The sequence below is a fragment of the Flavobacterium noncentrifugens genome, assembly GCF_900100375.1.
Taxonomy (GTDB): Bacteria; Bacteroidota; Bacteroidia; order Flavobacteriales; family Flavobacteriaceae; genus Flavobacterium; species Flavobacterium noncentrifugens.
The window spans coordinates 277,854-335,222 of the sequence record NZ_FNEZ01000003.1; the positions used below are offsets into that span (position 1 = coordinate 277,854).

Sequence of the window (57,369 nt, forward strand, 5' to 3'; positions counted from 1 at the left end):
ACATAACAATCGCTTTTGGGATCTGCCTTTTTCGATTTGCTGTTGATGATCGCATTTTGAACACCCGAATTCTTTAAAGTTATTGCTGTTTGCCTGCAAAGTTCTGCCCGATGGGTTAAGATCATGACTTTGGAACCGGAAGTTTCGATGAAGCGTTTTGCAATTTCAGAAAAGACGACTGTTTTTCCGCCGCCTGTTGGCAATTGGTATAGAATCCTGGAATGCTGGGGAAGCGTCGCTATTTTTTCGAATAGTATATTGATGTCTCTTTCCTGATATGGATAAAGTTTTTTGACGGCAGATGCTGCTTTCATTTTAAGTGTTTTGAAAGTCTAAATTACCATATATAGACACATCAGAATTATAGCATTCTGGACAAATTTTACACCATTCTAAATTAAAGTTTTGCTTTTAACATTCCCGCAGCTTTGGTGTAGCCGCCACCGGAACCATCGACAAAATGGATGTGGCTTTCTTCTAGATTCCTGACATAACACGACATGATAGATGCGCTGCTGATGTGCAAGCCGTAAAGGATCGTTCCTTCATTTTCCATTTGATCGAGCAATTGCTGCAAGGCTTCGCGCTGTATTGCCGTTCCCGAAATGACCGTGTTGATTTTTCCATCAATGACCAAAGTATCCGACATGTCGACGAGCGTTTTAAGGTATTTTTTTCCTTTTGTTGTATTGAAATAAATGTAGCCGTAAAGTGACACAAACCATTCGCGGATGAGTTCGATCCATTTGATGCTTCCTAGCCTGGCGCGCATTTCTGCACCCAAACGGTTGAATGTAGTTTTGAGTTTGAGTTTGGCGACCGAAATGGGCTGCCTTTTTTCGGGCGTTCCATACAAGTCATCGATTTTTTCGAGGATTTTTTTAAATGCTCTGGATTGCTGCGAAACTTTACATGCGACGACTAACAAGGTAACGATTTCCTCTTTGTTTTCCGGTGGCGGAATTTCGTCCCAGCGGCATTGCATGCCACTTAAATCCAAGTCAGTCGCGATTGGTGTACCTTTTGAAAGCAGGTAATCTTCGCCTTTAATGATCTGTTCGGCATAATTGAGTCCGTTGCCAAGTACAATCGGAATTGAAAATGCAGGCGCACTGCTGAATTTGGCGATCCTGATCTCATGTCTATTGGCATAAACCGATTCGACAGTGACACTTCCCACACGAAGATCGAGACCGGAATTTTCAAAAGTATTTTTCTTATACGCCAGCAACGCATTGGTGACTTTATCGATCAGCACTTCGGGAATCAGGAAAGTCGCACCATCACCACCGAAAAAAAATGGAACGGTAATGTTCATCGGAAAAGCAATATTGAGTACCGAGACAATGCTTCCGGTTGCAATCAGGTTTACTTCTTCATGTTTTCCCTGCAAAACGGCATTTGTTGAACCTTTGATATCGGTAATCACAACATGCCATTCTTTCGGAACATTGTAAAATAATTTTTCCCTTGAGAAGAGTTCGCCAAGTGGTATTTTATTTGGATGAAGATTGGAATAAAACTGGCTATTGTTGGTAGGCATAAGGTCTTTTGCATGCTCGTTGAACTTCTAAAGTTACTGAATTTGATGGATTTTCCGATGCGCGAATTCCGTAAAAAAGCAAAAGCGGTAAAGCTGCAAAAACTAACAAAAATCGTATAACGGTTGGCAGTCGTCATTTTTTGAACTTTACATAAATAAATAAATTTAAATTTACAGTCATGAGCAACGAAAAAAATATCTCGGCATTGAACAACCTGATCGAAATCAACAACGACCGTGTTGAAGGTTATGAAACCGCTTCAAAAGAAACTGAATCGGCAGATTTGAAAAGCCTTTTTTCAGAATTGTCAAGTACCAGCACCTCAATCCTTAGCGAATTGCGTTCAGAAGTGAGCAAACTTGGCGGTGAGCCGGAAGAAGGCACAAGAGTAACCGGAAAATTTTTCCGCGCCTGGATGGATGTGAAAGCGGCATTGACCGGAAACAACCGTCACGAAATTTTAGCTTCATGCGAATTCGGTGAAGATAAAGCGCAGGAAGCTTATGAAGATGTGTTGTCTGACAGCGATTCCGGACTTTCATCAGAGCAGGTGTCATTAGTTAGGGAACAACAATCCAAGTTGAGAGTGGATCACGATAAAGTGAAAGCACTTCGCGATGCTACTGCAGCATAAAATTAATTAAAGCCTTTGAAATTCAGAGGCTTTTTTTTAATATTAAGCTTGAAGCTATTGGCATCTGCACTCTGCATCAATTTTTTGCGTGTTGTCCTTCACAGTTATCCGATATAAATCGAAATGTTTTTAAGCAGATCATTGGAGTGGTTGAAAATCTCATTTATGCTTTGAATCCTGCTGCGGGTTTCAATTTTATGTTTGCTTAAAATACCAAGGTATTTTCTACGCTCATTATTTAAATAAAGCCTGCAGATGGTTTGATAGCGATCGTCTTCGAGCAAAATCGCTGTGTAGCCTTTCATGGTTTTGTAGGTGATTTTTTCAGGCGAAAGCCTTGGTGCCAAGATTTCTCTGACAATAGATACGGCTTTTTCAGCCTCAATATTTTCCATAATGATCGTATTAGGGTTAATCATTTATTATTGTAAACTTGGGGACTGTAAAAATCGTAAAAGTTATTGGGCTAAAACTTATATAATTTGTATTGATATTTACACGATTTCAACATATAAGAAAAGCCTCCGATAATATGGAGGCTTTTAAAATTGGAGGTTTTAAATATTTAATTCAATAATATTTTTTGTGTATAAATTGCATTTTTATCAGATGTAGCCTGAAGAATGAGCAACTGATTTTTTATGCTTAAAGCTCCTGTGTTAAACTCCTTTGCATTGATATTTTGTTTGCTGAAAATTAACTTTCCGTTTAAATCGAATAACTGTACAGCTTCAATGGTTTCGGTAGATTTTATGAAAACCGAATTATTGTCAGAAAATGCAACCGTATTTTGCTGCATTTGATAAATATCATTCATAGCAAGCGTTTCATTTAAAAATCTGATTTCAAAACGATCGTTAAAAGTTCCCGTTGCAGTTGTAAAATTGTAATTTCCCGATTTGATATTGTGTACCGCATTCAGCAGTTTGTCCACTAAATAAATTTCCTGTCCGTTAAATAAACCTTCGTAACCGTCTAATGCAATTGTAAAAGTTCCTGCAACTGTTGTTGAATATCCCAACGGAATTACCTGCTCATTGTGAAACGGAAGGGCAAGTCCCTGAATCACGAGATTTTGATTTTCAACAATGCTGTAAAAGTTTATATAGGTGTTTCCATTTACCATCAATCCGTCGTATTGCTGGTCGTAACCATTGCTTGCTCCATTTGCATATCCGATCAACGTTTGCTTGAAAGCGCCTTGTTCGTTCATCAGATTCAACCAGAAACGATTGTCCTTTTCCAATGCCTGCACCGGATTTGACGTTTTGTAAAACTGTGTATTGTTTGTTTTGATACGCATGCTGTTTTTGAAAACGGCAGTTCCTGTTGCAAGTGTTTCTACAAAAAACGCCTGGCCTGCTGCAATATTTCCGGCGAATGCCGCTGAAGTAGCACTTGTTTTTATTCCACCAATTTTGTTGTATGCCGCATAATCAGCACTTGAATATCCGTAAGTGCTCACTCCGTTTTGTTGGATCGGCGTGGCATGCGTCCACAAATAGATTGTCCCGTTCAAGAAACTGCTGTTATTGGCATCATTCAGAAAAGCTTTTGCATCGATCGCTGAAGGATACGGATTTCCGATAAGGTTCATTGCCGAAACTGATTTCGTTACCGGAACTGAAATGGGCCCATTATGAGGTTTTCCTGTAAAAGAAGCATTGAACGGTGCAGCTACCGTATCTGAAAAACTCGCCGGTCCTCTAAGGATATATCCTTTTCCGTTTTCCATGGTTTCTGCACCGTTTTCGATCACGACCCAGGCACCGTTCAGCGGATTGAATTTGTAGAATTTGTCAAACCTTGTCTCAGGACTTAAATTGTACAGCGTTTGGTTTTCAATTGGAGAAGACCAATACACGAAGTCGTATTTTGTTATCGGACTCGTTGTTCTTTTCATTGTAAAGGCACCCGTTGCTGAAAGTACATCTTTAGAATCTTCTTTCACCTGAACGAAACTTCCGCCATGTTCCACGACAACATTTCCATTGATGGTCGCATCATTCTGGATTTCTACGTACTGATCTTTGTTAATTGTCAGTATTATTCCTGCATTCACAACAAGTTCACAGGCAGCGATATTTCCCGAAGCAGTTGAATAGTTGGCTGCAATAATCGCTTTATAAGCAGTTGTCGGGCTGCCGTTGTTCCAGCTGCTGCCAGTCCAGGTTGTTGCATTGCCACATTTTGCTGCTTCAAATTCATCTGCTCCAAAATCCGGCGTTGCAGTACTTCGGGTTTCCAAATCGATATCCAAAAGTATGGTTGTAATTGGTGTCCCAAGGTTATCAAGTGTTGCATTTCCTGTAGTTGACAGATGTAAATCTGTTGCAGATAAAAAAACCGGAAGCAAATTGACCGAATGTGAATCCTGTGTCGTAGCGGTTTTCCAATTTGACAAAGCCGTCGCGTTGCCGCCGAGATATCCAATATATTGTGTGGTGTAATAATCATTATAATCGATTTTTGCAAAAGCCGAAGCCGACACAGCCGAATAAATCGCGTAACGTGCAGCGCCAGAAGTTTGCGTGTTCATGAAAATATTGTTCACAACATTTAGCGCTGAACCTGCTGCAATGTAAAAGGCCGCAGAAAATCCGCTGTTCTGGTTGTCAACCATTTTTACGGTATTGTAATAAATTGAAATTGCCTGTCCGCTGTTGATGCAAATTCCGAATCCGTTATTTGCCAATCCGCCATTTCCCTGTGCGCGGATATTATTGATAAAATTGTTGTATACTGCTGTGTTATTTCCAGTTACAAAAATTCCGGTACTAGATGCAGATCCTGTCGTTTCTTTGATGTTGCTGATTTTATTTCCGAAGATTTTTCCGTCGCTGCTGCTCCCATCGGTGTAGATTCCGCCGTGGATCGGATTGTAGTTGGTCGTCGTTTTCAGGATTCCGTCAATCGTATTGTTACTGACTGTGTAGTTTTTGACATTGTTCAGGTAAATTCCAACAAAAGATTTATCCGGATCTGCGGCAGCTCCAAAAACAGAATTCATAATTTTCCAGTTCTGCGTTGTTGCATTTCCAGTAATGTAAATACCCTGGCCTACTTTGGTAAAAGTCACATTATCAATAGTATTGTTTGAATTTGCCGAAGTTGCAGCAACGGCATCGACAGCAGTTCCTCCTGAATAAATTCCGATTGAAAGATCACCTGTAATACTTTGCTGACGGATATTTAGATTGCTGATCGTATTATTTAATGCGCCGTTTGATGTGCCTTCATTGGCAAACCAGATCACGCTTTTTTTGGAATATTCCAAACCATTGGTATTTACAATTGTCAGATTTTTAGAAGTCGAATTGTTATTGCTGCCATTAATAAACACGTTGTCAGCACCGTTTAATTTAATTACCGATTGCGTCGACGTATAGGAATTGATATTATCAGCCTGGATGAGCACCGTTTTTCCAGCATTCGGCTTGATTGTAAACGTATTTGTTTCGCTAGTTCCAGTAAACTGGTTGATTGCAATCGGGAAAACTTCACCTGATGAAACGGTATACGATGCGTCGTTCAAAAGAAAAATTACAGGCCCCGAGACACCAACAGTGTTCAGTTTGTTTACAGCGTTGGTTAAAGTGTTAAACGGTGCCGCCTGCGAGGCACCAATAACGTAATTTCCTGAAAGTGGCTGTGAAAACCCGGAGATTGAAAAAAGAACAATTACAATAAAAAACTTCTTCATGATTACAAACATTTGATATAAATAGACCCGAATAATTTATTTGAGCGGGACAAATGTATATACAACTGTTGGTTGGAAAACCATTTCAAAAAGGGTATTTTTGAACTTTTCGATGAAGCGCAGAAAAGGCATATTCAAACACAAAAATCGCCGATAAACTGCAAATTCAACGAAAACGTTTGCGGTATTTTATCGTCATAATTTACTGATTATCAAATGTTAAAATTGAATATTTCGCATATTTAAGAAAGTAATAATACAAAAACAGGAACATATGCAATGCAGGAGATTGAATAGAATAATCGTTAATTTTCAAACAACGCCTTTTCTATTTTTGCAGAAGCTTCTTCACAAAAGTCAAGTCCGGAATAATCAGGATTGAAACCGCCAATGTATGGAACTGCCATCATGTAAATGCGCGCATTGTAAGCACCAAAGGCATCCAATAGCTGAAATTTATCGTTGATCGCAATTCCCGAAACTTTCAGGTAGTAAGAACCATCTGAATCTTCCACAACGCCTTTATTTCCATCCGATTTTTCTTTGCTGCCGTTTGCTGCCGACCTGAATTTCAACCTGGCCGGACTCGCAGTTTTATTTTTTATCAGGCTTTTGAAAGGCAATTCTTCGTACGACAAATGCGGCTGTCCGACACAATCGATAAAAGTTTCAAAAAATACCGATTGGCTTTCGCCCGATTCATCGGTGTAATGGTAAACGATTCCGCCTTCCTTTTGGGGTTCAGCTTCGCCATCAGGGCCAACGGCAATAATGTCTAAAACCCCGGCCTCGTGCAAAGCGAGCAATTCGAGACACGAACTTTGCGGAACAAATGCGATGACGATCGAAATGAGCGGAAGCAATACTTTATGCAACCGCTGCATGTCTTCGGCAGATAAATGTTTGGCCGGATAATTCATCGCAAAGCTCAAGATCGCGAGCATTTCTTTCCAATAAACAGATTCATGCCTTTTGATCGATTTTTCGGCCTGCTGGTATTCGGCTTTAAAAAGCTGGAATGGATCGAGCTTTTCGCGGAGTTCCATCATTTCATCTACAAAAGCTTCAATATCCAGGTCTTTGACCCTATTGTAAAAGGCTTCGTCCTTTTCGCGCAGCGGTGCCTTAAAATCTTTTTCGAATACAAAATCAAGCGATAAGAATCCGTTGTTGGCTTTGATGTGCTGTTTGATTTCGTCTTCGGTAAGCAATGAGTTGTTTTTTAGGTGCGGATCGTCAAGGTGGAAACGCACCGCAGGAAGCAGGCCGCTTCTGGAGTGCATGATGATTTTAAAATCGGGGCTTTGTTCTGAAATGGTGAATTTCAATTTTCCGTCAGCTTCGTTTTCGAAAGCACCGTTTTGCCGCGCCAATGTCCGGATTGCATCAATTGCCGTTAGCGACGCGCCTTTTATCGCAATCGTATGGTTGAATTTCCTGGCGAGTTTCGATGGCGGATAAGGCGAATCGAAATATCCGGGAACGATGCCTTCAAATTTTTGTGGCCATGAATGTCCGGTGCAAACGATGACTTTATCGAATTTCAATATAGATTGGCCTGAAATTTCAATCGCCGTTTCATTTGATTCGGGAAAATCGATAATGTCGGTGACCGCGCTGTTGAAATGAACAGTAGTTGCAATGCCTTTTTGTTCAGCCTGTTGTTCCAAGAGCTCAAATTGCCCTTCGAGGTATTTTCCGAAAAGCAATCGTGGCAACACCTTATATTCGTTGAAATGTTTTGAGTCGATGTGAAAATCATGCAACAATCCGGCCGGAGCCGTTTGCAGCCATTCTTCAATTGAAGTAACGATTTTGGGGATTTCATTGTCGGAAACATTGGTCACGTGCTCTGCATTCGCACCAGCGCTGCTATACGGCATGCCTGCGCCAAGCTGTGATTTTCGCTCGAAAATTTCAATCTTAAAATCGGTCTTGCCAGATTCTATAAGCCTTTTGTAAATAAACATGCCGCTTGGGCCGCCGCCGAGTATGGCAATGCGCATCTTTTTTTCCATCAATAAAAGCAATCAATATTAAAATTTGGATTGGTGCACAGCTGATTGTACTACAAATGTAAATCCGGCAATGCATATAAAGTTATAGAATTCTTCGGATAAATTATACCATCCGCGAAATTCAGGAAATTATTTTTTAACATTTATCTTTAAAAGCGTTAACATATTAGGTTTGGCATTTATAAATGACTACGTTTGTAACGCTTTACTCCAAATTTCTTCCTGAAATAAGAGCCATACATACTTCCGTTTTACTGCTTCTGCAGCAGTTATTTTTTTAAACCATTAAGCGTTTCCTTAAAATTTGCAATTCGTTGCAGGTTCTCGATTTGCATGACTCATAACAAACATTACACATGAAAAGACATTTACTTTTAATTGATGACGATGATGACGAATTTGATTTGCTCAAATTGCTCACCAGCGAAATTCCCGGCCTCGATTGCTTTTATGCGCCCAATGGTTTTGACGGAATAAAATCAATCGAGAACCACAATCCCGATGTGGTGTTGCTTGACATGAACATGCCTGTAATGAATGGGCTTGAATGCCTGAGAATGATTAGGCTACAAAAAGAATTTAAGGATATTCCGGTGTATATTTATTCGAATGGCAGTGCCGAAAGCATGAAGAATGAAGTGCTTCGTGCCGGCGCAACCGGTTGCCTCACCAAACCGTCAAACATTAAAAACCTGACACAGATCATTTTGAATGTCCTTGACGAAACAACCGATTATGCTTCCCGCATCAGGCCGGGAAAGAACAACTGATTACGCTGCCTGCTCCAGGCAAACCTTCAGCACTAATGTAACCGCCGTGCATGGCCATGATCTTTCGGCACACGGCAAGCCCAATTCCTGAACCTCTGTAGGCGCTACGTTCGTGCAGCCTGTAAAAAATCGTAAATAGTTTTTCGCTTTCTTTTGGATCAAATCCGATTCCGTCATCCGTAATTGTGATGATGTAATAACGCACTTCCCCATCGCCGGGCTGGTGCTTACTGATCTCGTGTGCATCGATTTTGATTTCGGGAATTTTATTTGGATCACGGAATTTCATCGCGTTGTCGATCAGATGGTGAAACAACAGCGACAATAGAACCGGCATGCCCTGAAGGGTTGGCAGTTGCCCTATCGTAATTTTTGCGGCACTTTCCTTCACTTTATCATCAAGTCCGGAGATCACATGTTGGACGAGTTCGTTCAGGTTTACCGTTGTACTGTTGCTGTCGAGCATCGGGATGCGCGAAAACGCTACAAGATCATCGGTAAGGAGTTTCATTTTCTGGATACCTACCTGCGCTTTGCGTAAATTTCCTTTTCCGGTGTCGCTCATGCCCGAAGCATCTGCTTTGATTACGTTTTCAAGATTGATGTAAAGGTTTCGAAGCGTATCTTTATAATCATTGGCAGCAATATTATTGAAAGTTTTAAGCTCTGAATTCAGTGTTTCGAGTTCGCGGTTTTTAGTGCTTAATTTTTTATTGAGCTTTTTGATTTTCTCTTCGGCAGCGCGGGCAGTTGTAATATCCATATCGATGCCCAAAATTTTCTGGGTGCTTTTCTTTCGGTCTTTGAGCGCCGTTGTTTTAATATGCAGTGTTTTTACGGTTTCTCCCGATTTGATTCTTAAAGTAACTTCGATCGGGTCGCATTCTTTTTCCATCACATCAACGATCTGCTGGGCAATGTCTTTATCTTCGGGAAGGGCATAATCGAGGTAAATTGACGGCCTGACCGGAATTCCTTTTTCCATTTCGAAAAGGCGGTACATGCCATCACTCCATAAAAACTCTTTGGTCGCACAATCGTATTCCCAACTTCCTGATTCGGCCAGCTCTTCGGACTGGCGCAACAAACTGTGGTGCTTTTTAAGGTCTTCCTGCCTCGTATGGTCATCGGAAATATCCTGGGAGATGCCAAGTTTTTCTATTGGAACATTATTTTCGTCCCTTTTAAAAACCGTATTCCTGTCGCGGAAAAAATGGAAACTTCCGTCGCCGTGTTTCATCCGGTATTCGATTTCCCTGATTTCTCCGGGCAAAGCGGTTTTCATGTTTTTGACGTGCAGGATCATTGCGGGAACGTCATCTTCATGCATTAAATCAAGCAATGGTTGTTTTAAGGATGAAATAAATTCGGGGTCATAGCCGAGTTCTTTTGCAATATTCCTGGTTGTAAATAAAATCTGCAGACTGTTGATATCCATGATATAAAGAATATCTGCTGAAGCTTCTGAAATGCCACGGATCAAATTCGCTTGTTTCTGAAGTTCGATTTCTGCATTTTTCTGGCCGGTAATATCAATCCAGCTCGTTACCAGTCCGTCGCCAAGCTTGATTCCTAGCCTGCGTATCCAATGATTTTCATTTTGAGGCAATCCGCCAAATTCGTCATCACCATCTAAAACTTCGCCTGATTCGACCACGCGGACATATTTATCGAACAATCCGTTATTCAAAGATTCAGGAAATTGTCCCAATAGCCTTTTGCCAACGAGTTCGTGATGTGCTGAAAAACTTTCATTATAGTTGCTGAGCAGTACAAATTCGAAATCGATGATTTTGCCGCTGTCATTACGTAACGCTTTGTAAACGCAAATCCCGAACAACGGAAAATCAAGCGCTACCTGTAACAATTCTACACTGTCTTTGATTTTATCGCCGGTTTTGATGTTTTTATTGTCGTCGGTTTTTGGCAATGGATCGTTTAACCGATGTTGCACCACAAGAATACCGTCATCAAATCGGAGCATTTCTTCCTGTAAATTTTCTTTTTTACCTTTTCTGATAAATGTCAGCCTTTCAGTATCGGCCTGACCGCTTTCGGCAACTTTTCTAAGCCGCTCCATATATTTGCTTTGATTGCCTGAAACTTCCCCAAAAAGGAGGAATTGATTTTCAGAAACAGGAAAAAGGCTTTCAAAACCTGCTGTGGTATATAAAATCTCAAAACCGGTGATTTCATCACGTTGGCCTCTGATGCTTTTCAATAACTGCACCGGCTGGTGTAGCACTTCGATAATGCGTTGGAAAGTACCAACATTTAAAATCCTTTTATTTTCTGATTTGTCCTCAGTATTATTCGTCAGATTCATAGGGTTATCCGCGATGTTAAACGGCTTACATACGATAAAATCAATGCTTGCTGTTAAGGAAAGTGAAAGGAATATAAGTTTCGGAACACATTACTGTAGCGTAGTATTGACAATTGCATCGTATGTAATTCCGGCATGAAGCGGTAGAACAAATATATACATTCTTTTGAAACAGCATCGCTTTTCGATTATATTTTTCAGCCGTTTTTCGATTTTAAAACCTCTCAAAATAAGTGTGTGCCTCCTTCGTTTTTATTAAAAATTGAATGCCAGCAACATATCATAGCAGCTGCCAAAAATAAGCTTCTTTAGAATTCAGGATTAGTCATAAAAGATTTTTATTCCCTTCAATTCTGATGTAAGCACATCAATGATTTTTTGCGCATCGAATGCCGACCGGAATTCAATGTTGATGGCAAACGCCGTTTCATTTTGAGTCAGTTGGTGTTTTGCCGTAACTGGCATATTTCCAACCTTTATACTACTTTCAGGCGTTTTTCTTAAAGTGACAGTAAATTCAGACAACGACGGAATCCGCCTTAAAAGATCTTCTTGATTTCTTTTGACAATATTATAAATTGAAGCTTTAAAGCCCGCCTCATTATGAAGCTCTGGTAAATGGATGTGGATTTGCATTGCGTTTTTGGTTAGGATAAAAATTGCAGAAATTTAAACAATGAAAAACACCGGAAAGTTTCCAATAATGATTTCAAGTAAAAATGCAGTATTTCCGATTTTAAAACATCGGACGAAATGTAGAGCCACTTTTAAAAGCGTAATCAAATATATAAAATTTCAGATGAAATACAACGTATAAATTAACTGTTTTTTGATCTCGTTTGTTTACTTTCTGCAACTAAAAATCCAATCAGACTTTGTAACTTTACGCCACTGAACTTTTGACCTGATAAAATGTCGTTTACCAAAACCACCGAACAATCTTCAAAATACGAATCTTTAGAAAAAATGCCGGTTTCCGAGTTATTGGTCAATATAAATAACGAAGACAAAACCGTTCCGCTTGCTGTAGAAAAAGCGCTTCCACAGATTGAAAAGCTTGTGACAGAAATCGTTGCGAGAATGAAATCAGGCGGCCGCTTATTTTACATTGGTGCCGGAACCTCAGGACGATTGGGCGTTGTTGATGCTTCAGAATGTCCGCCTACTTTTGGCGTGCCTTTCGACCTTGTAAACGGGATCATTGCCGGCGGAGACAAAGCGATTCGCAGCGCGGTTGAAAATGCCGAAGACAATGACACACAAGCCTGGATCGATTTATCTGAATGCAACATCAATGAAAAAGATTCGGTGATTGGAATTGCCGCTTCGGGAACAACGCCTTATGTCATTGGCGGACTCGAAAAATGCAACGAAAACAACATTTTAACCGGTTGCATTACCTGCAATGAAAGCAGCCCGCTTGCTTTAAAGGCGCAATTTCCCGTCGTGGTTGTCGTTGGACCGGAATTCGTCACGGGAAGTTCGCGTATGAAAGCAGGAACTGCACAGAAATTGGTCTTGAACATGATTTCAACTGCCACGATGATCCAGCTCGGAAAAGTCAAAGGCAACAAAATGGTCGACATGCAACTCAGCAACAAAAAGCTAGTTGATCGCGGCATAAAAATGATCATGGGCGATATTCCTGTTTCTTACAAAACAGCATCCGAATTACTAAAAACTTATGGCAGCGTGCGAAATGCTGTCGACAATTATAAAAACTAAAATTATGATTCATCATGTTGTGATGTGGAAACTCAAAGATTCCGCTGAAGGAAAAAGCAAAGCCGAAAATGCCCAGATCATCAAGCAAAAACTCGAAGATTTGGGTGAAGTGATTCCGCAGATCGAGTCGATCCATGTAGGCATCAACATCGAAAATCAATATTCAAATTTTGACTTGATTTTAGATTCTTATTTCAATTCTATGGACGATCTGATGGCCTACCAAGTGCATCCAAAACACAATGAAATCGCCGATTTTATTGGAAAAGTGCGTGAAGAAAGAAGCTGCGTCGATTACGAAATCTAACAACATCAAAATGGCAACCCATACGAACCGCGACGTTTTAAACCTAGGCATCAAATACCTGGCCTGGGCGCTGCCTTTGCTTTTTATCGGGCCAACCGTCATTTACAATGCGTTTATCAACAAAGGCAACAACTGGCATTACCTGGTTTTGGGTGTCGGGATTGTTGTTTGTTTTTTCGCGATGTTTCTGATGTTTAAAGGCCTGAACACGATCATGAAAAGTTTATTCGGCAAATAATGGAAGATTTTATCCACATTGACAAGACTTTTGAAAAGGTTATTTATTTCGACAAAAAGATCAGCAACCGCGAATTCGATGGCTGTATTTTTAAAAATTGTGATTTCTCGAACAACATCTTCATGGAATGCATTTTCATTGATTGTGAGTTTATCGATTGCAATCTGGCGATGGTGAAATTTCCGAATTCGAGTTTAAAAACGGTTGCTTTTAAAGACAGTAAGTTGCTCGGGATCCGTTTTGATGAATGCCAGGATTTCCTGTTTAGCGTGGGTTTTGAAGATTGCATGCTCGATTATTCCTGGTTTACCAACAAGAAACTGCAGAAAACAAAATTTGTAAATTCGTCGCTTAAAGGCGTGAATTTTTCATCCGCCGATCTGACTTCTTCCGTTTTTGAAAATACAAATCTTGAAGGTGCTGTATTTGATGAAACGATTTTGGCCAGCGCCAATTTTTCTACTGCTTACAATTTTAAAATCGATCCTGAAAGCAACCCGATGCGAAAGGCTAAATTCGCCATGAGCGGCATTCCGGGGCTTTTAGAAAAGTATGACATTAAAATCATTTAATTATGGAAGCAGCAAATTCCTATCTTGAAAGTGTCAGAAAACAGTTTTTATATTACAAAACACTGGGTGAAAAAGCGATGGCGCAACTGGAGCCTGAGCAGCTTTTTATTGCTGTAAATGATGACACAAACAGCATCGCCATCATTGTAAACCACATTTCGGGAAACATGCTGTCGCGCTGGACAGATTTTTTAAATTCCGATGGTGAAAAAACCTGGCGCAACCGCGACGCCGAATTTGAATCGGTTTTAACAACAAAAGAAGAAGTTTTAAATTGCTGGAACAAAGGCTGGAAATGCTTTTTTGATGCGATTGATCACTTAAAACCCGAACAGCTTTCAAAAGTTATTTACATTAGGAATGAAGGACACACTGTCGTGGAAGCGATCAACCGGCAACTGGCTCATTATCCATATCATATAGGGCAGATTGTTTTTTATGCGAAAATGCTGAAACAATCGGAATGGGAAAGTTTGTCGATCCCGAAAAACAAATCGAACAATTACAATTCGGCGAAATTTGAGAAGGAAAAAGCGGTTCGGAATTTTACGGATGATGAACTGGAACGGCTGAAGTAATGAATAATGAACAATTAATAATTGTCATTTAATGAACATTTATTCCGCTGCGCTCCATACAGTTCGGCTATGCCTTGGGTGATAATGAATAATTAACTTGCAAGGCGAAGATGCGGTTAATAAAAATGCTGGTTTTGAAATGACTGCCCTAGCCCCGATTGAAGTGGAAATCCTTTTTTATGATTTTGCTGCGCAGCGGAAAAATGTAAAAAAGATTGCAGTGAAAAGCGGGAAATAGCTCCTAAAAAAACAATTATGAAAAAAATAATATTGCTGTTTTGTGCTTTTGCGATGGCTTCGTGCTATGAGGCGAAACATGATTGTACCGATTTTAAGACCGGGAAATTTGTGTCGGAAGTGACCATCAATGGCGTGAAGAAATCGACGACTTCAATCCGCACCGATGCACTGGTCATTGAGACTTATGAAGGAAAAACCGACACGGCAACGATTCGATGGGTGAATGATTGTGAGTATATTTTGCAGAAACTGCACCCGAAAAATATGGCCGAAAAGCAGGCAATCAGCATTCGGATTTTGACTACGTTGGAAAAAAAATATACTTTTGAGTTCGGAATTGTTGGCAGCGATGCCAGGCAAAAAGGAACTGCAACACAAATTAATTAATCAATTACATGGAAATTTTTTCAAATCCCAATGCGTGGATCGCTTTACTGACACTGACTTTTTTAGAAATCGTACTTGGAATCGACAACATCATTTTTATCTCGATCGTTACCGGAAAATTGCCTGAGGAAAAACGCAAAAAAGCGACTAAACTCGGAATGTTTTTAGCGATGTTTATGCGGATATTACTGCTTTTCGGAGTCACTTTACTCATTGCGATGAAAGAGCCATGGTTTAGTTTTGACTGGGGATTTCTAAGTGCACGGGTTTCGGGGCAGAGCGTGATTTTGCTTTTGGGCGGACTGTTTTTAATTTACAAAAGCACCAAGGAAATCCATGAAAAGGTTGACAATAAAGGCGAAGAGGAAAAAAGTATCGGGCAAAAAGCAAAAGCCACTTTTGGAAATGTGATCGTGCAGATTATCCTGATCGACATTGTATTTTCGATCGACAGTATTTTAACTGCGGTTGGAATGACCAATGGCGTTGCAGGTTCATTGTATATTATGATCGCTGCAGTCGTCATTTCAGTATTTATCATGATGCAGTTTGCGGTTCCTGTCGGGAATTTTGTGAACAAAAATCCGTCCATTCAAATTTTAGGATTGGCATTTTTAATTCTGATCGGATTGATGCTGATTACCGAAGCCGCGCATTTGTCGAACGCTTTGGTCTTTGGAGATCATGTTACGCCGCTGCCGAAAGGTTATTTATACTTTGCGATTGCATTCTCTTTATTGGTCGAATTGATAAATATGAAAATGGGGAAAAAGAAGAAATAATAAATAATGTATTCTTTATCTATAAAAAATGCTTCAAAATTTGAAGCATTTTTTTGCAATACTGACAAATCATTAATTATTCATTGTTAATTATTCATTGACTATGAAACTTTATAAGATTTCCGAGTCAGGCTGTAACCCTTTTACAGTCGATTTTCCTGAATTTTACACTTCACCAAAAAAATCGGAAAGTCATGAAAAATCTAATTATAATTTGTTCACTTGCATTGTTTGCGATTTCCTGCAAGCAAACTGCAAACGAAGCTGGAGTTGTCGATGATTCCAAGCAAACCACGATAGATTCGATGAATGTCGTCATGGAAAAGCAAAAAGCCGAAATCGCGAAACAAAAAACCATTGATTCCATGCAGGCGGTTGCCGATAATAAAAAAGAAAGAACAGTTGTCGTGCATCAGGCTGCGGCTACACAGGCATCAGCAGCTCCCGAAGCCAAGAAAAAAGGCTGGAGCGGCGCAGCTAAAGGCGCAGTGATCGGAGCTGGAGTTGGAGCCGTAACCGGTGCGATTGTGAACAAACACAATTCGGGTGCCGGAGCTGTAATCGGAGGATTGGCCGGAGCGGGCGTTGGAGCCGGAACCGGAGCGATCATAGACTCTCAAAAGAAAAAGAAAGAAGATGAAAAAAATCAGAATAAATAGAAACACAAAAAACGCTCATTTATGGGCGTTTTTTCATTTTACGAAGCCGTTACAATAACGTATCAATTTCAAAATCATCACCTAACACCACACTAAAAGCTTAGCCCTAAATTTGTAAAAAAGAATGCCATGAAAATATTCAACAGCCTTTTGATCCTTTTTGCAGTTTCCGTTTTAACGGGCTGCACTCAGCAAAAAAGCATTTTCGAATTGAAAAGCGAAATGTTGAACGAGACAACAAATCTCGAACAAAACATCTTAAATCTTCGAAAATCCGTATCCGAAAATTCGCCTAAAAAAGAAATTTCGAAGTTGTACAAAAAAACAAAATTGCAGTACAAAAAAGTAGAATGGGCAATGGAATGTTTCCTGCCTGAAATATTGGATTCGGAATCTGCATCAAGTCAGGCTGACAATCAAAGTATTTATTTTGCCCAGAAAGATTTTTCCGCTTTGGATAAAATGATGTCGTGCCAAAATATTTCCATGGATAAAAATTCGCTGCTGCAGCAAATTGACAACCTGCTCGACAACAACCGGAACACGACAGCCTATCTCGACAGTATCGATATGGGCCAAACCGAATTGTCTGCCAACGAATAAACCCATATAGCTACAATGTAAACGCCCGATAATTCACCGGGCGTTTTCATTATAGCAATTTTTTTGAACCATTAAGAGCTTAATGTAACTTAATTTCTTGATGGTTTAAAATTTTATCAATCTAATGACAAAACGATTTGTCCGTCATCATCGGTTTCCGTATCGGGTAAATCTTCCTCCGAAATTGGCGTCGGTTCCGGAATTTCTTCTACAGGAATTTCATAATGCAACGGTTCCAGTAAGTTGACTTGCTTGAGTTTATCAGCCGTTAGTTGGTTTCCAAGCGCTTTAAATCCTTTGACAGCTATGAATGCTTCGACATCTACGACCTGGTTTTCTTTTTGGACGCCTTTAATTTTCGTAAAAACCAATTCGGCCACCGGACGGTAATCTGTAGCGACGATTTCAAGTTGTGAATTTGGATGTTCTGTGATGAAAATTTCTTCTTTGTTTTCGGTTTCAACCAAAAATCTTTTGATGTAATAACGCTCTTTTTCGCCGTCGTAATATATCGCAGAAATAGGCTTATTCGGAATCCATTTTTCTAAAATAACCATGTCTTCGTCGAAATGCGTCGACAATTCCGGAATGATCACTTTTAATTTTCCTGCAGATGAAACGACGAGGATTTTATCGCTTGGGCGGAATTCACCCAACAATTCACCGCGCGCATCGGTATTTAATTTCTGAACCGTATCGTCAAACCAGATTTTTCTCGGCAGTAAAGTCGAAATTCCTTTTTCCTTGAGTTCGATCTTCTTGATAGGGTATTTGCTGACGAGATTTCCTTTAGAAGCGCGGCCTTTGATCGCAATATTCGCAAAATCGACATCCCATTTTAATTTCTTTATGCTTCCGATCTGGCGCAGTAAAATCGTAATCACTTCGGCTTCCCCATTCGGATTGCACGAAAAATACAATGTTTGCGAGCCTTTGGTTTCATTAGTTAAATCGTACAATTTGTCACGCGTAATTCCCGAAACATTGAATCGTTTAATATACGACGGCCCGGATTTTCCATCGCGGTAAATCATATTGTAAATCGTGCGTTTGTCGGTTTTATCGAAAACGGCAACATGAATGATGTCTTTTCCAACAAATGTTTTGGCGTCGACTTTTGTGACCATCATATTTCCGTCGCGCAGAAATACGATAATATCATCAATATCAGAACAATCGGCGACAAATTCGTCTTTTTTAAGGCTCGTGCCCACGAAACCTTCTTCACGATTGACGTATAATTTGGTGTTGCGAAGAATGACTTTTGTCGCTTCGATATTGTCGAAAATACGAAGTTCAGTTTGGCGTTCGCGGCCTTTTCCGTATTTCTCTTTTAATTTTGTAAAATAGGCAATTGCAAAGTCGATCAAATGTTCGAGATCGTGTTTTACCTGTTCGATCTCACCCTCAAGCGCTTCTATTTTTTCCTGGGCTTTGTTGCTGTCAAATTTCGAAATGCGCATGATGCGGATTTCGAGCAAACGCAAAATATCGTCTTCGGTAACGGCCCTTTTTAAATGCTTGGTAAATGGCTTCAAACCTTCATCAACCGCAGATATGACGCCTTCTCTCGTAGTTTCTTCTTCAATTAAACGGTAAATCCTGTTTTCGATGAAAATCCGCTCGAGCGAAAGAAAATGCCATTGCTCGTCGAGTTCCGATAATCTGAGTTCAAGTTCCTGTTTTAATAAATCGACGGTTCGATGTGTCGAAATTTTGAGCATGTGCGACACGCCAACAAATAGCGGTTTGTTGTCTTCAATGACACAGCCTAACGGTGCAACCGAAGTCTCACAAGCCGTAAACGCAAATAAAGCATCAATGGTTTTATCGGGAGAAACGCCTGGAAATAAGTGGATTAAAATCTCGACTTCTGCAGCGGTATTGTCTTCTATTTTTTTGATTTTGATCTTGCCTTTCTCGTTCGCTTTCAGGATGCTGTCGATCAAAGTGGTTGTATTTGTCGAAAACGGAATTTGCGTAATGGCTAAAGTCGATTTATCGAACTGCGAAATTTTCGCCCGAACGCGAACACGCCCGCCGCGCATGCCGTCATTGTAATTCGACACATCGGCGATTCCGGCAGTCTGGAAATCCGGAAAAATCTGGAACGGTTTGCCTTTTAATATTTTGATCGACGCATCGATGAGCTCGTTGAAATTGTGCGGCAACACTTTCGTGGATAAGCCCACGGCAATTCCCTCGGCACCTGACGCCAATAGTAATGGGAATTTTACCGGAAGATTGTTCGGTTCCGCACGACGTCCATCGTATGAAACGCCCCAATCGGTGATTTTCGGACTGTATAAAACTTCGAGGGCAAACTTTGACAAACGCGCTTCAATATAACGGGAAGCCGCCGCGCCGTCACCGGTTAAAATATTTCCCCAGTTTCCCTGCGTGTCGATCAAAAGTTCCTTCTGCCCGATTTGCACCATCGCATCTCCAATACTTGCGTCACCGTGCGGATGGTACTGCATCGTATGCCCAACAACATTCGCCACTTTGTTGTAGCGTCCGTCGTCGAGTTCCTTGAGCGAGTGCATGATCCGGCGCTGAACGGGTTTAAAACCGTCTTCGATCGCAGGAACGGCGCGCTCTAAGATCACATACGAAGCATAGTCGAGAAACCAGTCTTTGTACATTCCGGTGACTTTCGTAATCGTATCTTCGGGGTTTTCGTCGTTTTCATAGAAATGCTGGCTGCTTGAAGAGGATTCTTCTTGCGGCAGGTCGTTTACATTCAAATCTTCTTCTTCGTCCATATTTTTGTCGAAAGTCAAATGTCGAAAGTCGAATGGATTGGACTTTCAGATTTTGACAACTTATTTGATTATTAGTTCCCATTGCAGCCCCGATTGTAGCGGCATCCTTTTGTCCCGCAGGGAAAAAGATACAGCGAAAAGCGGGAAATGTCTGCCCAAATGTTATTGTTAATTATTCTGCAACCGCATCAAGTTCAACTTTCAAATTATTGATGATGAATTCCTGTCGATCAGGCGTATTTTTGCCCATATAAAACTCTAAAAGCGTTTCAATCGACGTGTTTTTATCGAGCATAATCGGGTCGAGGCGAATGTCTTCCCCAATAAAAAACTGGAACTCATTCGGCGAAATTTCACCCAAACCTTTAAATCGCGTGATCTCTGGTTTTGGTTTTAATTTTTCCATCGCATCGCGGCGTTCCTGATCAGAATAACAATAAATCGTTTCCTTTTTATTTCGGATGCGGAACAGCGGTGTTTGCAGAATATACAAATGGTTTTCTTTGATCAATTCCGGGAAAAACTGCAAGAAAAACGTGATCAGCAACAACCGGATGTGCATGCCATCGACATCGGCATCGGTGGCGATGACGATCTTGTTGTAGCGCAGGTTTTCCATGTCGTCCTCAATATCCAGAGCCGCTTGCAGCAAATTGAATTCTTCGTTTTCATAGACGATTTTTTTCGTCATGCCGTACGAATTCAGCGGTTTTCCACGCAAACTAAAAACCGCTTGGGTATTGACATCGCGCGATTTAGTAATTGATCCTGAAGCCGAATCTCCTTCAGTGATGAAAAGCGTACTTTCTAAACTTTTCGGATTTTTGATATCGGTTAAATGCACGCGGCAATCGCGCAGTTTTTTGTTGTGCAGACTGGATTTTTTTGCGCGGTCTTTGGCCAGTTTCCTGATGCCGGAAAGTTCTTTCCGTTCGCGTTCGGCCTGCAGGATCTTGCGTTGCAAAGCGTCGGCGGTTTCAGGGTTTTTATGTAAATAATTGTCTAATTTATTTTTGACAAAATCGTTAACGAATGTACGCACAGAAGGCAAATCCGGACCAATATCTGTCGAACCGAGTTTGGTTTTCGTCTGTGATTCAAACACCGGTTCCATAACTTTGATGCTCACTGCGCTGACGATCGATTTTCGCACATCCGAAGCTTCAAAGCCTTTGTTGTAAAACTCGCGGATGGTTTTTACGATCGCTTCACGAAAAGCCGCGAGGTGCGTTCCGCCCTGGGTCGTATTTTGCCCGTTGACAAACGAATGGTATTCTTCTGAATATTGGCTTTTGCTGTGTGTAATGGCAATTTCGATATCATCGCCTTTGAGGTGAATGATCGGATATTCAAGGTCGTCGGCGTGAATATTTTCTTCTAAAAGATCCTTCAATCCGTTTTCAGAATAGAATTTTTCGCCGTTGTAAATGATCGTCAAACCGTTGTTCAGATAGCAGTAATTCTTGAGCATCTTGATGATGTACTCGTTCCTGAACTTGTAATTTTTAAAGATCGCTTCGTCTGGAATGAAAATGACTTTCGTTCCTTTGCGCTTTGTCGTATCGATAATGTCTTCTTCGACAGTCAGGTTTCCGGCTGAAAATTCGGCTGCTTTTTGCTTGTCGTCACGCACCGATTCTACGCGAAAATAATTTGAAAGTGCATTCACTGCTTTGGTTCCAACACCGTTTAATCCGACAGATTTTTTAAACGCCAGTGAATCGTATTTTCCACCAGTATTCATTTTCGAAACCACATCGATGACTTTTCCAAGCGGGATACCACGGCCATAATCGCGTACTGAAACCGTTTTGTCGCGAATCGTGACTTCAATAGTTTTTCCCGCACCCATCACGAACTCATCGATACAGTTGTCCATGACTTCTTTCAATAAAATATAAATCCCGTCGTCAGGCGAAGAACCGTCGCCGAGTTTCCCGATGTACATTCCTGGGCGCATTCGGATGTGCTCTTTCCAGTCGAGTGAACGGATATTGTCTTCGGTATATTGATTTTCTTCTGACATTTTTAAATTATCGATTTTCAGCTAATATAGTGCATGCCGCCAATAATTGAAAGGGTTCGGAAAGAAAGTTATCAATACGATATTGACAAAAAATAGTGCTTTTGAAGCGAAAATCAGCGTTGGATTTTATAGCTGACAACCGATTTATTATTGACGTAAACGGTAAGATATCCTTTACTTTTTGAGTCAAGCCGAACATCGAATTCGGTTGCATTTCCGCTGGTTTTGGCTTCGCCCAATTTTACAATGCCTTCACCCGTAAATACATAAGAAATTTGCTGATTTGCCGGAAGGTTTTCAATTTTAAACGGAATAACATTGGCTTTGCCTAAATTTAAAATGCCTTCAATTGGAAACGTGATTTCATAATCGGATTTTATGTAATCGCCATAAAACAAAGGCAGGTTTGCAAAATCTTCAGCCGATTTCTCTGTCATCAGCATTCTTGCATCGTCAGGAAAATGGTTCAAAAACATTACTTCAGGATTTGTAAAAAAGTAGGCATCGTTGAATTGGGAAATGAATTTTCCGCTTTGCGTATTGACTGCGCCTGAAGCCCAGGTGACATCTATCAATTTCCAGGATTCGCCGATTTTCACAGCATTCCACACATGGTCGCTGGCCTTTGGAAGCTTGCCGATTTGCGCAAGATTTGTTTTGGAAGTGCCCGGAATATCGATGCATTTGATTTGGCACATGTCGCACAATACATGAAAAAGCGCTGTATAACCCTGGCAAACGCCTTTTTTGGACCGCAATGTTTTTAAGGCTAAATTGTATCGGAATTTTATTTCTTTCTGGAGTTTTTCCTGTTCGCTGCTGTAAGAAAAAGCGATCGCATTTCCTCCTGAATTGAATTCGCGTAAATCGTATTTGACAATCGATCCGATCCAGGTAAAAATGGCGCGCACTTTATCGGTTTCGGAAATGAAATCTGCGTTTATTTTTTCGGCGAGTTTTTCGGGGCTTGAAAATGATTTTGGATAAGCGCTGACAACGTTGTCAACTTTCGAATAATCCTGTGCCTGAGTCACATTGGCGAAAGCCAGAAGCAAAATCGTACACAGGAATTTAAGGGTTTGAACTTTTTTTATCATGGCGCGCATTTGGCAATAATCCTGCCGTAAAACGTTAACAGAAGGCTAAATATTATTGGTAATGGCAGAAAATTCCGGTATCGGTTAATGACCAGAATGCTGCTTTTTGGTTGGCGGATTTGAGTGCTTGGTTTGCCCAGGAATTGCAGGTGTAAAACAGGCTGTATTTGCCGTTGGCTTCATAAAAACTGTCGTGGTCTCCATAAGTTGGCGCATCAATTAAAATCAGATTTCCAGATTGACCGTGCTGAAAACTCGTTTCGATGTAAGCGACCAATTTCTGATAATTTGCTTTAGAAATGTTGATTTTAATGCACTTTTCGCTTTCTCGGATTTCGTTATAAAATGTTGCGTGCATTGCGGAAGTTCCAAGATAAAATGCGGCGTTTGCAGCAGTGGAAACTTTTAAATCTGACCATTGCGGCGTGTTCAGGTAAAATCCTTTGTCGCCCCAGCCGAAGCCGATAAATTGAAAAGTCGTGTCTTTTGAAATCGTGTGATCAAATTTGATTTTATTTCGCCAATCCTTGATTTTATTGGCAACAGGAACGACAATATCGGTGTGAATGCCGTTGGTTTTGATGTAAATTGCGATTGGCTTTTCTTCATTTCTCTGTTCTGAATTTACGGTGATTTTGGAAAAAAGAAATGCCAATGAAACGTACAAAACCAGAAAACATAAAAGCCCCAGAAGGATTTTCTTTAGGATTTTTAATCCGAGTTTTAGCTGTGTCATTTATACAAAATCTTTAACGATCTGGCGCAATTGCTGGTCGAATTCGGCATTGGAAATCTTGCCGTTTTCGACATCGAAATTCTCATAAAATGCAGGAAGCGAAAATGTGGCGCGAATGTCGCCTCCGTAACGTGGGAAAGCCGCTTCGGCAATTTCGAGTACGCGTTTTCCGCCGCGGCCGCCGGGAGAAGTCGCCATTAAAAGCATTGGTTTTTGCTGGAACACATCGTTTCGGATGCGCGAGCACCAATCAAATAAATTCTTGAACGCGGCCGAATAATTCCCGTTGTTTTCGGCCAATGACACTACGATATAATCTGCAGAAGCGAGTTTGTCAAGAAAATCCTGCGCAAGTTGCGGATGTCCTAAAACGGCTTCGCGATCGACGCTAAACAATGGCATTTCATAATCGTTGATGTCAAGGATCTCTGTTTGGGCATTTTCAAATAATGACGTGGCGTAAGTGGCGAGTTTTTTATTGATCGATTTGGTGGAATTGCTTCCGGCGAAGGCGATGATTTTCATTTGGAGTTGCTGGGTTTCTGAGTAGCTGAGTGCCTGAGTTTAAAAGTTTCGAAGTTACGAAGTTTTTGGATTGGGTTTTATTGCTTGCGGAGGAATCTGATAAAATATAACGAAAAACTTTCGGCGTGTGGCCGCGTTAGCGATTGCAGCGAAAATCCTTTTATGCAATGCAATGAAATAAAAGATTGCAGCGGAAAGCGCGGCCCGCAGGGAAACGCCCATAAAAAAATCCGCCAGAAAGCGGATTTACTATATTTTAGAGCTTGGACTTTAAACGCTACACGTTAAAACGGAAATGCATCACATCGCCATCTTTAACAATGTATTCTTTTCCTTCTACTTTGAGTTTTCCGGCTTCTTTGACTTTGGATTCAGATCCGAAAGCGACATAATCGTCGTAAGCGATGACTTCTGCGCGGATGAACCCTTTTTCAAAATCGGTGTGAATGACTCCGGCCGCTTGTGGCGCGGTATCGCCGATGTTGATCGTCCAGGCGCGTACTTCCTTCACTCCGGCTGTAAAATAGGTTTGTTGTTTTAATAATCTATAAGCAGCGCGGATCAAAACAGACGCTCCAGGCTCGGTCAAGCCCATGTCTTCAAGGAAAACCTGGCGTTCTTCGTAGCTTTCGAGTTCGGTGATATCGGCTTCAGCACCAACGGAAAGAATGATCACTTCGGCGTTTTCATCTTTCACGAGTTCACGGATCTGGTCTACATATTTATTTCCGCTTACTGCTGATGCTTCGTCAACGTTGCAAACATACAATACCGGTTTTGCTGTGATCAACTGGAAAGTTTCGAGTAAAACTTCTTCGTCAGCATTTTTTGGCTCGACTGTTCTGGCAGATTTTGCCTGCAATAGTGCTTCGCGGATTCTGTTTAACAAACCTTGTTCGGTTTGCGCTTCTTTATTTCCGGTTTTTGCGGCGCGGTTGACTTTTTCGAGGCGTTTATCAACGGTTTCGAGGTCTTTTAATTGCAATTCGATATCAATCGTTTCTTTATCGCGAATCGGGTTTACATTTCCGTCAACGTGCACGATATTGTCATTGTCGAAACAACGCACAACGTGAATAATGGCGTTGCATTCGCGGATGTTTCCTAGGAATTGGTTCCCCAAACCTTCGCCTTTGCTTGCTCCTTTTACCAATCCGGCGATGTCGACAATATCAACAGTTGCCATTTGAACGCGCTCTGGTTTCACCAATTCTTCGAGTTTGTTGATCCTTGGATCGGGAACATTCACAACCCCAATGTTTGGTTCGATCGTACAAAACGGAAAGTTCGCGCTTTGTGCTTTGGCGTTCGACAAACAATTGAATAAAGTAGATTTTCCTACGTTTGGCAATCCTACGATTCCTGCTTTCATGGTATCTTATTTTTAAAAGTGTGCAAATATACAGTAATATTTCAAATCGGGACCCGGCGTAATTATATAAAACTATAAACTAATTCTGTAACTCAATTACAAACATGGCAGTTAACTTTGTAAAACAAAACAAAAATTAAAAATTATGAAAACATCACTGTTATCAATCGCTTTAGTTTTCGCTGCTTTCGGAATGCAGGCGCAAAACACCAATGTTACTGAAACCTCAAAAACCACTGTACGAACTGTAAAAGACTCTGACGGAGAAAGAAAACAGGTAAAACAACAAAATACTGCCGAAGTTCAAAATATCGAATTGAAAGATGCCGATGGGAAATCGTTGAACAAAGAAATGAAAGAAACGCCAACACAAGTGACGTCTGTGACTCAAATTACAAATCCTGATGGAACAACAAGAACTGTAGACGTAGACCGTTCAGCAACTTACACTTCTTTAAACGGAAAAAAATACAATGTGCAGTTGGATGCGATGGGCTACAGAGTGACATCTGACCAATTGAAAAAACCGGCTTTATTGAGAAGGACTTCAAACAACAGCTATATTTACAGAACAAACGATAAGACTTCGATCGCTTATTTTGATACCGACGGAAATATTGTCCTGGAAACATACGATGACAAATCGGACAAAGTTTCGACTGAAAAATTTATGAAAGCGAACTAACCCCTTTTATAAAAAAGAAAAATCCTGAGTTTACGCTCAGGATTTTTTTATGCTTTGTATTTTGGAAATTATTCGTTGTGCAGAAATGCCTGGCGGTTCAACAAAGTTTCGTCACTTTCAACGTGATTATCATCGGGAACGCAGCAGTCAACAGGACAAACGGCAGCACATTGCGGTTCGTCGTGAAAGCCTTTGCACTCGGTGCATTTTCCGGGAACGATGTAATAAATATCATCTGAAACCGGCGTTTGCGGATCTTCGGCATCGACTTCCTCGCCCGACGGTAAGATGACTTTTCCGCGAAGTGAAGTTCCGTCTTTATAGCGCCAGTCATCGGCACCTTCATATATTGCTGTATTTGGGCATTCTGGTTCGCAGGCGCCGCAATTAATACATTCGTCAGTGATTACAATTGCCATTTTTTTGTGATTTTGGATGAAAACGAGAATCAGCGAAATGCAACTTTCGGCTTGGGACTTTCGACTTTCGACTATTATAGCTTATTTTTGTGCAAAATTACATCCAAAACAATTCATAAGCAAATCAATATGACATTAGCACACAAAAAAAATATTTTTATCGAATTGGGCAAATTCCTAAGCCAATTTTCTGAAAATGAAAATATTAAACGTTTCGATGTCTTGCAGAATGATTTGTTTTTTGACGCTTTCGCAGATTTGATCGCGCTTTCTCAAAGCCACAACGGCTGGTATACGCCAGAGCAAGTGCATTTTGCCGTAAAATCATGGGCAGAAGCTTTGACAAAAGAAAATCTTGACCGATGGCTTTCGGCTTATGAAATTGTTGAAAAAGAACCAAAAAGTGTCGGGTTAATCTTAGCCGGCAATATTCCGCTTGTTGGATTTCACGATTTTCTTTCAGTTTTGATCTCAGGAAATAAAGCATTAGTCAAAACATCTTCAAACGATCAGCATTTGCTGCCATTCCTGGCAAAATACATCATTGCATTGGAACCTGAGTTTAAAGATTACATCACTTTCGTGGATGGGAAACTCGAGAATTTCGACGCTGTCATTGCGACCGGAAGCAACAATACATCACGCTATTTTGAATATTATTTTAAAGACAAACCTTCAATTATTAGGAAAAACCGGAATTCGGTTGCTGTTTTAACGGGGAAAGAATCTAAAGAAGATCTGGTCAATTTGGGCGAAGATATTTTCAGGTATTTTGGTTTGGGCTGTAGAAATGTCTCCAAATTATTTGTTCCGAAAGGCTATGTTTTTGATCCTTTTTTCGAAGCGCTTTTTGAATATCAGGATGTTATTCACTATGAAAAATATGCCAACAATTACGATTACAACAAAGCGGTTTTCCTAATGAGCAATTTTAAATTACTCGACAACGGATTTCTTACGATTAAAGAAGATCCAAGTTATGCTTCGCCAATATCAAGCGTGTTTTATGAGTTTTATGAAGACGAAAATGAGTTGGTTTCCAGGCTTGAGGATGATGCAGTGCAAATTCAGTGCATTGTTTCAAAAGATGCCATTCCCAACAGCATTCCGTTTGGAAAAACACAAAAACCTGAACTTTGGGATTATGCTGATGATGTTGATACCTTAACATTCCTGCAAAGCATTTAATTCTTATCTTTAGCAAAATCAAACTATTATGAAAAAACACTTCTTTTTCGCAGCATTTTTGATATGCCAGTTTTCTTTTTCGCAGTTTACATTAAGTCCGTTTAGTCCGACATCCGATGCAAACAATGGATTTTACTTTGGCTCACAAATGAGTGTCTCAGGCAATCGCATAGCGGCACTGGTACAGCCCAGCGAAATGTTGCCTGGATTTACCGGAAAATTATACCATTTTGACGCCAATACTTTACAGCAAACTGCCGCTTTATTGCCTGTTGGCATTACGCCAACTGACGGTTTTGGCAGCGCGGTTTCCCAAACCATGCATTTTACTGTTGTTGGTGCTGCGTATGACGATCATCTAATTGAAGATGCAGGCGCTGTTTATGTTTACAATAATATTTCGGGCAATTGGAGCCAAACTATTACTGCGCCGGATGCTGCTGTCGCAGGTCATTTTGGAACTTATATCGAAACGTATGGCACCAGGATGTTTATTTCGGCTGTGGATGCTGACAATAACGGAGCCGTTTATTTCTATCATTACAACGGCAGCCAATGGGAATTTTCACAAAAGCTTACCGTTCCAAACATGAAAGACTTCGGCAATAAAGTTCGCTTTCAGTCAGAACAATTGATCATCTCGAGTACAACTTCTGAGTTCAAAAAATCATTTAATCTTTTTGTCATGAACAGCGATAACAGTTCGTGGATACTCGAAAGTTCAAGTCCGGGATTTGGAAACTTAGAAGATACCGTATCTGATTTTTGTTTTGTTAACGGCCGCATTTATATGCTTTCGGACGGTTTAAATTTGCGTTCACAAGTTCAAACGGTCGATTACTTTGGACAGGGTCAATGGTCTGTGGAACCTGCGCTTGAAGTCATCGAAGGGAATGATCATTTTTTTACCAGAATTGAGGTTACCGGCGGTAAAATGTTCCTCGGATCGAATGGCTATGCTTTGTTGATGGCACGAAAATATCCGGTATTATATTATCGCAACATTATGGGAGCCTGGACTTTTCAATCATCCATTTATGGAACCGGACCTGAAGGAGTTGACGATCATTTTGGATCTTCCATGTTCACAGACGGTTCAAATATGATTATTGGATCTGCAAATGAAGGTACGATTCTTCCGTACGGAAAGGCCTATAAGTTTAGCCTGACTTTGGGAACCGACGATTTTCAAAAGGATGCAGTTTCACTATATCCAAATCCTTCGAGCGATATGGTTTATATTCAAAATCAGAACCTTAATAAAATTGTAAAGTCTGAAATTTATTCGGTTACCGGAAAATTATTGTCAACAGCTGAAAATGTCGAGCAATTGTCAATCGGCAACTTGGCAAACGGAATCTATTTTGCCAAATTATACGTCGCCAACGGATCGAACCAAACCTATAAAATCATCAAAAATTAATTCAAAACGACAGCTAACTACAACGTTTTTGTTAATAACATCGGATAATTAATTCTAAAATCAATTATCGTTTAAAGATGCATTTCCGAAATTTGCCGCTTAAATTTTTGGATTTACATACGATGAAAAAACACAATTATAGCGCTGGCCCTTGCATTTTACCGCAGGAAGTTTTTGAAAAATCGGCAGCAGCCATTTTAAATTTCAACAATTCGGGGTTGTCTATCCTGGAAATTTCGCACCGCAGCAAAGATTTTGTTGCCATTATGGAAGAAGCGCGTGCCCTGGCATTGGATTTACTTGGGTTAACCGGAAAAGGCTACCAGGCGTTGTTTCTTCACGGAGGTGCTAGTTTGGAGTTCCTGATGGTTCCGTTCAACCTGATGAAAGAAAACGGAAAAGCCGCTTATCTTGACACCGGAACGTGGGCAAACAGCGCCATCAAAGAAGCGAAAGCTTTTGGAGAAACGGTTCTTGTCGCTTCATCAAAACCTGAAAATTACAACCACATTCCGAAAGGATTTGAAATTCCGGCCGATGCCGATTATTTTCACTGCACTTCAAACAATACCATTTTTGGAACGCAGATCAAATCGTTTCCCGAAACCAATATTCCCATGGTTTGCGATATGAGTTCTGATATTTTTTCACGCGTATTGGATTTCTCTAAATTTGACCTGATTTATGCAGGCGCACAAAAAAATATGGGCCCGGCCGGAACAACGCTTGTTGTCATAAAAGAAGAAATCCTTGGAAAAACCGGAAGAAATATTCCCAATATGCTGAATTTCCAGCAGCATATCGAAAAGGAAAGCATGTACAATACGCCGCCGGTTTTCGCAATTTATGCATCATTGCTGACTTTACAATGGCTTAAAAACCTGGGCGGAATTGCCGCAATTGAAAAAATCAACAACGAAAAAGCGGCGCTCTTATACACAGAAATCGACAGAAACCCTTATTTCAAAGGCACGGCAAATACCGAAGACCGAAGCAATATGAATGCGACTTTCCTTCTGAATGACGAAGCAAATGCGCCTTTATTTGATGAAATGTGGAAAGCTGCCGGGATTTCAGGATTGCCAGGACATCGCTCTGTTGGCGGTTACCGCGCCTCGATGTACAATGCTTTGCCATTGGAAAGCGTTCAGGTTTTGGTTGATGTGATGCAGGAATTTGAGAAAAAAGTTTCGGCATAGACAACTGCCCTAGCCCTGATTGCAGCGGAAATCCTTAATTGTTTTTCTTTAAAACAATTAAGATTGAAGAGGAAAGCAGGAAATAGCTCCTGAAAAATAAATAATTAATAGTTCCGACGGAATTTAATAGATCGGTTGAATTTTTAAATCTTTAAATTTTCAATTTTTAAATCATAAAAAAATGAAAGTATTAGCAAATGACGGGATTTCTAAAAGCGGAATCAAAGCGCTTGAAAAAGGCGGATTTGAAGTAATCACTACAAAAGTAGCACAGGAACAGGTGGCCAATTATATCAATGCAAATGATGTAAGCGTGATCCTTGTGAGAAGTGCGACAAAAGTGCGCCAGGATATTATTGACGCTTGCCCTGGCCTTAAAATCATCGGTCGTGGCGGTGTTGGAATGGATAATATTGATGTGGATTATGCACGTTCTAAAGGTGTTCATGTGATCAATACGCCGGCTTCGTCATCGGAATCTGTAGCGGAATTGGTGTTTGCGCACTTGTTTTCGGGCGTTCGGTTTTTGCACGATTCGAACAGGAATATGCCGCTTGAAGGCGATTCGAACTTTGAAGGTTTGAAAAAAGCGTATGCAAACGGCGTGGAATTGCGCGGGAAAACATTGGGAATTATTGGTTTCGGAAGAATTGGGCGCGCGGTTGCGAAAATTGGGCTCGGTTTGGGAATGCGCGTGATCGCTTCGGATAAATTCGTTGGGAACGCTGAAATCAAAGTCGATTTTTACAACGGGCAATTTATCAATGTGGATATCGTAACCGAACCGATGGAAGATATTTTCAAGCATTCCGATTTTATTACGCTGCACGTTCCGGCTCAGGACGGTTATGTCATTGGCGCAGCTGAAATTGCAGCGATGAAAGACCATGTTGGGATCATCAACTGCTCGCGTGGCGGTGTTGTAGATGAAGTCGCTTTAGTAGCAGCACTTGACAGCGGAAAAGTATTGTTTGCAGGGCTTGACGTTTTTGAAGAAGAGCCAACGCCAGCAATTCCGGTTTTGATGAATACTAAAGTTTCTTTGACGCCACACATTGGCGCTGCGACATTGGAAGCTCAGGACAGGATCGGGACAGAATTGGCAGAGCAAATCATTAGCCTGCTGAAGACTGTACCTCAATAAATTACCCACTTTTAGCGATTAATTGCTTTTTTAAGTAATTTTGGTAAGAACCAATAAGACAGATCATGTTAGAGCAATTATCAGAATTAGTAAAACAATACGGAAACGACGCAGTAATCAACAACAGTGCGGTTCCGAACGAACATAATGAAGGCGTGATGGATGAAGCCAGCAGTTCCATATTTTCAGGCTTGCAGCAAATCGCTTCTGAAGGCGGAACGGCGCAGCTTGCAGCATTATTCAACGGAAACAGCGCTGCTTCCCCATCGAATCCTGTTGTGCAGAAACTTTCTGAGCAGCTTTCGGGAAACCTGGGCCAGAAATTCGGGTTGGACAGCAGCGCTGCAGCCGGGATTGCGGGAAGCCTGATTCCGAAAGTACTGGGTTCACTGATCGGAAAAGCAAAAAATCCAAACGATTCGAGTTTTAAAATTTCTGATTTGGTCAATGCCATTTCTGGCGGGCGAGGAAATTCGGGCCTGATGGATGCGATTTCTAAATATGGTGGACAATTTGGCCTCGACCAAAATAATGACGGAAAAGTAGACATGGGCGACGAGATGGCTGCCGTGAATAAAAAAGGCGGAATTGGCGGATTGCTGGGGAAACTTTTTGGGAAATAAATATTGGCCACAAATTGAATTCACTAATTTTTGATTTGTTTAGTGAATTTGTGGAAATGACACAAACTCCGGACTAAAATTGTCTGGAGTTTTTTTGTTAAATAGCCATTGCCAGACAGTACTTTTTCATAACTTTATAGAAATCCGAAGCTGTGAAAAATTTAATTTACATATTGATTATTGGACTGTTCATCATGGGTTGTGATACTTCTAAATCGACAGTTGCTGCTTCAGGCAAAAATGCAGTTTCCGGTAAAATGTCTGCTAAAAGCGATACCGTCCGCATTGCAAATGATTCGCTCGAATATGAAATCATCATTACCGATATTGGCTTCAACCAATATTTAAGCAGTGTTGCGCGGCCACGGAATTTCTATTCACAATCTTTCCTTGAAAATAAAAACCTGTTCTTTGTAAGCGAATACAACCGCCGTGTGCTGGAGCCATTTCGGTACAATCCAAACATTTATGAAATGCGGATCGATTACCAAAGCAACGTCAATTACGGCTATGAAGTGAATTATCTGCTGTACAATTATTTTCTGTTTTTTCAGAGTGCTTACAGGCAGAAATTGTAAAACCAAGTGCTTATATTTGTAAGGAATTCATTATTATGCAGAAATTAAAGCAGCGCTGGGGCATCCAATCCAACTTTCAGTTGGTGGTGGTGTTTATTGTATTTGCGATCAATGGATCGGCATCGGCGAAGCTGGGATTTTTCCTGTTGGATCTGATCGGGATGACAAAAGAAATAGTGCATCCGGTGTTGCGTTATGTGCTGATGCTGGTTTTGGTTTTGCCGATTTACCCGTTTTTAATCATGCTCACCGGCTGGATTTTCGGGCAATCGGAATTCTTTGTTCGGTTTGGAAAAAACATGCTGAACCGAATTAGTTTCGGATTGTTATTCGATTATAAAAAAAACTCCTGAGGTCTTCAGGAGTTTTTTTATATTATTTTTTGATCAGGTATTTGTAAATCCACATTAGTGTAAAAGACGGAACAATGTCGGTAAACGGAAGGATTTCTTCCAGGAATGTAAACACTCCGGCGACTTTACCAATGGCGCCTTTATACATCCAGGTCATTAAGAAACCGGCAAGCGGCGCCCAGATTACATCTGAAAACTCCCCGATTCCGGGAATTGTAAACGACAGCATTCCGATGCCATCAAACAACAAACCCAGGAGAAGGTCCCGGGTTTTGTAATTTTCGGTTTGTATTTGATTCTGGTTCATGTTTTTAATTTTTCTCCGCGGCTGTACAAACTTAGTGCCGTTATTTTTTTAGCTTGTCTTTAAACTGCTTCCTGACCTTTTCTACTTTTGGCGTAATGACGTAACTGCAATAGCCTTGTTCTTTATTCTGGCTGTAATAATTTTGGTGGTAATCTTCGGCTTCGTAGAATTTTGGCGCAGGGGAAACTACGGTGACAACCTTTTTGCCGTAGGTATTTTCTTTGTCCAATAAAGCGATGTAATCTTCTGCGAGTTTCTTTTGTTCATTATTATGATAGAAGATCTCGCTGCGGTATTGTGTGCCCACATCGGCACCTTGCTGGTTTAATGTTGTTGGATCGTGCGTGGCAAAAAATACCTCCATAAGTTCTCCGAAAGAAATTTTCTTCGGGTCGAATTCAATCTGTATGGCTTCGGCATGTCCGGTTTCCCCGGTAGACACTTCGCGATACGTTGGGTTGATGGTTTTCCCTCCTATGTAACCTGATTTAACAGTTTTCACACCGTTGAGTTCGAGGAAAACCGCTTCGGTACACCAGAAACATCCACCGGCAAACGTTGCGGTTTCGAGTCCTTTTTCCTGTTCAACTTGTACAGGTTCAGTAATTTGTTGTGTTGTTGGTTGTTTTTCTTTCGAATGGCAGGAAAGCATCGTGAAAACGGCCGCAATTCCAAAAAGTTTTTTCATTTTCGTCATTTTTGTTTAACAAAATTAATTAATAACTCAACAGTCTTAGTTTGCCTTAACTAAACTTTATCAGATATACGAAATAAAGCGTTGTGAAAGATTTATTCGTATTTAAAATGTTTGTTTCTTTGTGTAAATGTCCAAAAAATGATACAGGCGAATAACATCCAGAAACATTACGATCAACTGCACGTCCTTAAAGGCGTTAACCTTCATATTAAAAAGGGCGAAATCGTTTCTATCGTCGGGGCATCAGGCGCCGGAAAAACAACGCTGTTGCAGATCCTTGGCACGCTTGACAAACCTTCGAAAGAAAACGGGACTGCTTTGCAGATCAATGGCGAAGAAATCCTGAATATGGATGACAAGCATTTGTCGAAATTCAGGAATACAAACCTGGGTTTTATCTTTCAGTTCCATCAATTGCTGCCTGAGTTCACAGCATTGGAAAATGTATGCATTCCGGCGTTTATTGCAGGAAAATCGAAAGCCGAAACGGAAACGGAAGCCAAAAGATTACTCGAATACCTTGGGCTTTCACACCGGATCAATCACAAACCCAACGAACTTTCGGGTGGTGAGCAGCAAAGGGTTGCCGTGGCACGGGCGTTGATCAATAAACCGGCTGTGATCTTTGCTGATGAACCTTCGGGAAACCTCGACACGGCATCGGCAGAAAACCTGCACAAACTATTCTTTCAATTGCGTGATGAATTCGGGCAAACATTTGTCATCGTTACCCATAATGAAGAACTTGCCGATATGGCTGACCGCAAACTTGTCATGTCTGACGGGCAAATCCTGTAATTATGGTATTGATCATCCTGAGCTGGCTCTATATTTTATTTACGACTGTCAATTTAGGCTATGCCTTTACCATTGCTTTGCGCATCAAAATCAAAGAACTGGGAACTGCCTCGTTTCTCGGATTGTTTTCGACTGCTTTACTTGCTGGCTTCTGGGCTGTCTTTGGGCGCATCAGCTGGGAATTCCATATTTTCTTATTGGGCCTGAATTTACTTTTAACGGTGAAGTTTAATGTTGGGATCGTTGGCCTTTACAAAGAGTTTTTTCGGCAGGTTAAAAACCTCAGCCTGGCTTTAAAGATATTATTGCCCATTGTTTCCTTGCTGATTGTAGCACAGTGTGCCTCGGCTCCATTTTTACCTGACAACGAATCTTATTACATTCAAACGATCAAGTGGCTTGACGAATATGGTTTTGTGCGGGGAATTGCGAATCTTCACTTCTTCTTTGCCCAGGTAAGTGGCTGGCACATCCTGCAAAGCGCTTTCAGCTTTTCATTTTTATACGGGCACTTTAATGACCTCAGCGGCTTTTGCCTGTTGCTGGGGAATGTATTCGCTTTTTTCAGGCTTGACGATTATTTCAGGAAAGGCCGCAGGATTGACCTGGTGGTAGGATTGCTACCGGTTGCAAATGTATTTCTGTTTTCATTTATCAGTTCGCCTTCTGCAGATCTTCCAATTTATGTATTGACATTTATCATTTTTTATATTTTTATGTTGCAGTATAAAAAAATGACAGCGGCCGGATTTACAATATTGTGCCTGTTTGTGCTGTTTGCCATGCTGATTAAGGTCACTGCATTGCCGCTATTGATCCTGCCAATAGTATCTTATGCCAGGCATTACAGAAAATTGCACAACATCAATGAGATCCTGATCGTTTCGGCGCTCACACTGGCGCTGTTCCTGTTGAAAAACAGTATTGTAAGCGGGTATGCCTTTTATCCTCTGACTTCGATAGGCAGGCTGCAGGTAAATTTTAAAGTGCCGATGGCAATTGTAAACTTCTATGCAGATTTTTCTAAGTATGAAATATTCATGCTGTCTGAACAGCAGTACCGTGAAGCCGGTGGATGGTCTTTGTTCTTAAGATGGCTGCATTTGCCGAAGCTTGACGGTTTGTTCAACATGCTTGCTGTGGTTTTGGTCGCCTTTACGCCGCTGCTTATTTATAAATATTTCAACAAACAGAAATTCTGGATATTATATTTTGTGATGGTTTTAGGGATGGTGTTTTTTTACTGCACTTCGCCCCAGTACCGCTTCTTTTTGAACTTTATTTTGTTCTTTTCTTTTTTGTGGGCGACGGTATTGCTTTCAAATCGTAAAGTGGTGCTTTCAATGCTTTGGATTGCGACGTTTGTGACAGCTGTTTTGCTGTTTGTTCCCGTTGGGATGGGGCGATTTACATCGAATAAGCAATTGCTTTCGGGGTCGAGGTTTGAGGTTTCTTACTTAGTGTTTCCACATTCGAACAGCAAATCGGGAACAGCTTTTGAAACAGTTGAAAATGGAAATTTAAAATACCATTCACCCATCGAAAACAGTTTTTTCTGGGGTGATGGCGATGGGGATCTGCCTTGTGTGAACAAAGTGCAGGTCGATTATTTCCAGAACTATTACCATTACCGTCCGCAGCAGCGCGGAAATAGTTTAAAAGCCGGATTTTACAGTCAGCCCGTATTGGATGACAGTTTGCAAATCCTGATCCGTTCACGCAACTAAAAGCAGTTGGCCCTATCTGCACTTAAAACCAAATTATGACCTTAAGATTCTATACGCTGCTCCTGGTTGTTGTGCTTTGTTCATCGTGTGCCACCTTATTTAATAACAAACACTATGTACTTGATGTTGATGCCCTTCAGGATAACAGCACCGTTAAGGTTTATGACAGTGTATACCGATTGCCTGCAAAGATTTTGGTGACGCGTTCTAAAGCGAATCTTCCTGTTGTTCTGGAATCGGATGGAAAGCAGAAAACTTTTGAGCTAAAGGCCGAACCGAGCCGTAAATTTGTGCTTGGAAACCTTCCTTTTATTTATTTGTGGCCGGTATCTTATGGTATTGATTATACCAATCACAACCGGTTTTATTACGGCCAGCACATTAAGCTTGACATCAATGATACGACGGCTGTTTTGAAGTACGGTTTCCTGAGAAATTCGACCGATGCTTTTAACCGGTATTTTAACGACCCGTATCGGGGGAAGAAAGGGCAGATCAACTTTGCCTTTGGATTCCCTGTTGCCAGTGGCGTTTACAACCAAAGCAGTTACCAGAATAAGAGTACTTTTTCTTTGTCGGGGATAAAAGCGGGCTTTGACTATTTTTACAGCGATCGGAAGTTTTTGAATTTAAGTGGGCAGGTCCTGATGTCTGACACAGGCTTTTTGCCGGTGGATCATTTTGAGAGTTATACCGATACGTATTCTTATTACATCAGCTTGACGGATAATTTTACGCACAAGCGTTTTACCTTTGGATATGGGTTGCATTACAGCCTGAACGAATTGAAGGTTGTGGAGGAGTTTCCTGTTCCAGAAGGTTTAGAAACTGCCATTCCGAGCGTTACAACCTATTATAAAAATTATGCCTTGGGTGTGAATGTAAACGGATATTTCAGGTTTTATAAGGACTTTCATGTTGGGATTGTGTACCGTCCGGATATTTATCTGGTGAAGCCGGAAGCGAAATTCAATTACGGGCATGCGATCAGCGGGGAGATCATCTGGAAAATCAGGCTGAAGAAATAGCTTTTGGCTTTATTAGGATGCAAAACCTTCTTTTCCGAGGCCGAATAGCGCGACATCGTATTTTGCGGGGTCGTTTGCATCGAACAACCGGAGTGCCTGGTCTAATTGTGTGAGCGCTTTAAGGTTATCGTTTTTAATGGTGATGAATCCGAGCTTTCTTCCTACGCGGCCTGTGTGAACGTCGAGCGGACAGGATAATACTGAGGTTGGAATGGACTTCCATATTCCGATATCGACTCCGCCGTTGTCCTGGCGTACCATCCATTTTAAGAAAAGGTGAAAACGTTTTGCTGCGCTATTCTTTAGCGGGTCTGCGATGTGTTTGGTCGTGCGTTGGAGGTGCTCTATTTCGAAGAATTTCTTTTTGAATTCGTGGATGCCGTGGTGCAGGAAGCCGTTTGTTTGGTTGTTGGTAAAGATTTGCTCCATGCCGTGGTGGTTTGTATAAATGTGTTGCAATCCTTTGATGAACGTGCGGAAATCCCCGGCGTTAAAGGTGCGGTGAACGAATCCTTCTGCCCTATCAAGATTGGCATCGGAATGCGACATAATGAAATCATAAGGTGAATTGCCCATGATGGCCATCATGCGTCTTGCGTTGTTGATGACTGAGGCGCGGTTGCCCCAGGCGATGGTTGCAGATAGGAATGCAGCGATCTCGATGTCTTCCTTTAGGGTAAATGATCGTGGGATCTGGACGGGATCGGTTTCGATAAATTCGGGGACGTTGTATTGGATTGCCTTTTGGTCGAGCAGGTCTTTGATATCGTTAATTTTCAAGTGGATTCTTTTTTACAAAGGTAATTAAAGTTGGTGTGGATTTTAGTTTGTTTCATAGTGACAACTCTTTTCTTTATAATGACTTTACTTTGCTTCATAATGACTTTACTTTGCTTCATAATGTCTTTACTTTGCTTCATAACACCTTCTCTTCCCTTCATAATGTCTTTACTTTGCTTCATAACACCTTCTCTTCCCTTCATAATGGCTTTACTTTGGTTCATGGCACCTTTACTTTGCTTCATACCGGCTTTTCTTCTTCCAATAGCTTTATTATTTTATCCAGTTATTTGATACAACGTTTTTAAAAAATCCGGTTGTTAAATTTGGCACGTATTTTGGAAACATCAAAATATTGGATATTCAAACTTATATTATTAATTTTTTAAATTATTGTTTAATTTTTAACACTTAAATTTATGAACAGAATACAAGAGCGTAAACTGAGTATGTATGAAGTTACGCAGGAAAAAATCGAAAATTTTACGGCACCAACAATTGTTGCAAAAATGCCACAGTTTAGCAGCTATAGTATTGAATTTTTAGGAATTGTTTCTAAAATTAAAGAAACCGGCGCTGTTCAGGTGAAGCAACGCGAGGGGATTGCTACTGAAAAACAGATCCTGAAAGAATCCGCTGTTAATTTAGGATTAAAAATAAGTTTGGGCATTCGCGCTTTTGGCATCAATCAGAATAATGAAACGCTTATAGAAGCAATGTCTTACAGAAGGAGCAAACTGGGTTTATTAGCAGATAACATATTGGTCATGCATTTGAATGGGATTAAGGATGTAGCATTAGAAAATCTGGCAAATCTTGGAGACTACCACATTACTCAAGATGTTATTATTGATTTCGAAAAAGCAATTCGTCAATTTGATACTTACATCCCGAAACCACGCGCAGGAATCGTTGAACACAAAGATGCTACGGCGTTGCTGGCTGCGCTTTTTGCTAAAGCTGATGCGTTACTGGTTAAAATGGATGCGCTTGCTGATGTGATCGCAGATCAGGAACCGGAGTTCTTCAGCACTTATAAAAGCAGCAGGATATTGGTGGATGCCGGTTATAGAACGATTCCGCTTAGGGGCTTTGCAGCCGATGAAAATGGGTTGCCTGTGGAGAAAGCCAAGGTGTTTTTGAAAGGAACGAAGCTGAATGCTTTGACTACGGTAAAGGGAAATTTCCAGTTTAGGAAACTGCCGGAAGGGGTTTATGATATCGTTGTTCAGAAAAACGGATTTGAAGATGCTAATGAAAGCGTTGCCATTACTGACGGGGAACGGATGGATTTAAAAATTGAAATGAGACGTGTATGAGGATAATTACTTTGAAAACACCGGTTGATGCCGGTGTTTTTTTTTATCCAAAAACCATTAAACATTTGTAAATCAGCACCATCAATATAAAATTGGCTATTGCTTAATTAAAGCTATCTTTGCAAAAAATTTCACCATGACCTTTGAGCAATTCAATCTTCCAAAATCTGTACAAAAAGCCATAGACGAACTGGGGTTTACAACGCCGACGCCTATTCAGGAAAAATCATTTTCGGTTGTTATGTCGGGGCGCGATATGATGGGAATTGCGCAAACTGGAACTGGGAAAACCTTTGCTTACTTACTTCCTTTGTTGAAGCTTTATAAGTTTACACCTACGGAAACGCCGAAAATCGTAATCCTTGTACCCACCCGCGAGCTTGTTGTTCAGGTCGTTGAAGAAGTGGAAAAACTAACGAAATACTTGTCGATTCGCACCCTCGGGATTTATGGTGGCGTGAACATCAACACACAAAAGAAAGCGGTTTATGCCGGGCATGATATTTTAGTGGGAACGCCTGGGCGCGTGATGGACCTGGCTTTAGACAACGTCATCCGTTTTGATGAAACGCAAAAGCTGGTCATTGACGAGTTTGATGAGATGCTGAACCTGGGTTTTCGCCCGCAGCTGACATCAATTTTAGCGATGATGAAAACCAAACGCCAGAACATTTTGTTTTCGGCGACGATGACTGATGAAGTCGATGAAATTTTGAATGATTATTTTGATTTTCCTGAGGAAGTGACTTTGGCTGCTTCGGGAACACCGCTGGAAAATATTACACAACTCGCTTATTCGGTTGTGAATTTTAATACGAAGATCAACCTTTTGAAACATTTGCTTCAACAAGACGAATCGATGGAGCGTGTGCTGGTATTTGTGAACAATAAGAAAATCGCCGATATGCTGCATGAGCGCATTGATGCTGATTTTCCTGGGCAGTTTGGCGTGATCCACTCGAACAAATCACAGAATTACCGTTTGACAACGATGGCAAACTTTCAGGCGGGCGAATTGCGCGGACTGATTACTTCGGATATCATGGCGCGTGGACTCGACATTTCAGATATTTCGCACGTCATCAATTTTGAGATGCCTGAGATGCCCGAATTGTACATGCACCGTATTGGAAGAACCGGTCGTGCCGATGCAAAGGGAACGGCGATCAGTTTTTTTACGCCTCGTGAAGAAGAGATTAAAATTGGCGTGGAACTTTTGATGAACCAGGAACTCCATCCTGAACCTTTTCCGGAAGAAGTCGAAATTTCTACTTTATTGATTGGCCCTGAAAAAGAAAAAGAGAAGATCAAATTCCTGATGAAAAAGCCAAAGCTTGATGGTGACGGGGCTTTTCATGAGAAAACGGCTAAGAACAAGAAAGTAAACCTTGGCGGGCCTTCGAAAACGAAGAAGAAAACTTCGGGATCGGTGAATAGGAATATGTTGCGGGAGCAGAATAAGAAGCGGAATAAGAAGAAGTAGTTTGAGCTATAAGTAAAGGTCTTAAGTGCTTTGCATTTTTTGAACCATTAAGGAATTAAGAAGTATGAAGTTTCATGATCTTAATTCCTTAATGGTTTTATTTTTTTGGATTATTCAGCTTTTGTGAATATTAGATTTACAGGTGAGCATAATTCTATTTTTTTACCGGAATTAGTCAATTCACCTGTGGCTTGATTGCGATTGAAGATGATAATGTCATTGGAATCCTGATGGGCGACGAGAACGAATTTTCCGCCGGGAACGATGGTGAAATCGCGTGGATTCTTTCCTCCTGTTGAAATTGTTTTTTTGTGTACCAATTTTCCTTTGGCGTTGACTTCGAACAAGGAAATCGTGTTGGCTTCACCCCGATTTGTGGCGTAGACGAATTTGCCGTCATTTGAGATTTTAATTGCGGCACCGCCATTTTGCCCTTTGAAACCATTTTGGGCGAGTGTTGCTTCCTGAATGCGTTGTAATTTTCCGTTGAAGTAGTCAAAAACCGTGATCGTTCCGTCGAGTTCCTGCAAAAGATAGATGAATTTTCCATCGGGACTGAAGATTAAATGGCGCGGGCCGCTCCCGGTTTTGATGGCAATCGTATCTTTGAATTTGAGAATTTCATTTGTGGAAGCTGGGTTGTATTGGTAAAGATAAATCCGGTCGGTACCGAGGTCGTTTGCAAGCACAAACTTTTTATCGGGTGAAAACTGAACCATGTGCACATGTGCGCTTTCCTGCCTTTGTTTGTTGATGCTGGAACCTTCGTGTTTGATTACCTGTGCGGCTTTTGCGAGGCTTCCATCAGGATTTTTCTTAAATATTGAAATCGTTCCACCGGAATAGTTTGCGGAGATTACGTTTTGATCGGCGTTGATGATGTAGCACGGATCGGCGCCTTCGGAACTTTGCTTGTTTAAGAGATCGAGCCTGCCGGATTTGGGTTGGAATTTGAATGAAGAAATGGTGCTTTCTTTTCCGCTTTCATTTACCGAATACACGAATTTATCGTCCGGTGAAACGGTTAAATAACTTGGGCTAATGGCTTTATCTGTGTTGTTTTTGAGTTTAAATGCGGCGGTTTCGGTATTGAAATCATACACATAAATCCCTTTGCTGTCGCAAGAATGCGTGTAAGTTCCGACAAGCAAATCCATATTTGCCTGGGCAAAATTCTGTAAGAAAAACAACAACGCGGCAACAGATAACAACTTTTTCATAAAGATCATTTTAGCCATGTAAAAGTAAGGGATTAGAAATTATTTTACACTTAAAAAAAATCCAAAACTACGACCGACAACTGGGGTTTAATTTGTATTTTTGGCAAACGCGGTGCATTCACTGAACGCCGCTGAAAATCAACAACAGTGATGTAAATTTAAATCGGAATGCAGTTCAAACACCCGGAAATTCTTTACTTTCTTTTCTTACTTGTTATTCCAATCCTGGTTCATTTATTTCAATTACGCCGATTTAAAAAGGAATATTTTACGAATGTCCGCTTCCTTCAGGAACTTTCCATCCAAACCCGCAAAAGCTCGAAACTCAAGAAATGGTTGCTGCTTGCGACACGTTTATTGATCTTAGCCTGTATTATCATTGCGTTTGCGCAGCCGTTTTTTAAAGCGAAAGACAGTAATAATGTGACGAATGAAATGTATGTTATTCTCGACAATTCGTTTAGCATGCAGGCCAAAGGCAAGAAAGGCGAACTGATGAAACGCGCGGTTCAGGAACTGCTCGAAAGCGCGCCGGAGAATATGAGTTTTTCTTTGCTGACGAATTCTGAAACGTTTTGGAATACCGATATGAAGTCTGTCCGCAAGGATTTACAGAATTTAAAATACAGCGCTTCGGCGTTTGAGCCTGAAAATTTACTGGCAAAAATCAATGGGCGTAAAACAGTTTTCAATAAAGACATTGTTGTGATTACCGATGCAGTTGGCTTGCAGAAAAAGCAACTGAAAAGCATTGATGCCAATTCAAATACGTATTTCATTATTCCGAAAGCCGAACAGAAAAACAACATTTCGGTAGACAGTGTTTTCATCAGCCAGCAGCTAGATAATTTTTATGAGATCGGTGTGAAATTGTCGGCTTATGGAAATGATTTTAAGAGCATTCCGATTGCGCTGTACAATAAAAATAAGCTCATTGCGAAGACTTTGGTGCAATTTGATACTAAAAAAAAGAATGTTGTTTTTACGATTCCGAAAGAAGATTTTCACGGTTATGTTTCGATTGCGGATAACGGATTGGAATATGACAACAAATTGTTTTTCAGCATTTCAAAACCTGAAAAAGTAAATGTGATTTCGATTGGAGATGCAGATAAAAGCGGATTTTTGTCGCGGATTTACACGAATGACGAATTTAGTTTTAACAATTTCCCACTTGCGAATTTAGATTATAATTTGCTTGAAAAACAAGATGCTATTGTATTGAATGAACTTAAAGACATTCCGCAGGCTTTGCAAACAACTTTGAAATCATTTGTAGAAAAAGGCGGAAATTTAGTTGTGATTCCGTCTACGGAAAGTTCGGTTTCAAACATCAATTCTTTGCTTGCTAATTTCGGTGCGATGCAATTCAAATCATTGCAAACCACGCAGAAAATGGTGACAAAAATCAATTTCAGCCATCCATTATTCGGAAGTGTATTTGAGAAGAAAACCGAAAATTTCCAATATCCAAATACGAAAACGTCGTTCGTAATCAATTCTAATGCGCCCGCAGCATTGAGTTATGAAGACCAAAGCGCGTTTTTGAGTTCGCTGCAAAATGCCGTTTCATCGGTGTATGTTTTTTCGGCTGCGATTGATAAAATGAATTCGAATTTCCAGAACTCGCCGTTAATTGTTCCAACATTTTACAATATGGCGCAAAGCGGAATGAAATCGGGCGTGAATGCGATTACTATTGGTGAAAGTAAGCCATTTGTCGTTGATGCGTTGTTGTCGAAAGACGAAATCGTATCGGTTAAAAATGGCGATGAAAAATTCATTCCGGTTCAACAGATATTGAATAATAAAGTGAAGCTGACGTTTGGCGATTATCCGGAAACGGCTGGAAATTTCGGGATTTTTAAACAAGATGAATTGGTAAAAAACATCAGTTTCAATTATGCCCGAACCGAAAGCGATTTGTCGCAAACTAATGAAGATGCTGCCGCAGATTTCAAGCAGGCAGAAACAATCGACTCCGTTTTTACGACACTGCAAACCAACCGCACAGACAACCAGATCTGGAAATGGTTTGTTATTTTGACCTTACTATTTTTAGCCACAGAATTATTCATCCAAAAATTGGTAAAATGAAAATAATCATCCGCGAAGCGAAAATCATTGATCCGAAAAGCAAATTCCACAATCAGGTTGTTGATGTTCAGATTGAAAATGGCATCGTGAAGAAAATCGGATCGAAGCTTTCAAATGACAACAAATTGGAAGAAATCAAGCTTGACAATTTACACCTTTCACAAGGCTGGTTTGACAGCAGCGTCTCTTTGGGCGAACCTGGTTTTGAAGACCGCGAAACGATTGCAAACGGACTCAATGTTGCTGCGAAAAGCGGTTTTACGGGAATTGCCTTGCAACCAAATTCTGCTCCGGTAATCGACAACCAGTCGCAGGTAAATTTTGTAAAATCGAAATCGAATGGTTTTGCAACCGATTTATTTCCAATTGGCGCACTCACAAAAAATAGTGAAGGCAAAGACCTGGCCGAATTGTTCGACATGAAAAACTCCGGCGCAGTAGCGTTTGGCGATTACAATAAAAATTTAGAAAATGCGAATTTGCTCAAAATCGCATTGCAATATGTGCAGGATTTTGATGGTTTGGTCGTTGCGTATTCTCAGGATTTCAATATAAAGGGAAGCGGCGTGGCGAATGAAGGCATTATTTCCACTCGATTGGGATTGAAAGGAATTCCGAATCTTGCAGAAGAATTGCAGATTGCACGGAATTTATTCATACTCGAATATACTGGCGGAAAATTGCACATCCCAACGATTTCAACTGCAAAATCGGTACAATTGATCAAAGATGCAAAAGTGAAAGGATTGAACGTCAGTTGCAGTGTTTCGGTGCATCATTTGGTTTTGACCGATGAAAAACTTGACGGATTTGACACGCGATTTAAAGTAACGCCGCCGCTGCGGATTGAAGCTGATCGAAAAGCGTTGCTAAAAGGCTTGAAAGATGGAACGATCGATATGATCACATCCGATCACAATCCGATCGATATCGAACATAAGAAAATGGAATTTGACCTTGCTAAAAATGGAACTATTGGTTTGGAAAGCGCTTTCGGAGCGTTGTTAACGGTGCTTCCATTGGAAATTATTGTTGGAAAACTGACTTCGGGAAGGCGCTTTTTCGGTACTGAAAATGAATCCATTTCTGAAAATTCAAAAGCCAATTTCACTTTATTCAACCCTGAAGGAAACTGGAATTTCTCAAAAGCAAACATCTTATCAAAATCCAAAAACTCCGCTTTTCTTGGTGCAAAAATGACCGGAAAAGTCTACGGAATTTTGAACAACAGCCAATTGATCTTACAATAATATGAATACTGAAACTATCGAAAAAGGCAAATCGACGGCGATCACGAGTTATATTTTAATCGTGGGCGTTTTGATTGCGATGTCGATGAACGGCGAGGATAAAAATGCGTTTGCTTCGTTTCACATCAGGCAATCTTTGGGTTTGTCTCTGACGTTTATTTCGCTTGGGCTGATCATTTCAAATTTTGACAATCCGGTGATTTCGATGTCGATGTATTTGTTTATTTCGGTGTTGTGGATTTACGGAATGTTCAGTGCGATCAACGGACAAACAAGACCAATTCCGTTACTCGGAAATCTTTTTCAAAAATGGTTTAAAAGCATTTCTTAACTATGAATTTATCTTTAGAATATTTAATTCGCGAGCCTAAAGTAAAACTGGATAAAAATCCGCTTTTGCTTTTATTGCACGGTTATGGCAGCAATGACGCCGATTTATTTTCATTCGCGACTGAACTTCCTGACGAATATTATGTCGTTGCCGCGCGTGCACCTTATAATTTGCAATATGGAAGTTATGCGTGGTATGCGATTAATTTTGATGCCGATGAAAATAAGTTTTCAGACGTGGAACAGGCAAAGGAATCGCGAAATTTAATCGTGAAATTTATTGATGAATTAACTGAGAATTTCCCGATTGATGCCAATAACATTACACTTTTCGGGTTTAGCCAAGGCTCGATTTTGAGTTACGCTGTTGCATTATCTTATCCTGAAAAAGTGCAGCGTGTCGTGGCGATGAGCGGTTATGTAAATCCCGAAATGGCGATTGAAAATTATTCGGGAAATGATTTTTCAAATCTTAAAATATTCGCTTCACACGGAACTGTAGACCAGGTCATTCCAATTGACTGGGCACGAAAAGTAACACCTTTTCTCGATGATTTAAAAATCGAGAATGTGTATAAAGAATATCCTGTCGGGCATGGCGTCGCGCCGCAAAACTTTTTTGACTTCAGGAATTGGCTGGAAAGTAGATAAAAAAGCCATAAGTGAAAAGGCAAAAGACATAATTTTAAAACCGTAGCGGTAAACCTTTTGCCTTTTGCCTAAATTACTGTCCTGTATATAAAATGTCTTTTCCTTTTTTGAGCACATATCCTTTCCACGGAATGAGCTGCCAGTCGCCGTTAACATATTGACCGCCTTCGGATTTTCGTTTTAAAATAATGGATTTTTGATTTGGGACAAACAATTCTGCTTTGTTGCCGTTTTCTTCAAAGATGACAAACGCAGCCATTCCTGCAGGTTGATTTTCAGAATCATACGGAGATAATTTTGTTCCTTCTTCGAAGATTCGAATGCATTTCTGTTTGAGTTCTGACCAGGTGTAACCAGTTGAAGATTTGCAACCGTGAGCATCAGAATCAGCTCCGACAGTTGGCACTTTTGCAGTATCGATTTCAACTTTCACGCCATCTTTGGTGATGGAATCTTTCACCACATCTGGCACAGCCATTTCTCCTTTTTTCGTACACGAAATGATTAGAAATAAACTTAAAAATACAATTGCATTTCTCATCTTATTGTTGGTATATAATCGATTGGATCACTTCAAACGACACCGATTCGTTTTCATTGATAAAATATTTCAAAAGCACCTCGCCCCAATATTTCCCGTCGTTATAATCAGCGATGATCCAACGGTGGTTTAGGATTTTTGCTTTGTTGATGATGAATTTCTGTGCGCCAAGCTGCTCCTGGCCTGTATATGGATTTCCTTTTGGATTCGTGTTAAAATCCATTAATTTCTCGGTTACATACGGAATCAGTTTTTGGTACGGAATGTATTTTCCGGTAGCATTATTTTCAAAATAATTCTGCGCATTGTCGTTTTTTTCAAGTGAAAAATAACCGGCATCGGCAAGTTTAGAATTTACAGAAGTCAGGCTGTCGCCGAGGCGTTTGCTGATTTTTGTATTGCGTTCCTGCTCAAAAGCCGTTTCTTTGCTGAAATACATATACGTGAAAACGTTCATCAAAACAGCAAGAATAAACAGGTAAAGGAAAAGTGATTTTTTCATGGTATTAAATGGAAATTTCTAAATTATCGTAAGCAAGGAAAATGTTTTCAGGAAGTCGTTTTTGTACTTCTTCATGGAAGCCTAAAATGTGGCTGATGTGCGTCAGATAGGCTCTTTCAGGTTTCACCAAATTGATGAAATCGATCGCTTCCTGAAGGTTAAAATGCGTGTCGTGTGGTTCTTCGCGCAACGCATTTACAACTAAAACCTTGACGCCTTTGAGTTTTTGAAGTTCTTCATCGGCAATGGTTTTGACATCTGTTAAATATGCAAAATCATCAATCCGGTATCCGAAAACCTGCAGGCTTCCGTGAAAAACATTTATTGGAATTGCGGTTTTATCGCCAACAGCAAAGGTCAAATTATTTAAAACTTCAACCGGATTTACAGATGGCGCGCCGGGATATTTGTTTTCTGTTTCAAAAATATAATCGAATCTTTTTGAAAGGTTTTCAATAACGCGTTGGTGTGCATAAATAGGCATTGGCCCTTGTCTGAAATTATACGGTCGGATGTCGTCCATTCCGGCAGTATGGTCTGAATGTTCGTGGGTGTATAAAATTCCATCGATCTGGCGACAGCCGCAGCTTAACATTTGTTGGCGAAAATCCGGGCCGCAGTCAATAATGAACGAATGATTGTCCCAATGCACCCAGATGGAAACCCGCAAACGCTTGTCTTTTGGATCAATGCTTTTGCAAACAGGATGATCGCTCCCAATTACGGGTATGCCCTGCGAAGTTCCGGTTCCTAAAAAATATACTTTCAACTGTGTTATTTTTTTACAAAAATAAGACTATTATCTTTTATTAAAACCCTATTTTGCTAACTTTGTAAGCATATATAGCGAGAATATAAATGGATACGGAAATAAAATTAAAAGGTGATAAAGTCATCGAACAAATTCCTTCGGTAAAAGACAAGGCACTTCGAATTAATCTCAACGAAAATATCTACGGTACTTTTGCGGAAATCGGCGCGGGACAGGAAACGGTTCGGCACTTTTTTAGATCGGGTGGTTCGTCCGGAACGATTGCAAAAGCGATGTCCGCGTATGATAAAGATTTTAGCGACGCCATTTACGGAATTGAGGAAGACGGCCGTTATGTCACTGAAAGCCGGCTCAAAAAAATGCTCGGGCATGAAGTAAACCTGATCGAGCGACGTTTAAACCGCGACAAACATCCAAGCAAAATGTTCTTCAGCTATGCCAATACGGTCGCTACGATCGATTTTGCAAAGCAGTTCAAAGGCCATGGCTGGGTCGGAATCCGTTACCAGATAGAGCCTGATGAAGATTACAACGAGATCATCATCCATATCAGATTTAAAGAAACCGATGCTCGTTTGCAACAGGAAACCCTTGGAATTCTTGGTGTAAACCTGATCTACGGTGCATATTATAAATACAACGACCCAAAAAAACTGCTTCGTTATTTATACGACCATTTGGATAAAGACCAGTTGGAGATTGATACGATTAACTTTTCAGGGCCAAGATTTGCCGATGTTGACAACCGATTGATGAGTTTGCAGCTCGTGAAAAACGGAATGACCGATGCGGTAATGTTTGATCCCGAAGGAAAAAATATCCTGCCGGCTTCGATTCTATACAAGAAAAACATTCTTGCTTTACGCGGAAGTTTCCGTCCGGTGACGAAAGTCAACATGGACATGTATGAGAAATCGCTCAAAATGTTCCTCCAGGAAAATAAAGTAGAAGAAAAAAATACATTGGTAATTTTTGAAATTACACTGTCGAATTTGCGCTCTGAAGGCGAAATTGACGAACGTGATTTTATGGATCGAGCCGAATTACTTTGCTCGTTAGGGCAAACAGTAATGATCTCGAATTTCCAGGAATATTATAAAGTGGTCGAATATTTCTCTGCTTATACCAAAGCGAGAATGGGATTGGCGATGGGCGTCAACAATCTTGTCGATATTTTTGACGAAAAATATTACCGTCATTTGAGCGGTGGAATCCTTGAAGCTTTCGGGAAATTATTCTACCGTGACTTGAAAGTATTCTTATATCCGATGCTTGATGAAGACGGAAATGTCATCAATTCTGAAAACCTGAAAGTGCATCCGCGAATGAAAGAGCTGTACAAATTCTTTAAATTCAACGGAAAAGTAGTTGATATTGACGATTTCGATCCACATACTTTAGAAGTGTTTTCACGCGAAGTCTTAAAAATGATCAGCAACGGAAAACCAGGCTGGGAAGGCATGCTTCCAAAAGGTATTGCTGAAATCATTAAGCAGCACCAGTTGTTTGGGTTTGATCCAAACCGGGTTTTGGAGGAGACGAATTAGGCATATTTACAAATCTGGTTCAGTACCTATTTTTAATACAAAAGGGCATAAGTTTTACCGCAACGGTTTTAAACTTATGCCTTTTTCCTTTTTACTTATGCCTTCTATTTCAAAATCTGCGCTGCATGTGCCTTCGTCTTCACATCTGAAATGACATCTTCTATAATTCCGGTTTCGTCGATGACGAATGTTGTCCTGTGGATGCCGTCATAGGTTCTTCCCATGAATTTTTTTGGACCCCAAACGCCGAAAGATTTTATCATTTCTTTGTCTTCATCGGCGATCAATGGAAATGGGAATTTAAATTTATCGCGGAATTTCCCTTGTGCCTTTTGGTTGTCAGCACTTACGCCGAGAAGTTCGTAATTATTGGCTTTGAATCTTTCGAAATTATCACGCAGGTCGCAGGCTTCAGCGGTGCAGCCCGGAGTGTTTGCTTTTGGATAGAAGAAAACGACAAGTTTTTTGCCTTTGTAATCTTCGAGTTGGTGGAATTTTCCGTCTTGGTCGAAACCGGAGAAATCTGGCGCGGCATCGCCTTTTTGTAGTGTGGTCATATTTTTATTTCAATGTTTGGAAATCCTGTGATTGTAGTGATTGTAGTGTATTGCATTACTTTAGGCTGGAAATTTAGATAAGTCCATATAGAAAATCTCCCAGGTATGGCCATTAGGATCTTCAATCGTACGCTGTTGCATAAAACCGTAATCTTTAAATTCGATGGGTTCTGTTCCGCCGGCTTTTAGTCCGCTTTCCACAATGCTATTTACTTCATCTACGCTGCCAGTCGATAATGAAAAAAGCCCGGCTACATTTGATTTCGTATCTGCAATGGGTTTGGTTGCGAATGATGCAAACTTTTCATGCGTCAAAAGCATGACAAAAATATTCTCGCTCCAAACCATGCATTTTCCGGCATCGTCTGAAAATTGGGGATTGTTTGTAAACCCTAATGCCGTGTAAAAGTCCATAGACTTTTGCAGGTGTTTTACTGCTAAATTGATAAAAATTTGTTTTGCCATTTTTATGTATTTAAGTTGATAATTTGCTTATTATTTTGGTGAATTTTGATGTTCAAAAGTAAATAAGCTTCAACATTCTAAAAAGTTTTAATTATGATTAGTAAACATGGAATGCTGAACTGCCTTGCCCCGGATGGCAGCGAAAACCCCGAATTTTGAAAAGCCTGATTTTCCTGGCATTTTGCGGCGACCGGCGGAAGCCCGCAAAAATGGCGTTGGAAAAACAGCTTTTAAAAAGAGGCGTTGCAGCGTACAGCCGGATTAGGCACATCATTTAAATTGTGCTATTTTTACCTTATAAATTTAAGAAAAAATGACGAAAAAAGAACGCGCGGCTTTTGTAATTCGGACGTTAAAAGAAATATATCCCGAAGTTCCGGTACCGCTGGATCACAAAGATGCGTATACATTGCTGATTGCGGTGCTGCTTTCGGCGCAATGTACGGATGTTCGTGTGGACCAGATTACGCCGATTTTGTTTGCGAAGGCCGATAATCCGTATGATATGATCAAAATGACTGTGGAGGAAATCCAGGATATTATTCGGCCTTGCGGCTTGTCACCTATGAAGTCGAAAGGGATTTTTGGGTTGTCGCACATTTTGATTGACAAATATGACGGACAGGTTCCGGCGACTTATGAAGGCTTGGAGGAATTGCCCGCTGTTGGGCATAAAACGGCGAGTGTGGTGATGTCGCAGGCGTTTGGATTTCCGGCATTTCCTGTCGATACGCACATTCACCGGTTGATGTACCGATGGAATTTATCGAATGGAAAAAATGTGGTGCAGACGGAAAAAGATGCTAAAGCCATTTTCCCGGAAGAACTGTGGAATGACCTGCATTTACAGATCATTTGGTACGGAAGGCAATATTCTCCGGCGCGCGGCTGGAATCTGGAAAAGGATATTATTACGAGGGAAATCGGGCGAAAATCGGTTTTGGAAGCGTATTATAAAAAAATATCCCGGTAAGTTCCGGGATATTTTCTTAATTAGCGATCGTTTCGATTTTCATCTTACCCACTTTCAAAAAGCTCAGTGCTTTGGAGTAATTTAATAAAAAAGATATGGTCTCTTTTTTAGGTTTCATAGACGTTTCAACTAATTTTTTTTCAGAGTAAATTTTTGCCATATTGCGTTGTTTGTGTTTGTTAGTACAAGAACGCAATAATTTTCTGAATATTGTTAATTCGTCAAAATAATTTGATGTTTGTCGATTACTTTTCTCAGGTTCATTAAAGCGTAACGCATTCTGCCTAAGGCTGTATTGATGCTAACGCCTGTTAATTCTGAGATTTCCTTGAAACTTAAGTCCTGGTAAATGCGCATGACCAAAACTTCTTTCTGGTCATTTGGCAATTCTTCTATTAATCTTTTTAGGTCATTTTCAACCTGTTCTGAGATCATGCGGTTTTCGATGGTCATCGAATTGTCGGTCATGACAGAGAAGATCGAGAATTCTTCTGTTTCACGATACATCGGCATTTTTTTATTTTTCCTGAAATGGTCGATAATCAAATTGTGTGCAATACGCATCACCCAAGGCAGGAATTTGCCTTCTTCATTATATGAATTTGATTTTAAAGTTTTAATGACTTTAATGAATGTATCCTGGAAAATGTCATCAGAAACATCACGGTCTGCTATTTTTGAATAGATGAAACCGTATATTTTTGATTCGTGTCTGTTAATTAATGTTGCTAAAGCACCTTCGTCACCTGCAACATAATTCTTCACCAATAAAGCGTCGGGGGTTTGAACAGTAGCCATAAAATTACCTTTTAGTTAGTTAAAATTGGGAGAGTGATCTCTAAAAAGTAGTTTTTTATTATAGGCTTGCTGTTAAAGTTTGATTAAATATTACCCAAATATAGCGTAATTAATTTTTAAGAAACAAATATTATTCCAAATTTTAACAATAATCGTGCAATAACTAACATTTTATTAATTTTAACACTTATTATCGTTGTGTTCTATGACGCTTTGTTGATTTATTGATAAACCCTGATGTAATCAACGGTAAATTCCTGTGGAAATATGCTGTCATCAACTTCCGGGCCACCAAAATTTCCGCCTACCGCCATATTTACAATAATGTAAAAAGGCTGGTTAAACGGCCATGAATCCTCGGTTTTTGGCTCAGGCGCAAAGGTAAAAACCAATTGGTCGTCAACATAAAAATCCATCTTCTCTTTCGCCCAGTCAACAGCATATACGTGAAAACCTTCCTCTATGGTTGGAAAATTTGTTTTTTTTGAGCTTGCATGTTCGCCGTGGTTGTCCTGCGTATGCAAAGTCGTGTAAACGGTATGCGGCTCTTTTCCTATATATTCCAAAATATCAATCTCTCCAGATTTTGGCCAGCCTGCTTTATCAATGTTTGAACCCAGCATCCAAAACGCAGGCCAAATGCCTTTTCCCACAGGAAGTTTTGCGCGTGCTTCAATCCTGCCGTATTGGAATTGCTTTTTGCCTTTGGTCGTAATTCGGGTTGAAGTGTATTTGTCGCCTTCCTTTTTTGCCGTGATAACAAGATTTCCATTAACGATTTTGTGGTTTTCTTTCGTATAAAACTCCCGTTCGTTATTGCCCCAGCCGCAAATATTAGGGCAGCCATTTCCGAGTTCGAAATTCCAGACCGATTCATCGAGTGTAGCCGATTTAAAATCTTCCTGCCAAACGAGTTTGCGTTTTTGCTTTTGGGCGACACAGCAATTGACAGCAATCAATGCGAATAATATTATTTTTTTTATCATGTTGTTTTAATTTGAATATTGAAAATTTCCTTCCAAAGTATCTGCAGAATTTGTTCCGATAAAGACTTTGAAATCTCCGGCTTCTGCTTCCCATTTGTTGTTTGCCGAGAAAAACTCGATTGTTTTTTCGTTGATCGTGAAGGTGACTTTTTTATTTTCACCCGGATTCAATTCGATCATTTCAAAACCTTTGAGTTCTTTTACAGGCCGCGTCACCGAAGCGATCAAGTCGGAAATATACATTTGCACGATTTCTTTCCCACGAATTTTTCCAGTATTTTTGACAGTTATCGAAACTTCTGTTTTTCCGCTTTTAGCGAATGTTGATGCGCTGACTTTCAAATCAGAATAAGCAAATTTGGAATAACTCAAACCATATCCAAACGGATACAACGGCGTATTTGACTGATCGATGTAATGCGACCAGAACACACTGTCAGGCTCAGGTAAAACAGGCCTTCCGGTATTTTTATGATTGTAATAAATGGGCACCTGCCCCACATTTCTCGGAAAAGTCATCGGCAATTTTCCGCTCGGATTGTAATCGCCGTATAAAACCTGTGCGATCGCGTTTCCGCTTTGTGTTCCCAATTGCCAAGTATCTAAAATAGCCGGAATATTTTCTGCTGCCCACGGAATTGCAAGCGGACGCCCATTGGTTAAAAGCAAAACAACATTCGGATTTACTTTATATATTTCTTCGAGCAATTCCTGCTGTAGGCCAGGCAACCCGAGTTCGGTACGGCTTCTGCCCTCGCCTGTTTGCAAGCCGTGTTCGCCTAAAACCATCAAAACAACATCAGCTTTTTTAGCAGCTGCAACGGCTTCTGCAAAACCGCTTTTATCCGTTGCATTTACCTTTGTTTCGAATCCGAATAAGGTTCTTCCAACAATAACATCGGCGCCTTTCGCGTAAGTGATTTCGTTGCCTTTGTATTGGTTTAAACCTTCAATGACTGAAATTGCTGTATTGTCCTCTGCGCCAATTCTCCAGCTTCCCAACGGACTGGTTTTGTCGTTTGCCAAGGCTCCTATGACCGCAATTTTTTGTCCTGCTTTTTTAAGCGGCAAAAGCTCGTTATCATTCTTTAATAAGACAATCGATTTTTTAGCCATATCAAGTACCGCTTCCTGGATTTCAGGTTTGCCAATCGTGGCTTTTTCACGGGCTTCATCACAGTATTTGTATGGATTATCAAACAATCCTAGTTCGAATTTTGTCCTCAAAATCCTACGCGCCGCATCATCGATTGTAGTTTCTTTGACTTTTCCTTCTTTGACTAATGTTGCCAGATTACTCACATACGCATAAGATTCCATATCCATATCGGAACCTGCATTGATCGAAAGTTCTGCTGCATGCATACTGTCTTTGGCATAATGGTGCGCGATCATTTCATTCATCGACCCCCAATCGGACACTACAAAACCTTTGAAATTCCAGTCCTTTTTAAGGATTTGGCGTTGCAGCCAGGCATTTCCAGTTGCCGGAATTCCGTTAAGCTCGTTAAACGAATTCATAAATGTTCGTACTCCGGCGTCAACTGAAGCTTTAAACGGAGGAAAAATCACATTCTGCAAGGTATTTTCGCTGACATCTACCGTGTTGTAATCGCGCCCGGCTTCTGCGAATGCATAACCTGCGAAATGTTTGGCACATGCCAATATCGTATTATTTCCGTTGAAATTCTCACCCTGAAAACCTTTGACACGTGCAGCAGCAATGAGGCTTCCCAAGTATGGATCTTCACCTGCGCCTTCCATCACGCGTCCCCAGCGGGCATCACGCGACACGTCGACCATCGGGGCAAAGGTCCAGTTTAATCCTACAGACGAAGCTTCATCCGCAGCGACGGCAGCCGATTTTTGTATGGCTTCCAAATCCCAGCTTGCTGCTTCGGCTAACGGAATCGGGCTGATGGTTTTATAACCGTGAACCACGTCAAACCCGAACAATAACGGAATCCCGAGGCGTGTTTGCTCGACCGCGATTTTCTGCAAAGCCCTGACATCTTTTACACCACGAACATTCAGCATCGCACCAACCAAACCTTTTTTGAGATGGTCATATTTTTGCGCGGCTTGCCCTTCTTTTGGCGCGGGGCCAGTCACATCATAAAATCCGTTGTATTGGTTGAGCTGCCCGATCTTTTCTTCTAAAGACATTTTCTTCAGGAGCGTTTCCACTTTCTGATCTATGGTATTTACGGTTTTCTTCTGGGCATTCGATTGGATGCTAAAAAGCATAGCAAATGCTACAAAGCCGTAGTGGAATTGTATGTGTTTCATGCAGATTTGGATAAGTTGTGATAAAATCAGCCTGCAGGAAAATTAGTGTACACTAACCTTCCCGCAACTGACTCAACAAAATGAAATTCTTTATTGGTAGACTTTAACGTAATCCACTTCCATGGTTGACTGTGTAAATCCCGGTGCAACTGTTCCGCCAAATGTTCCGCCCATGGCGACATTCATGATCAGGAAGAAGTTGGCATTGAATGGTGAATCTGATGTATTTGTATAACTGTGGTAAACCGTGTCATCCACATAAAATTTAATTGTATTTGGACTCCAGATCACTTTATAAATGTGGAAATCTGAAGATGCCGTTGGGACTGTAGTCGATGCTGAATTTCCATTGCCGCCGGAATGTCCGGGATAATGCAATGTTCCCAGAATGACATTTGGAACATTTCCTTTTTGTTCCATCACGTCAATTTCGCCACAGCCCGGCCATGGATTTGTTGAATAGTTAGATCCCAGCATCCAAAGCGCAGGCCAGGTTCCGCCACCTGTTGGTAATTTGGCGCGGAATTCTACTTTTCCGTATTTGAAATCAAATTTTCCTTCCGATTTCAATCGTGCAGAAGTATAATTAAATCCGCCTAACGATTCGGCTTTCGCTGTGATTTTTAAGCTTCCGCCCTGAACGATGACATTGTTTGCAGTGTTGGTGTAGTTTTGGAGTTCGCTGTTTCCCCAACCGTTGTTATTACCCAGATCGTAACCCCATTTTGTGGCATCCGGAGCGCCATCTGTGTTAAAATCATCAGACCAAACCAAGTTTGTATAATCGTCTCCTCCGCCCTGTGTTGGTGGCGACGTAGAGAAAGTATGGTACCAGGCCAAAGACGCGTTTCCGCCCATTACAGCGCGAACAACCATTTTAGTATCGGTAATGGAAAGGATTTCATAAGTTGACTGCCCAATATAGTAACCCATGAAACCGTTGTCTGAAAAGGTCATTTCTGTACCTGTTGTTTCTTCGTTTGCCAATGGATTTTGCGTTACAACAGAACTTGATGGCCCAAGCAGTACATTT

Annotated in this window: 59 protein-coding genes (2 of these 59 running past the window's edge); 31 read left to right on the forward strand and 28 right to left on the reverse strand. The window is 40.7% G+C overall.

Translation table 11 applies throughout. From position 1 onward, the window contains the following. Positions 1-314 carry the 5' end (the start) of a DEAD/DEAH box helicase gene (locus BLS32_RS10825; RefSeq protein ID WP_091395402.1) on the reverse strand. The gene continues 1,207 nt to the left of window position 1, outside the view, so only the first 314 of its 1,521 coding nucleotides appear in the window; it begins with the start codon at positions 312-314; the stop codon falls past the left edge of the window. A gap of 83 nt (positions 315-397) precedes the next feature. Next, positions 398-1,543, reverse strand: a complete 1,146-nt coding sequence (locus BLS32_RS10830) for a DUF3095 domain-containing protein (RefSeq protein WP_091395405.1) — start codon at positions 1,541-1,543, stop codon at positions 398-400. 179 nt (positions 1,544-1,722) lie between these two features. Between BLS32_RS10830 and BLS32_RS10835 the strand changes: the two genes are divergently transcribed. Next, complete coding sequence (locus BLS32_RS10835) at positions 1,723-2,178, forward strand: ferritin-like domain-containing protein (protein ID WP_091395408.1); 456 nt, start codon at positions 1,723-1,725, stop codon at positions 2,176-2,178. 104 nt (positions 2,179-2,282) lie between these two features. Here the strand turns inward: BLS32_RS10835 and BLS32_RS10840 are convergent, their stop codons facing one another. From BLS32_RS10840 to BLS32_RS10850, 3 genes are all read right to left on the reverse strand, one after another. Further along, complete coding sequence (locus BLS32_RS10840) at positions 2,283-2,597, reverse strand: hypothetical protein (RefSeq protein ID WP_091395410.1); 315 nt, start codon at positions 2,595-2,597, stop codon at positions 2,283-2,285. A 146-nt stretch (positions 2,598-2,743) separates the two neighbouring features. After that, the gene (locus BLS32_RS10845; RefSeq protein ID WP_091395412.1) at positions 2,744-5,881 is read right to left on the reverse strand and encodes a right-handed parallel beta-helix repeat-containing protein; all 3,138 of its coding nucleotides are present in this window, start codon (positions 5,879-5,881) and stop codon (positions 2,744-2,746) included. Between the two features lie 305 nt (positions 5,882-6,186). Beyond that, positions 6,187-7,887 carry an FAD/NAD(P)-binding protein gene (locus BLS32_RS10850; RefSeq protein WP_245699416.1) on the reverse strand — a complete coding sequence of 567 codons (1,701 nt, stop codon included), beginning with the start codon at positions 7,885-7,887 and terminating at the stop codon, positions 6,187-6,189. Positions 7,888-8,255: 368 nt separating this feature from the next. On the opposite strand from BLS32_RS10850, the gene BLS32_RS10855 reads away from it, so the two are divergent. Then, complete coding sequence (locus BLS32_RS10855) at positions 8,256-8,669, forward strand: response regulator (RefSeq protein WP_091395419.1); 414 nt, start codon at positions 8,256-8,258, stop codon at positions 8,667-8,669. On the opposite strand, the gene BLS32_RS10860 is transcribed toward BLS32_RS10855, so the two are convergent. Both BLS32_RS10860 and BLS32_RS10865 read right to left on the reverse strand, forming a co-directional pair. Further along, positions 8,647-10,995 (reverse strand): sensor histidine kinase, encoded by a 2,349-nt coding sequence (locus BLS32_RS10860; RefSeq protein ID WP_091395421.1) that lies wholly within the window; start codon positions 10,993-10,995, stop codon positions 8,647-8,649. The two genes, BLS32_RS10855 and BLS32_RS10860, sit on opposite strands and share 23 nt — an antisense overlap. Before the next feature lie 321 nt (positions 10,996-11,316). Continuing rightward, a complete protein-coding gene (locus tag BLS32_RS10865; RefSeq protein ID WP_091395422.1) occupies positions 11,317-11,631 on the reverse strand; it encodes a hypothetical protein in 315 nt (104 codons plus the stop codon). A 276-nt stretch (positions 11,632-11,907) separates the two neighbouring features. On the opposite strand from BLS32_RS10865, the gene murQ reads away from it, so the two are divergent. The 10 genes from murQ to BLS32_RS10910 all read left to right on the forward strand — a co-directional run bounded on the left by murQ (position 11,908) and on the right by BLS32_RS10910 (position 17,086). Continuing rightward, the gene (gene murQ / locus BLS32_RS10870) at positions 11,908-12,720 is read left to right on the forward strand and encodes an N-acetylmuramic acid 6-phosphate etherase (RefSeq protein WP_091395423.1); all 813 of its coding nucleotides are present in this window, start codon (positions 11,908-11,910) and stop codon (positions 12,718-12,720) included. 4 nt (positions 12,721-12,724) lie between these two features. After that, positions 12,725-13,027 (forward strand): Dabb family protein, encoded by a 303-nt coding sequence (locus BLS32_RS10875; RefSeq protein WP_091396104.1) that lies wholly within the window; start codon positions 12,725-12,727, stop codon positions 13,025-13,027. Between the two features lie 10 nt (positions 13,028-13,037). Next, complete coding sequence (locus BLS32_RS10880) at positions 13,038-13,265, forward strand: DUF6095 family protein (protein ID WP_091395424.1); 228 nt, start codon at positions 13,038-13,040, stop codon at positions 13,263-13,265. Then, positions 13,265-13,837 carry a pentapeptide repeat-containing protein gene (locus tag BLS32_RS10885; RefSeq protein WP_091395425.1) on the forward strand — a complete coding sequence of 191 codons (573 nt, stop codon included), beginning with the start codon at positions 13,265-13,267 and terminating at the stop codon, positions 13,835-13,837. The genes BLS32_RS10880 and BLS32_RS10885 overlap by 1 nt, the downstream gene beginning before the upstream one ends. A gap of 2 nt (positions 13,838-13,839) precedes the next feature. Next, positions 13,840-14,415 (forward strand): DUF1572 domain-containing protein, encoded by a 576-nt coding sequence (locus BLS32_RS10890; RefSeq protein ID WP_091395426.1) that lies wholly within the window; start codon positions 13,840-13,842, stop codon positions 14,413-14,415. A gap of 97 nt (positions 14,416-14,512) precedes the next feature. After that, positions 14,513-14,653, forward strand: a complete 141-nt coding sequence (locus tag BLS32_RS18505; RefSeq protein ID WP_175453163.1) for a hypothetical protein — start codon at positions 14,513-14,515, stop codon at positions 14,651-14,653. A gap of 17 nt (positions 14,654-14,670) precedes the next feature. Next, positions 14,671-15,042, forward strand: coding sequence for a DNA topoisomerase IV (locus BLS32_RS10895; RefSeq protein ID WP_091395427.1), 372 nt, complete (start codon positions 14,671-14,673; stop codon positions 15,040-15,042). Between the two features lie 8 nt (positions 15,043-15,050). Then, positions 15,051-15,824: a TerC family protein gene (locus BLS32_RS10900; RefSeq protein ID WP_091395430.1), complete on the forward strand. Its 774-nt coding sequence runs from the start codon at positions 15,051-15,053 to the stop codon at positions 15,822-15,824. Between the two features lie 194 nt (positions 15,825-16,018). Then, entirely contained in the window at positions 16,019-16,483 is a 465-nt protein-coding gene (locus tag BLS32_RS10905) for a glycine zipper family protein (RefSeq protein ID WP_091395432.1), read from the forward strand. A 129-nt stretch (positions 16,484-16,612) separates the two neighbouring features. Next, entirely contained in the window at positions 16,613-17,086 is a 474-nt protein-coding gene (locus BLS32_RS10910) for a hypothetical protein (protein WP_091395434.1), read from the forward strand. Positions 17,087-17,202: 116 nt separating this feature from the next. On the opposite strand, the gene BLS32_RS10915 is transcribed toward BLS32_RS10910, so the two are convergent. From BLS32_RS10915 to ychF, 6 genes are all read right to left on the reverse strand, one after another. Next, complete coding sequence (locus BLS32_RS10915; protein WP_091395436.1) at positions 17,203-19,851, reverse strand: DNA gyrase/topoisomerase IV subunit A; 2,649 nt, start codon at positions 19,849-19,851, stop codon at positions 17,203-17,205. Between the two features lie 172 nt (positions 19,852-20,023). Further along, complete coding sequence (locus tag BLS32_RS10920) at positions 20,024-21,877, reverse strand: DNA topoisomerase IV subunit B (RefSeq protein WP_091395437.1); 1,854 nt, start codon at positions 21,875-21,877, stop codon at positions 20,024-20,026. Between the two features lie 113 nt (positions 21,878-21,990). Next, positions 21,991-22,974 carry a transglutaminase domain-containing protein gene (locus BLS32_RS10925; protein ID WP_170227560.1) on the reverse strand — a complete coding sequence of 328 codons (984 nt, stop codon included), beginning with the start codon at positions 22,972-22,974 and terminating at the stop codon, positions 21,991-21,993. A 52-nt stretch (positions 22,975-23,026) separates the two neighbouring features. Continuing rightward, positions 23,027-23,710 carry a TIGR02117 family protein gene (locus BLS32_RS10930; protein ID WP_091395440.1) on the reverse strand — a complete coding sequence of 228 codons (684 nt, stop codon included), beginning with the start codon at positions 23,708-23,710 and terminating at the stop codon, positions 23,027-23,029. Then, a complete protein-coding gene (locus tag BLS32_RS10935) occupies positions 23,711-24,235 on the reverse strand; it encodes an NADPH-dependent FMN reductase (protein ID WP_091395443.1) in 525 nt (174 codons plus the stop codon). A gap of 277 nt (positions 24,236-24,512) precedes the next feature. Further along, positions 24,513-25,607, reverse strand: coding sequence for a redox-regulated ATPase YchF (ychF, locus tag BLS32_RS10940; protein ID WP_091395444.1), 1,095 nt, complete (start codon positions 25,605-25,607; stop codon positions 24,513-24,515). A 145-nt stretch (positions 25,608-25,752) separates the two neighbouring features. Here ychF and BLS32_RS10945 point away from each other — a divergent pair, with 145 nt between their 5' ends. Continuing rightward, entirely contained in the window at positions 25,753-26,292 is a 540-nt protein-coding gene (locus tag BLS32_RS10945) for a hypothetical protein (RefSeq protein ID WP_091395447.1), read from the forward strand. A 68-nt stretch (positions 26,293-26,360) separates the two neighbouring features. On the opposite strand, the gene BLS32_RS10950 is transcribed toward BLS32_RS10945, so the two are convergent. After that, positions 26,361-26,711 carry a 4Fe-4S dicluster domain-containing protein gene (locus tag BLS32_RS10950; RefSeq protein WP_091395450.1) on the reverse strand — a complete coding sequence of 117 codons (351 nt, stop codon included), beginning with the start codon at positions 26,709-26,711 and terminating at the stop codon, positions 26,361-26,363. Between the two features lie 129 nt (positions 26,712-26,840). Between BLS32_RS10950 and BLS32_RS10955 the strand changes: the two genes are divergently transcribed. The 7 genes from BLS32_RS10955 to BLS32_RS10985 all read left to right on the forward strand — a co-directional run bounded on the left by BLS32_RS10955 (position 26,841) and on the right by BLS32_RS10985 (position 33,219). Then, positions 26,841-27,899: an acyl-CoA reductase gene (locus BLS32_RS10955; protein ID WP_091396107.1), complete on the forward strand. Its 1,059-nt coding sequence runs from the start codon at positions 26,841-26,843 to the stop codon at positions 27,897-27,899. Positions 27,900-27,927: 28 nt separating this feature from the next. Next, positions 27,928-29,322: a T9SS type A sorting domain-containing protein gene (locus tag BLS32_RS10960; protein ID WP_091395452.1), complete on the forward strand. Its 1,395-nt coding sequence runs from the start codon at positions 27,928-27,930 to the stop codon at positions 29,320-29,322. 122 nt (positions 29,323-29,444) lie between these two features. Beyond that, positions 29,445-30,521 (forward strand): 3-phosphoserine/phosphohydroxythreonine transaminase, encoded by a 1,077-nt coding sequence (serC, locus tag BLS32_RS10965; protein ID WP_091396110.1) that lies wholly within the window; start codon positions 29,445-29,447, stop codon positions 30,519-30,521. A gap of 181 nt (positions 30,522-30,702) precedes the next feature. Continuing rightward, positions 30,703-31,665 carry a D-2-hydroxyacid dehydrogenase gene (locus BLS32_RS10970; protein WP_091395462.1) on the forward strand — a complete coding sequence of 321 codons (963 nt, stop codon included), beginning with the start codon at positions 30,703-30,705 and terminating at the stop codon, positions 31,663-31,665. 65 nt (positions 31,666-31,730) lie between these two features. Next, positions 31,731-32,288, forward strand: a complete 558-nt coding sequence (locus BLS32_RS10975) for a hypothetical protein (RefSeq protein WP_091395463.1) — start codon at positions 31,731-31,733, stop codon at positions 32,286-32,288. A 152-nt stretch (positions 32,289-32,440) separates the two neighbouring features. Next, complete coding sequence (locus BLS32_RS10980) at positions 32,441-32,866, forward strand: DUF6146 family protein (RefSeq protein ID WP_091395464.1); 426 nt, start codon at positions 32,441-32,443, stop codon at positions 32,864-32,866. A gap of 35 nt (positions 32,867-32,901) precedes the next feature. Continuing rightward, positions 32,902-33,219 (forward strand): DUF6787 family protein, encoded by a 318-nt coding sequence (locus BLS32_RS10985; RefSeq protein ID WP_091395465.1) that lies wholly within the window; start codon positions 32,902-32,904, stop codon positions 33,217-33,219. A gap of 22 nt (positions 33,220-33,241) precedes the next feature. On the opposite strand, the gene BLS32_RS10990 is transcribed toward BLS32_RS10985, so the two are convergent. Both BLS32_RS10990 and msrA read right to left on the reverse strand, forming a co-directional pair. Next, positions 33,242-33,526 (reverse strand): hypothetical protein, encoded by a 285-nt coding sequence (locus BLS32_RS10990; RefSeq protein ID WP_091395466.1) that lies wholly within the window; start codon positions 33,524-33,526, stop codon positions 33,242-33,244. 40 nt (positions 33,527-33,566) lie between these two features. Beyond that, on the reverse strand, positions 33,567-34,214 hold the full coding sequence (msrA, locus tag BLS32_RS10995; protein ID WP_170227561.1) for a peptide-methionine (S)-S-oxide reductase MsrA: 648 nt from the start codon (positions 34,212-34,214) through the stop codon (positions 33,567-33,569). Between the two features lie 147 nt (positions 34,215-34,361). On the opposite strand from msrA, the gene BLS32_RS11000 reads away from it, so the two are divergent. The 3 genes from BLS32_RS11000 to BLS32_RS11010 are packed head-to-tail and all read left to right on the forward strand — an operon-like array spanning position 34,362 to position 37,776. Next, positions 34,362-35,021, forward strand: a complete 660-nt coding sequence (locus tag BLS32_RS11000; protein WP_091395468.1) for an ABC transporter ATP-binding protein — start codon at positions 34,362-34,364, stop codon at positions 35,019-35,021. 2 nt (positions 35,022-35,023) lie between these two features. Then, complete coding sequence (locus tag BLS32_RS11005; protein WP_091395470.1) at positions 35,024-36,748, forward strand: DUF8201 family protein; 1,725 nt, start codon at positions 35,024-35,026, stop codon at positions 36,746-36,748. A gap of 35 nt (positions 36,749-36,783) precedes the next feature. Further along, entirely contained in the window at positions 36,784-37,776 is a 993-nt protein-coding gene (locus BLS32_RS11010) for a hypothetical protein (protein ID WP_091395472.1), read from the forward strand. A gap of 12 nt (positions 37,777-37,788) precedes the next feature. Here the strand turns inward: BLS32_RS11010 and BLS32_RS11015 are convergent, their stop codons facing one another. Both BLS32_RS11015 and BLS32_RS11020 read right to left on the reverse strand, forming a co-directional pair. Next, positions 37,789-38,556 (reverse strand): TIGR02757 family protein, encoded by a 768-nt coding sequence (locus tag BLS32_RS11015; RefSeq protein ID WP_091395474.1) that lies wholly within the window; start codon positions 38,554-38,556, stop codon positions 37,789-37,791. Continuing rightward, a complete protein-coding gene (locus tag BLS32_RS11020; protein ID WP_091395477.1) occupies positions 38,553-38,801 on the reverse strand; it encodes a hypothetical protein in 249 nt (82 codons plus the stop codon). Before BLS32_RS11020 ends, BLS32_RS11015 begins: the two co-directional genes overlap by 4 nt. 174 nt (positions 38,802-38,975) lie before the next feature. On the opposite strand from BLS32_RS11020, the gene BLS32_RS11025 reads away from it, so the two are divergent. After that, positions 38,976-39,875 (forward strand): carboxypeptidase-like regulatory domain-containing protein, encoded by a 900-nt coding sequence (locus BLS32_RS11025; protein WP_091395480.1) that lies wholly within the window; start codon positions 38,976-38,978, stop codon positions 39,873-39,875. Between the two features lie 136 nt (positions 39,876-40,011). After that, complete coding sequence (locus BLS32_RS11030; protein ID WP_091395483.1) at positions 40,012-41,358, forward strand: DEAD/DEAH box helicase; 1,347 nt, start codon at positions 40,012-40,014, stop codon at positions 41,356-41,358. A 110-nt stretch (positions 41,359-41,468) separates the two neighbouring features. Here BLS32_RS11030 and BLS32_RS11035 read toward each other — a convergent pair whose 3' ends face one another. Continuing rightward, complete coding sequence (locus BLS32_RS11035) at positions 41,469-42,578, reverse strand: lactonase family protein (protein WP_091396115.1); 1,110 nt, start codon at positions 42,576-42,578, stop codon at positions 41,469-41,471. Positions 42,579-42,746: 168 nt separating this feature from the next. Here BLS32_RS11035 and BLS32_RS11040 point away from each other — a divergent pair, with 168 nt between their 5' ends. Genes BLS32_RS11040 through BLS32_RS11055 form a run of 4 tightly spaced genes read left to right on the forward strand, consistent with a single transcriptional unit; the run spans position 42,747 to position 46,906 of the window. Then, positions 42,747-44,675 (forward strand): BatA domain-containing protein, encoded by a 1,929-nt coding sequence (locus BLS32_RS11040; protein WP_091395486.1) that lies wholly within the window; start codon positions 42,747-42,749, stop codon positions 44,673-44,675. Further along, complete coding sequence (locus BLS32_RS11045; protein WP_091395489.1) at positions 44,672-45,925, forward strand: dihydroorotase; 1,254 nt, start codon at positions 44,672-44,674, stop codon at positions 45,923-45,925. The genes BLS32_RS11040 and BLS32_RS11045 overlap by 4 nt, the downstream gene beginning before the upstream one ends. A gap of 1 nt (position 45,926) precedes the next feature. Next, positions 45,927-46,256 carry a hypothetical protein gene (locus BLS32_RS11050; RefSeq protein ID WP_091395492.1) on the forward strand — a complete coding sequence of 110 codons (330 nt, stop codon included), beginning with the start codon at positions 45,927-45,929 and terminating at the stop codon, positions 46,254-46,256. Positions 46,257-46,258: 2 nt separating this feature from the next. Further along, the gene (locus BLS32_RS11055; protein WP_091395494.1) at positions 46,259-46,906 is read left to right on the forward strand and encodes an alpha/beta hydrolase; all 648 of its coding nucleotides are present in this window, start codon (positions 46,259-46,261) and stop codon (positions 46,904-46,906) included. A 73-nt stretch (positions 46,907-46,979) separates the two neighbouring features. Here the strand turns inward: BLS32_RS11055 and BLS32_RS11060 are convergent, their stop codons facing one another. Genes BLS32_RS11060 through BLS32_RS11070 form a run of 3 tightly spaced genes read right to left on the reverse strand, consistent with a single transcriptional unit; the run spans position 46,980 to position 48,718 of the window. Further along, the gene (locus BLS32_RS11060; RefSeq protein ID WP_091395497.1) at positions 46,980-47,447 is read right to left on the reverse strand and encodes a hypothetical protein; all 468 of its coding nucleotides are present in this window, start codon (positions 47,445-47,447) and stop codon (positions 46,980-46,982) included. Between the two features lies 1 nt (position 47,448). Next, positions 47,449-47,949, reverse strand: coding sequence for a hypothetical protein (locus BLS32_RS11065; RefSeq protein ID WP_091395500.1), 501 nt, complete (start codon positions 47,947-47,949; stop codon positions 47,449-47,451). Positions 47,950-47,953: 4 nt separating this feature from the next. Continuing rightward, positions 47,954-48,718, reverse strand: coding sequence for an MBL fold metallo-hydrolase (locus tag BLS32_RS11070; RefSeq protein WP_091395503.1), 765 nt, complete (start codon positions 48,716-48,718; stop codon positions 47,954-47,956). A gap of 89 nt (positions 48,719-48,807) precedes the next feature. Here BLS32_RS11070 and BLS32_RS11075 point away from each other — a divergent pair, with 89 nt between their 5' ends. Further along, positions 48,808-50,268: a nicotinate-nucleotide adenylyltransferase gene (locus BLS32_RS11075; protein ID WP_091395506.1), complete on the forward strand. Its 1,461-nt coding sequence runs from the start codon at positions 48,808-48,810 to the stop codon at positions 50,266-50,268. Between the two features lie 104 nt (positions 50,269-50,372). Here the strand turns inward: BLS32_RS11075 and bcp are convergent, their stop codons facing one another. After that, positions 50,373-50,825 carry a thioredoxin-dependent thiol peroxidase gene (gene bcp, locus BLS32_RS11080; RefSeq protein WP_091395508.1) on the reverse strand — a complete coding sequence of 151 codons (453 nt, stop codon included), beginning with the start codon at positions 50,823-50,825 and terminating at the stop codon, positions 50,373-50,375. 60 nt (positions 50,826-50,885) lie between these two features. Next, positions 50,886-51,290: a VOC family protein gene (locus BLS32_RS11085; protein ID WP_091395511.1), complete on the reverse strand. Its 405-nt coding sequence runs from the start codon at positions 51,288-51,290 to the stop codon at positions 50,886-50,888. A gap of 313 nt (positions 51,291-51,603) precedes the next feature. Here BLS32_RS11085 and BLS32_RS11090 point away from each other — a divergent pair, with 313 nt between their 5' ends. Further along, positions 51,604-52,263: an endonuclease III domain-containing protein gene (locus BLS32_RS11090; RefSeq protein WP_091395514.1), complete on the forward strand. Its 660-nt coding sequence runs from the start codon at positions 51,604-51,606 to the stop codon at positions 52,261-52,263. 213 nt (positions 52,264-52,476) lie between these two features. Here BLS32_RS11090 and BLS32_RS11095 read toward each other — a convergent pair whose 3' ends face one another. The 4 genes from BLS32_RS11095 to BLS32_RS11110 form a co-directional block, all read right to left on the reverse strand. After that, positions 52,477-53,061 (reverse strand): RNA polymerase sigma factor, encoded by a 585-nt coding sequence (locus tag BLS32_RS11095; RefSeq protein WP_091395515.1) that lies wholly within the window; start codon positions 53,059-53,061, stop codon positions 52,477-52,479. A gap of 221 nt (positions 53,062-53,282) precedes the next feature. Continuing rightward, complete coding sequence (locus BLS32_RS11100; RefSeq protein ID WP_091395518.1) at positions 53,283-54,047, reverse strand: glycoside hydrolase family 16 protein; 765 nt, start codon at positions 54,045-54,047, stop codon at positions 53,283-53,285. A 6-nt stretch (positions 54,048-54,053) separates the two neighbouring features. Continuing rightward, positions 54,054-56,336 (reverse strand): beta-glucosidase BglX, encoded by a 2,283-nt coding sequence (gene bglX, locus BLS32_RS11105; RefSeq protein WP_091395521.1) that lies wholly within the window; start codon positions 56,334-56,336, stop codon positions 54,054-54,056. Positions 56,337-56,426: 90 nt separating this feature from the next. Then, positions 56,427-57,369: the 3' portion of a family 16 glycosylhydrolase gene (locus BLS32_RS11110; RefSeq protein ID WP_091395524.1), read on the reverse strand. The gene runs 710 nt beyond the window's last position; only the last 943 of its 1,653 coding nucleotides appear in the window; its start codon lies beyond the right edge, outside the window; its stop codon occupies positions 56,427-56,429.

Excerpts from the sequence above, each read along its gene's own strand:
- BLS32_RS10830 (WP_091395405.1), bottom strand. The coding sequence starts at position 1,543 with ATGCCTACCAACAATAGCCAGTTTTATTCCAATCTTCATCCAAATAAA.
- BLS32_RS10835 (WP_091395408.1), top strand. The coding sequence starts at position 1,723 with ATGAGCAACGAAAAAAATATCTCGGCATTGAACAACCTGATCGAAATC.
- BLS32_RS10840 (WP_091395410.1), bottom strand. The coding sequence starts at position 2,597 with ATGATTAACCCTAATACGATCATTATGGAAAATATTGAGGCTGAAAAA.
- BLS32_RS10845 (WP_091395412.1), bottom strand. The coding sequence starts at position 5,881 with ATGAAGAAGTTTTTTATTGTAATTGTTCTTTTTTCAATCTCCGGGTTT.
- BLS32_RS10850 (WP_245699416.1), bottom strand. The coding sequence starts at position 7,887 with ATGCGCATTGCCATACTCGGCGGCGGCCCAAGCGGCATGTTTATTTAC.
- BLS32_RS10855 (WP_091395419.1), top strand. The coding sequence starts at position 8,256 with ATGAAAAGACATTTACTTTTAATTGATGACGATGATGACGAATTTGAT.
- BLS32_RS10860 (WP_091395421.1), bottom strand. The coding sequence starts at position 10,995 with ATGAATCTGACGAATAATACTGAGGACAAATCAGAAAATAAAAGGATT.
- BLS32_RS10865 (WP_091395422.1), bottom strand. The coding sequence starts at position 11,631 with ATGCAAATCCACATCCATTTACCAGAGCTTCATAATGAGGCGGGCTTT.
- murQ (WP_091395423.1), top strand. The coding sequence starts at position 11,908 with ATGTCGTTTACCAAAACCACCGAACAATCTTCAAAATACGAATCTTTA.
- BLS32_RS10875 (WP_091396104.1), top strand. The coding sequence starts at position 12,725 with ATGATTCATCATGTTGTGATGTGGAAACTCAAAGATTCCGCTGAAGGA.
- BLS32_RS10880 (WP_091395424.1), top strand. The coding sequence starts at position 13,038 with ATGGCAACCCATACGAACCGCGACGTTTTAAACCTAGGCATCAAATAC.
- BLS32_RS10885 (WP_091395425.1), top strand. The coding sequence starts at position 13,265 with ATGGAAGATTTTATCCACATTGACAAGACTTTTGAAAAGGTTATTTAT.
- BLS32_RS10890 (WP_091395426.1), top strand. The coding sequence starts at position 13,840 with ATGGAAGCAGCAAATTCCTATCTTGAAAGTGTCAGAAAACAGTTTTTA.
- BLS32_RS10895 (WP_091395427.1), top strand. The coding sequence starts at position 14,671 with ATGAAAAAAATAATATTGCTGTTTTGTGCTTTTGCGATGGCTTCGTGC.
- BLS32_RS10900 (WP_091395430.1), top strand. The coding sequence starts at position 15,051 with ATGGAAATTTTTTCAAATCCCAATGCGTGGATCGCTTTACTGACACTG.
- BLS32_RS10905 (WP_091395432.1), top strand. The coding sequence starts at position 16,019 with ATGAAAAATCTAATTATAATTTGTTCACTTGCATTGTTTGCGATTTCC.
- BLS32_RS10910 (WP_091395434.1), top strand. The coding sequence starts at position 16,613 with ATGAAAATATTCAACAGCCTTTTGATCCTTTTTGCAGTTTCCGTTTTA.
- BLS32_RS10915 (WP_091395436.1), bottom strand. The coding sequence starts at position 19,851 with ATGGACGAAGAAGAAGATTTGAATGTAAACGACCTGCCGCAAGAAGAA.
- BLS32_RS10920 (WP_091395437.1), bottom strand. The coding sequence starts at position 21,877 with ATGTCAGAAGAAAATCAATATACCGAAGACAATATCCGTTCACTCGAC.
- BLS32_RS10925 (WP_170227560.1), bottom strand. The coding sequence starts at position 22,974 with ATGATAAAAAAAGTTCAAACCCTTAAATTCCTGTGTACGATTTTGCTT.
- BLS32_RS10930 (WP_091395440.1), bottom strand. The coding sequence starts at position 23,710 with ATGACACAGCTAAAACTCGGATTAAAAATCCTAAAGAAAATCCTTCTG.
- BLS32_RS10935 (WP_091395443.1), bottom strand. The coding sequence starts at position 24,235 with ATGAAAATCATCGCCTTCGCCGGAAGCAATTCCACCAAATCGATCAAT.
- ychF (WP_091395444.1), bottom strand. The coding sequence starts at position 25,607 with ATGAAAGCAGGAATCGTAGGATTGCCAAACGTAGGAAAATCTACTTTA.
- BLS32_RS10945 (WP_091395447.1), top strand. The coding sequence starts at position 25,753 with ATGAAAACATCACTGTTATCAATCGCTTTAGTTTTCGCTGCTTTCGGA.
- BLS32_RS10950 (WP_091395450.1), bottom strand. The coding sequence starts at position 26,711 with ATGGCAATTGTAATCACTGACGAATGTATTAATTGCGGCGCCTGCGAA.
- BLS32_RS10955 (WP_091396107.1), top strand. The coding sequence starts at position 26,841 with ATGACATTAGCACACAAAAAAAATATTTTTATCGAATTGGGCAAATTC.
- BLS32_RS10960 (WP_091395452.1), top strand. The coding sequence starts at position 27,928 with ATGAAAAAACACTTCTTTTTCGCAGCATTTTTGATATGCCAGTTTTCT.
- serC (WP_091396110.1), top strand. The coding sequence starts at position 29,445 with ATGAAAAAACACAATTATAGCGCTGGCCCTTGCATTTTACCGCAGGAA.
- BLS32_RS10970 (WP_091395462.1), top strand. The coding sequence starts at position 30,703 with ATGAAAGTATTAGCAAATGACGGGATTTCTAAAAGCGGAATCAAAGCG.
- BLS32_RS10975 (WP_091395463.1), top strand. The coding sequence starts at position 31,731 with ATGTTAGAGCAATTATCAGAATTAGTAAAACAATACGGAAACGACGCA.
- BLS32_RS10985 (WP_091395465.1), top strand. The coding sequence starts at position 32,902 with ATGCAGAAATTAAAGCAGCGCTGGGGCATCCAATCCAACTTTCAGTTG.
- BLS32_RS10990 (WP_091395466.1), bottom strand. The coding sequence starts at position 33,526 with ATGAACCAGAATCAAATACAAACCGAAAATTACAAAACCCGGGACCTT.
- msrA (WP_170227561.1), bottom strand. The coding sequence starts at position 34,214 with ATGAAAAAACTTTTTGGAATTGCGGCCGTTTTCACGATGCTTTCCTGC.
- BLS32_RS11000 (WP_091395468.1), top strand. The coding sequence starts at position 34,362 with ATGATACAGGCGAATAACATCCAGAAACATTACGATCAACTGCACGTC.
- BLS32_RS11005 (WP_091395470.1), top strand. The coding sequence starts at position 35,024 with ATGGTATTGATCATCCTGAGCTGGCTCTATATTTTATTTACGACTGTC.
- BLS32_RS11010 (WP_091395472.1), top strand. The coding sequence starts at position 36,784 with ATGACCTTAAGATTCTATACGCTGCTCCTGGTTGTTGTGCTTTGTTCA.
- BLS32_RS11020 (WP_091395477.1), bottom strand. The coding sequence starts at position 38,801 with ATGAAGCAAAGTAAAGGTGCCATGAACCAAAGTAAAGCCATTATGAAG.
- BLS32_RS11025 (WP_091395480.1), top strand. The coding sequence starts at position 38,976 with ATGAACAGAATACAAGAGCGTAAACTGAGTATGTATGAAGTTACGCAG.
- BLS32_RS11030 (WP_091395483.1), top strand. The coding sequence starts at position 40,012 with ATGACCTTTGAGCAATTCAATCTTCCAAAATCTGTACAAAAAGCCATA.
- BLS32_RS11035 (WP_091396115.1), bottom strand. The coding sequence starts at position 42,578 with ATGAAAAAGTTGTTATCTGTTGCCGCGTTGTTGTTTTTCTTACAGAAT.
- BLS32_RS11040 (WP_091395486.1), top strand. The coding sequence starts at position 42,747 with ATGCAGTTCAAACACCCGGAAATTCTTTACTTTCTTTTCTTACTTGTT.
- BLS32_RS11045 (WP_091395489.1), top strand. The coding sequence starts at position 44,672 with ATGAAAATAATCATCCGCGAAGCGAAAATCATTGATCCGAAAAGCAAA.
- BLS32_RS11050 (WP_091395492.1), top strand. The coding sequence starts at position 45,927 with ATGAATACTGAAACTATCGAAAAAGGCAAATCGACGGCGATCACGAGT.
- BLS32_RS11055 (WP_091395494.1), top strand. The coding sequence starts at position 46,259 with ATGAATTTATCTTTAGAATATTTAATTCGCGAGCCTAAAGTAAAACTG.
- BLS32_RS11060 (WP_091395497.1), bottom strand. The coding sequence starts at position 47,447 with ATGAGAAATGCAATTGTATTTTTAAGTTTATTTCTAATCATTTCGTGT.
- BLS32_RS11065 (WP_091395500.1), bottom strand. The coding sequence starts at position 47,949 with ATGAAAAAATCACTTTTCCTTTACCTGTTTATTCTTGCTGTTTTGATG.
- BLS32_RS11075 (WP_091395506.1), top strand. The coding sequence starts at position 48,808 with ATGGATACGGAAATAAAATTAAAAGGTGATAAAGTCATCGAACAAATT.
- bcp (WP_091395508.1), bottom strand. The coding sequence starts at position 50,825 with ATGACCACACTACAAAAAGGCGATGCCGCGCCAGATTTCTCCGGTTTC.
- BLS32_RS11085 (WP_091395511.1), bottom strand. The coding sequence starts at position 51,290 with ATGGCAAAACAAATTTTTATCAATTTAGCAGTAAAACACCTGCAAAAG.
- BLS32_RS11090 (WP_091395514.1), top strand. The coding sequence starts at position 51,604 with ATGACGAAAAAAGAACGCGCGGCTTTTGTAATTCGGACGTTAAAAGAA.
- BLS32_RS11095 (WP_091395515.1), bottom strand. The coding sequence starts at position 53,061 with ATGGCTACTGTTCAAACCCCCGACGCTTTATTGGTGAAGAATTATGTT.
- BLS32_RS11100 (WP_091395518.1), bottom strand. The coding sequence starts at position 54,047 with ATGATAAAAAAAATAATATTATTCGCATTGATTGCTGTCAATTGCTGT.
- bglX (WP_091395521.1), bottom strand. The coding sequence starts at position 56,336 with ATGAAACACATACAATTCCACTACGGCTTTGTAGCATTTGCTATGCTT.